Origin of the sequence: Romboutsia maritimum, assembly GCF_002251085.2 — a bacterium.
GTDB classification, from domain to species: Bacteria; Bacillota; Clostridia; order Peptostreptococcales; family Peptostreptococcaceae; genus Romboutsia_B; species Romboutsia_B maritimum.
On the sequence record NZ_NOJZ02000001.1, the window covers coordinates 403,700 to 456,453 of the forward strand.

Sequence of the window (52,754 nt, forward strand, 5' to 3'; positions counted from 1 at the left end):
AAATCAATTTTTAACAGATAATACCGCTACTAAACCAGTTGCTATAATTTCTGTTAGTGATAATTTAAATTTCACTATTGATACAATACTTGCTATAAATAAAGATACTGTATGGGCTAAAAGGACTATAACTGGCCCTCCAATATCTACAACTTATTATGTTGTTTCATTATGTGAGATAATCGGTATCACTTTAAATAAGACATCAGTTTAAGGATGTGATCTAATTGAAAAATTATAATTACCAAACTAATTCTAAAGATTGCTGTTGTTCTTGTGGGTTAAAAAAAGCTATTTGTATATTAACATCTTTAAACTCTTTAATTGACACAAATGAAAAAATTACTATCTATTATAGTAATACATCACCTATAACTAATGCTAGTATATTAAATTCTCATTATCCTAGTTTAGTTTTAATTAATGGTACTAATAACAGTAATAATACAGTAGAATCTTATATTTGTGTAGATTGCATAAATGCTATAAAAGTATACCCTAAAAATAATGATTATCAATCTATAATAAATATTTTAAACGGAGAATACAATTCACCTATATGCTTAACTCTACCTTGTATAGAAAATTGCTGCTGTAAATATAGTATAGCTGGTTATCTTAAAGATAAATATATTACCATGTCAAATAGGAATTTCAATGTTTCTCTTTGTAATTCTCCCCATGATATATTAAATGTCTCTGTTATACATTTGGATTATGATGTTGCTTGGTTACTCAATTCTATAGACAAGGTTTTATATTTAGTTCAACTGTGTAACATTTGTTCATTATCAGAGGTTTCTGTATAATTAAATTTTTTATAAAATTTAATATATAAAGCTAACCGGACAAATATTAGTTTTTCTAACTTTCGGTTAGTTTTTTTATTTTATTTTAATTCCCATAATTCTAGTCAAATCTATAGCTTGAACCATACTAAACATAGCTCCCTTTACATCATCTATTCCAATTTCTATTCCGTTTAAATTACAAGTGCTAAAATCTATTCCTTTTAATTTTGTCTTATTAAATATAGCTTTAGATAAATCAGTATCTAGAAAAGCTATTTTTTCAATTTTAGTTTCTTGAAATACTGATTCTTGAAAATTAGATTCTATTATATTAGCACCTTTTATTTTTGCAAATGAGAAATTCGAATATTTTCCTAATACATCTCTAAACAATACATCTTTAATAAGTGAATCTTCGAACCTAATTCCTATGAGCTTACAATTTTTAAATTCTACTCTATATAAACTTCCATCATTAAAAGACACATTTGATAAATTACAATTTTCAAATATTACATCCATTATCCCAATTTTATTTAAATCACATTCTTCAAAAGTTACGTTTTCAAATATACAAGAATCAAAATCCACTCTATCTTGTGAAATATTACTTATAGTTATATCTGAAATTAATTTATTTTCTATTTTTTCTTCTCCATATATATATTCTAAAATGTTATTTTCTTCCTCTAATATTTTTTGTATTTTAGGCTTATTTAATTTTATTAATCCCTCCATAAATTATCTCCTTTTCTTTATTTTATTATAAATTATGATTTATTCGTATATAAAAAATAGGATGCTATAATCATCCTATTTTTTAATCTTTTTATCTACAAATTTTACTACATCATCTGGTATTAATTTAGTTTTTTCATAACCAACTCCACCATTAGATATATCAAATATCGTAGCTTCTCCTCCTTTAAATTTACCCTCTACTAAATCCTTTATAGTTAATTTCACACCTATTCCAACATTTTTAAGAGCTGACGTAAGTATCGTATCTGGAGATACATAATTTTGCGGCATATCTACTGCTACTACATATTTTCCAAATTCTTTGCCTGCTTCATAAGTACCAGAGTTAACGCCTCCTCCAGCCGTAAATATTATTTCTATTCCATCATTATACATTTGAGTTGCTATAGCTTTACCTTTTGCTGCATCTGTAAAAGAATTAGCAAATTGTGTTGATAATTTATTCTTAGAATTTACTTCTTTTAATCCCTTTTCAAATCCCACTGCAAAATTAGTCACTGAAGGAATATCCATTCCTCCTATAAATCCAAACTTATTAGCATTACTCATTTTAGCTGAAATTAATCCAACTAGATATCCTGATTCTTCTTCACTAAAAAGTATTGGTCTTACATTTTTAGGAATTCCATCTTTATAATTTCCATCAATTATAGCAAAATTTTGATTTGGATAATTTTTTGCTGCTTCTTTAATAGCATCTGCTAAATTATATCCAACACCTATTATTAAATCCGAACCTCTATCAACTGCTGTTTCTATATTAGTTTTATATTCACTTTCTTGATTTGTTTCTATGTAGTTAACTTCTACTTTGTATTCTTTTTCAGCTTTTTTTGCACCTTCCCAAGCTGATTGATTAAAAGACTGGTCATTTACTCCACCTTTATCTAAAACTAAAGTTATTTTCATCTTTGTATTGTTATTTGAATCTTTTGTTTGACTTTCTTTAGAAAAGCATCCCACTAATCCAATACTACTTAAAGATAAAATAGCTATTAATAATAACGCTTTTATTTTTTTCATAGTACCTCCTATTTTTTAATTTTCTTTAACTTTACCATTAATTTTAAATCTTATTTAACCTCAATATATTATATTATATTAAGTATTTAATGTAAAATTAATCTTGTCATTTTTAATATCTTCTTGTCATTTATTTTAATCAGATTTTAATTTTTTAATCACTAGAAAATTATAAATTAATAAAAAACTACTTGAATGTAAAAAAAGTTGTTCAAAATTAAATTTTGGACAACTTCTTTTTCTAAATACTAATTTTTATTCTTCTATATATTCAAGTATAACCTTTTGATTTTCTTTTAGGATAATTTCTTCTTTCTTAGAAACTATACCTTTTCTTTTTATTTTAACTTCCGCTACAAAAGGTTCACTACCTTCTATCATTTCTAATAACTCATATGCTTTTTTACGACCAATTTTTGTTGCTAGATCTTTTAATAATGTTATTTTCTTAAGCATCTCACTTACCTCCTATTAAAATTCACACTACTATGTAATATCTATTATATCAGATAAACTTTTAATTAATACTATTTTAGTTCACAATTATTGCTTATCCTATATATAAATTTTTCAACATTCCCAAAAGAAATAAATTTCTTATTTCTTTAAAACTTTATCCATATACTCTACTATTTCATCTGAAGTTCCTAAACATAAAACTTTATCAGCAAGTTCTTTCATATCATCATAGTTTAAAGTTTTTATTAATTGTCTAGCGGGAAGTATAGATATTGGCGACATAGATAATTCATCTATTCCCATACCTAATAATAATGGTATCATTTTAAGATTTCCTGCAGATTCTCCACACATTCCTACCCATTTACCTTCTTTATGAGCATTATCTATAACTATTTTTATCATTCTTAATACAGCAGGATGGAACTGATCATAAAGATGATGTATCTTTTGATTCATTCTATCTACTGCACAAGTATACTGAATTAAATCATTTGTTCCTATTGAGAAGAAATCAACATGTTTAGCAAGTATATCAGATATCATAACAGCAGATGGCACTTCTATCATCATACCTATTTCTACATCTTTTCTGTTATATACTATTCCTTCTTCATCTAGCTCTTTCATTACTTCTTTTATTATTTTCTTACAATTTAATAATTCATCTAAAGAAGAAATCATAGGAAACATAACTCTTAATTTACCGTGCATACTAGCTCTAGCTAATGCTCTTAATTGAGTTTTAAATAAATCAACTCTATCCAAACATATTCTTATAGCTCTGTATCCTAAAGATGGATTCATTTCTTTATCTAAGTCTAAGTAGTTTAATTCTTTATCCCCACCTATATCTAATGTTCTTACAATTACTGGTTTTCCATCCATTTCTTCTAGTACAGCTTTATAAGCTTTATATTGCTCTTCTTCTGTTGGTAATGTATCTCTGTTCATATATAAGAATTCTGTTCTGTAAAGACCAACACCTTCAGCATCATTCTTTAATAACCCTTCAACATCCTCTGGAGTTCCTATGTTACCTGCTAATTCTATGAATCTTATATCTTTTGTTACAGATTTATGACCTTTAACTTGAGCTAAATTTCTTCTATATCGTTCGAACTCTTCTTTCAATTTAATATAGATTCTTTTTGTCTGTTCATCTGGATTAATTATTACTTCACCAGTTTCCCCATTAAATACTACATAATCCCCATTTTTTACCCTTGCAGTTATATCATTTAGCCCAACTACAGCAGCTATTTCTAATGATCTAGCCATTATAGCTGTATGAGAAGTTCTTCCTCCAACATCTGTTAAGAAAGCTACTACTTTTTCTTTGTTCATTGTAGCTGTATCTGATGGTGTTAAATCATGAGCTATTAATACTACTTCTTCATCTATGTTTGCTAAATCTACAACTTTAATTCCTAGTATATGTCTAAGTACTCTGTTTGTAACATCTTTTATGTCCGCTGCTCTTTCTCTCATATACTGATTATCCATAGCTTCAAACATATCAATAAACATCTCTTTTATTTCATTCAAAGCATAGTCCGCATTTACTTTTTCATCTATTATCTTAGATATAGTAGAACCTATTAGTTCTGGATCTTCTAAAACCATTAAATGTTCTGTAAATATCTCAGCTTCTTCATCACCTAATTCTTTAGATACCTTTTCTTTAACCCTTGTTAGTTCATCAATTGAAGTATCAATAGCTTTTCGTAATATTTCAACCTCTGCTTCAATATTACTTATATTTCTCCTATTTACAACTATTTTACTATTTTTAACTACTAATGCCTTTCCTAAAGCTATTCCTGGAGATGCTGCTGTTCCTTTATACACGACTTGATTTCCCCCTAAAAGATAACATATTCATGTAAATTTAATTTTTTATATTCAAATAAAACCTAGGTAACCCTAGGTTTATTTATTATTCTCCAAATTTTCCATCTACTAATTCAAATAATGCATCAGAAGCTGCTTCTTCATCAGCTCCATTTGTTATTATTATTAACTCATCTCCTTGAGCTAATCCTAAACTCATTATTCCCATTATTGATTTAGCATTTACTTTCTTTCCTTTAGCTTGTACTTCTACTGTTGCTTTAAATTCAGCAGCTTTTTTAACAAACATTCCTGCTGGTCTAGCGTGAAGTCCGCTCGTATTTTTAATAATTACTGATTTTTCCATCGTTATATAACCTCCAATAAATCTATTCTTAAATTAGCTTTTACTTTATTAACATTTTTAATCTAATTATTGATTTTTTATATCTTTTATAATGCAATTAGTTATGCTTTTGGTTAACTTATTTTTTTGAAGCGATAATATAGGTCTAACCTCAAAATTTGATGCCATTGCCTTATTGCAATTTATATTTTTATTTACAACGTCTATAACCTTATTAAAATCATAAAGTCTTAACCTATTTATACTATTTTCCTCAAGCTTTTTCTCATATATACTATAAAATAAATCTTTATATGAAAATTCTTTATGAAGGTTTAGCATATCTCCTATTTTAGGAATTATACTCTCCATTAACGTTCTAAGTGAAGGATCTCTTTTTACTCCTAGTAAATTACTCAATGATTCTATAGTTTCTTTACTTAGCAATTTAAACTTTTCAAAACAATACTGCTCGTCATATTTATACTCAGCATTAAAAAAATATTTAATACCTTCATATCTATCATAAGCTTTCATTGTATCTAAATAACCTAGATTAATGTTTTTTTCAACACTATCTTTGTCTTTATTCAAAGATCCTCCTAGATTTTCTGATGGTATTATAACCTTCACATTTATATCTTGATGTCTATTTAAATTTATTTTACCTAAAAAATCATCAAGAAGTCTTATTACAACAACATCTTTATATCCCTTATCTTCTAATAATTTTATAGGCATATTATCATAAAACATCCCATCTAGATATAATTTATCATCCATAGTATCAAGTTGAAAAATTGGTAAACTTGAACTAGCTATTAAATAATCTACCAATCTGCCCTTTGGAATATCCTCTATGTATAAAGGATGAGGGTTAATTTTTTTATCCCACCAAACTGTTACTAGTCCAAAGTCTTTATTAGAATTTCTAATAGCATCTTCATTTAATGTCTTTTCTAAAAGCTCTCTTAATGGTGTTATATCTATTCCTTCATTTTTTCTAGCTTTATTTATCAGCTCAATTACAGTATTGAAATTTTTTGCAGTAAAATCTATATTTTTAAACCTTTCATAACTATCCTCATCTATATTCATAAAATGAGTATAATCATAAGTCAACCATATATCTTCCATAACTTCAATATCATTTTGTAATATATATGCACCATTTAGAGCCCCTATTGATGTTCCTGCTACACCTTGAAAATCTATACCCAACTCTCTTAATGCCTTATACGCTCCAATTTGGTAAGCTCCCTTTGTTCCTCCGCCTTCTAGAATTAAGCCTTTCATAATTATCACCTATTTCACCGAAAGATATATACTCTCTACACATTAGAACAATTTAAAATATATTTTACCATAATTTCACTTTACAAGTATATATCTTTCAGATTTTTTATAATCAATTTAAATATTTAAATTTAATTTATAATATCAAGAGATTGTATTATTTTCACAGATTTAAGAAATAACTTTTTCTCTATAGTTCCTAATGACATACTGTTAATTAATTCTTTCTTTGGGTCTACTAAATACATTTTCTTATAACCTGTTTTTAAAAATGCCATACACACAGTTCTTATATCATTATTATTTTCACATTCAAAACTTGATGGACTAACCACTAATCTATATTGTGAACTTTTTATGTTTCTAATCATATTTTTATAATCACTTAAAAACTTATTAGCATCCCTGCTACTTATATAACCACTTACGTCTATATATACCCTTTTTTCAGATTCTTCTATATTAGCTCTAATCATAATGTACCCCCCCATATATTCTCTACTTACAATATATGGAGTTAACCTTATATTAGTGATTATAATTCTAGAGAGTCCTTTATTAAATCATCTATTTTTTGTTGTAAATGTCCTATTTTTACATATGATTCATTATCTAAACTTGATTTTTTTAAACTTTCTATTATATTTTTCGATAAATTTTCTATCTCTTTATAATTATTATCTTTAAATATTTTTATCTTCATTACTTTATTTGGATAATAATCATATGCCGTCTTACTCATTTTTTTTGCTGTAAGCTTAAAATACTTATCATATATACTAGAATTTAAAATACCAACTAAATATTCTTGAGAAAATTCACTTTTATATTCTTCTTTTATAATAAAAGAATATACATCTGCACTTGAAAAATTATTATTATAATCTATTGCAAATCGATTTTCTTTTGATTTATATGGGTACATTATTTTTACTGATTCAAATAATTTTTTATCTCGTCCCCATTGAAGCTCGTACCATTTCCTAATATTATTTTTACACTCTCTTCTATTTTCTAGTTTTTCCCTATATTTAGAAATACATTCTTTTATTACTATAGAATTATTTTTTTCATCTTTTATATCATTCGAATAAATTAATCTATAATTACTATCTTTTACTACATACTTATATATATTTTTGTTTTTAACCCATTTTTTTATAAGTTTACTGTCTATTTTATTTATTCTCTCATCTTCTTTATCCAATATAAATGCCTTATCACATCCCGTAATTATTCCCTGAAAACTTACAGCTATATCTTCTAAAGTATATTTACATTTTTGTTGGATTTTATTATAAAAGTCTTTATCTATATTATTAATTATTATCCATTCATCTTTTAAAGAATCTTGCTCTACCTTAAATCTTTTAAATCCCTCATTATTTATGAATTCTCTTAGGTTTTCTATGTTATCTACTTTAATAGACTCATCCATTATTTTTAATACATCAACATACTCTAATTTCTTTATTTTTTTTTTGCAAAAAGTCATTATACAACTAGCAATTCCAATGTTTTTAAAGATATTTGCACCTAAAAAATCTACAATTTCTTTTATATCTGCCTTTTTTGCTATATAATTTCTCAAGTATTTACCTGATGGACTTTCTAAAAAATATCTTGGAGTTATAACACTTGCCAATCCTTTATCATCTAACAAATCTATTATTTTTTTATAAAAGCAAAAATATAAATCAGCCTTATCTCTATATACTTCATTATAATTTTTCATCAAATATTCTTTATATTTTTTATCTAGACCCTTATGACCTATATATGGTGGATTCCCTATAATATAATCAAATTTATTACTCCAAGTTTTTTTTAAGCTATCAGTACAATAAATATTTATTTTTTCTATGTATAAATACTTATTCTTATTTATTAAGCTTTTCTTTAATATTTCAATAGCTTCTTTGTCTATATCTACCCCGTAAATACAATTACTAATTACATGATTATGAATATTGTCTACTTGCCAATATTCCTTTCCATAAATATCAGCTAACTCATAGATATTTTTTTCAAATAAATTATATAAAATATCATACGCCTCCAATAAAAAATTACCACACCCACAAGATATATCTAATACCCTTGGGTATGGATTTTTTATAACATCATGATTTTTTAAAGTTTTCTCCACAATATAATCTACAATTATTTTTGGAGTATAATATATACCTTTAGATTTTTTTATATCTGTATCTAAACTATTTTCATAAATTTTAGACATTTTAAAATTATTATTTTCTAAAACCCCAATATTAATCTTCATATTTCCCTCCAAATATGATAGTTACAATTCTATTCTTGTCTAATTATAACACATGCATTTCATTTAATACCATTTACTATTAATCCATTTAATAATCTCTTCTATATCATAATTTTCTGATAATGAAATTAAATATTCTAAGGCTTCACAATCATCCATTGAAATATCTCTATCCATTTTTGGATTTAATCTACAATAATTTTCATCTAACAATTTTTCAGAAAATAATTGACTCATTTGACAATTTCCTTCCAATGTAACAGATATAATAGGAACATCTGGATTTTTATTAACTACCCAATCTAATGCTCCCCAAGTTGTAGTGTCCTCTTTTATGCTATTATAAACATATCCTGTACCTAATGATAATAATCTTATATCATCTAGATTCCTACCTAACTCTTTATCTAGAGCATATACCAAACATGCCAAACTAGGATCTGTTGCTATTATTCCTCCATCTATATGATTTTTATATGTTGGAAAAAAAAATGGTGCTGCACTGCTTGACATAGCCACATCTATAACTCTTGCACTCTCTGTAGATGATCCTGGAATATTATTATAAAAAATAGGTTTCCATGAACTGGTCTCATTTCCTATTGAGAACGTTGGAATGATAACTAATTTTCCTAAATCTTTTAATTTTAAACTTTCAGGAAATATACTTCTTAAAACATCTTTTAGATGTTTATTATTATATTTAGGTCTTAATATTTCTGAATAAGATTTATCAAATATATATTCTGCATTTTCTATTGAATAAAATTCTTTTATCTCTCTAGGACTTAATCCATATGCTAATCCTAACGCTATCAAACTACCTGTAGATGTTCCTGCAATCATATTGGTATCTCTTATTATATTAGGTAATTGATTTTGTAGTCTTTCAAAAAGTCCTATGCTTAAAGCTCCTTTTAGTCCCCCTCCATCGAAAGTAACAATATTAAAATTTAATTTTCCCATAAATTACCTCCAATAATATATATATTGTAGTATATGTATATTATCAAATATGTGTATATTACATTAAATAAAATTCATTACACTAAAAAAGGACTGCCTCAAAATCCTTATACTTTGAGACATCCCCTTCTTAGAATATCTAAATTAATATATTAAAATTTTTTCATAAACTTTCCATATTTTGTTCTTTATTATTTAAAAGTAATTTTTTAAATTCATCTGTGATTATCGCTTTAGAAAAAACAAATCCTTGAACAACACTGCATCCCATTTCCTTTAAAATTTGTAATTGTTTATAATTTTCAACACCTTCACATACAATCTCTAAACCTAAATATTTAGCTAACTCTATTACAGATTTAACTACTATTTTAGTTTTTGAATTTGTTTCTATATCTATTATAAACGATTTATCAATCTTTAATATATCTATTGGAATATCCTTTAAATGACTAAAATTCGAGTTTCCTACACCAAAATCATCCATAGCTATCTTTATTCCCATAGACCTTATTTGCGTAATTTTCTTATTAATAAATTTTATATCATTTATTGTTGTTGTTTCTGTAATTTCTATTTGTATTAAACTTCTCAGAATATTATATTTATCCATTGTTTCATTTAAGTAACTTATCAAATCTTCTTGATAAAGTTCTACTCTAGATAAATTTATTGAAACTGGTAAAGCATCTATCCCCTCATTTTTCCAGTTATTAATAGTTTTACAAACTTCTTCAAATACCCATTTACCTAAATCGTTAATAAATCCATTTTTTTCTGCTATATGTATAAAGTCGATAGGACTAACAAAACCAATATGAGGATGGTTCCATCTAATTAAAGCCTCTGACCCTATAACTTTTCCTGTATTAATATCAAATTTAGGCTGATAATACAACTCAAATTGATTTTCTCTAAGGCCCCACTTTAAATCTTGCTCTATCCTCATTGCATTTTTTCTTTTAGATTTCATATTTTCATCAAATATTAAATAATTTTTACCACTTAATCCTTTTGCATTTGTCATTGCTATTTTTGCATTATCAATTAACCTCTTTACTATATAATCATAGTTTGTTAATTTATATATACCTATTGTAAAATCCACTTTTTTATACAAATAAACTTCATCTATACTCGCAAAATGCCCAATTTTATTCATTATTATACTTATTAAATTTTCTATATCATTTTCTCTATCTTCTAATTCTATAATTAGACCAAATACATCAGGTGAAATTCTTCCATATATTGCTCTTTTCTCAAAATGTAATTTTAAATTTTCTGAGATAGACTTAAGCATCACGTCTCCAACTTGATAACCATATATATCATTTATAAATTCAAAATTTAATATATCAAAACATATAACAACACATTTCTCTTTATCTCTTTTTAATAAATATTTCTCCGCATCTATTACAAATTTATAATAATTATTAATTTTAGTTAAATTATCTTCGAATATAGCTTTTTTAAGTTTTTTAACGTATTTAGTTTTTAGAATAACAATTATAATCGCTAATATAATTAATATTAGTATAATAATGCTCTTTTCAACTATATTAATATCTGTTAAAAATACACTATCTACTGAAACAGACATTACCAAATACCACTCATCTGTAAACGGGATATTGCAATATCCAAAGTATCTATCTGTATTATCAACTGAATACCTTACTACTCCTTGATTATATATATCTGTATCACAACTAATTATATATTTTTTTTCATTAAAAAGTTTACTTAAACTCTCTATTGATACTCTATCTACATCTTTACAACTAGTAAACATTACTTCACCTTTTTTATTTACTATAGCCGAATATCCTTTTTTTTCATATACTTCTGGTGCTAATCTGTTAATAACTGAATTTATATCATAAACTCCTGAAAGAGCACCTTTAATTTTGCCATAACTAATAATTGGAATAGAATATATTAAGACTTCATGTTCCGTATCTTCCTTTCTAATAGGCTCTAATATTGTAGATTTCCCTTTTATTGCATCTTTATAAAATTTAAAATTTTTTAAAAAAACTTTTTTTTGATTACTCTTTACTGAATTTCCTTCTAAATCAGAAATTATTAATTCAACAAATACACCTTTTCTTACTTCCTCTTGTAATTCCTTAAATTTAACTTCTGTAAGCTTATTATCATCTAAAACTAAATTTTGCGAAATCAACTTTAAAGCATCTAAATTATTCTTAACCTCGTTACCTATATTTTTCGATATTTGAGTAGTTATTTCTTGTATTTGAAATTCATTCTGAGCTATAATATTTTTATATATTTCTTTAATATATAAAGCTCCACATGCTGTAAATATCAATATAGATATTAAGATAATTAATACACCTAATCTCCCACATTTATTATTATGTTTTTGCATGTTTTATCCCCTATGTCTATGTACATTAATTAAATATTCAATTTTTCCATATTTTTACATATTTATATTATAATCTACACTTTATCTCAAATCAATGTTAAATACTTTACTCCTTAAAATAATTTCTATAAAAATATTAAAACCTAGATTTATAATCTAGGTTTGTTTTAATTTATTTTTTTGAATTTTTATCTAAAAAAGATAATACACCTTGTACTATACCGTCTGATAAGCTATTTTGATATTTTTCTTCTACTAGTTTCTTTTCTTCGCTTGGATTAGTTAAAAATCCACATTCTACTAAAACTGATGGCATATTTGATTCTCTAATAACTTCAAAAACATCACCTTTAATGCCCCTATCTTTTACCTTTATATAAGATACTATAGTTTCTTGAACCATTTGTGCTAATGTATCCGATCCATCAACACTTGCATCTTTATAATATGTTTCTATTCCATTAGCGCTATCGCCACCTGATTCTGCATTTAGATGTATTGAAACTAATACATCTGCATTTTGGTCATTTGCTAGTTTAGCTCTATCTGAAAGAGATACATATTTATCTTCTGTTCTTGTAATCAAAACTTGTACATCCTTTTCTCTAGATAGTTTATTTGCTACTTTTTTTCCTATTTGAAGTGCTATATCTTTTTCATAAACTCCTGTATGCTTGCTTTGGGTTCCCTTGTCATTGCCTCCATGTCCTGGGTCAACTACAATTGTATACTTTTTTTCTACTTTTTTATTTTCTTCTTCTAAATTAAACTGATCTTCTTTTACTACTTGTTCTTGAGAATCTATATTTTTACTAGTTATATTCTTTACTATTTTGGATATCCCTTGTGTTGACTTCATCATACAAAATAAAAATATTCCTATCAAAATTAACAATAAAATTAATTTTTTCTTATTAATTCTTCCTTTTTTACTAGAAATTTTTCTATTTAAATTTTTATTGTTGATCTTTTTCGACATTGTTTCACCTTTCTTGGCTTAATTTTAATTAATAAAATCCCACTTTACTAACTGTTATTTTACCACCAAGAAATGTATTTATCAATATTTTTTAGATGTTAAAACGTACTAATTGACAGTAATTATCCACCTAAAGTAACGTCTTGTGTCTTGTACCAATTAAATGCATCTGCCATATGAGTACTATTAAAGTCTGGCCAATAATCATCCACTACATAAAAATCTGCGTAAATTGATTGTACTGGTAAAAACCCACTTAAACGTCTTCTTCCACCCCATCTTATTATTAAATCTAGTCTAGAAATATCAAATGATTGTATGTAATTTTGTATATTATTTTTATTTACATTTTGTGCATCTGCTAAAGTGTTCAAATCCCAATGCCATCCATAATTAACTAATAAATTTGCTTTTATTTGACCTTCTTTTGCCTCACTTCTATTTGTGTATGGCAATAGTTCTTTTGGAAACATAGGAGATTTTGTATTTCCTATTACTAAAAGAGCTGCTCCTTCATCTATTAACATATTTGCAGCATTTATACATGCTTTGGTAAATGCTTCTGTTTGACATGATGGTCTTTTTGTATTATCTGTAGTAAATCCGTAAAATGTAACTTCTTTAACTCCACTATCTCTACATATTCTATATGCTTCAAGTCCTGGATCTAAACCATTATCATATCCTTTTTCTTTGGTCATTCCTTTACTTTGTGCCCAACGTCGATTACCATCCGGTATAATTCCTACATGTTTTGGTATAGGCATTTTAATCACCTCTTCAAAGTATTATCGACTAATTTCTGAATTATTAATCAAGTTTATATGCATAATTTTATTAAATATTTTTTAATTTTTTATGTTGTAAACTATAAAGTAGGCAACTATATTTATTTAATTTTTTATTTCTATTTTAAACGTAAATTTCCATAATTTCTTTAATTTTTTCCACTACTCCATTTTCAGTATTTTTCTTAGCTTTAAATCTAGCAACTTTTTTTAATTTATCATGGGCATTTTCCATTGCATAACTATGATAAGCTCTACCCATCATTTCTACATCATTTAGTTGATCTCCAAATACCATTGTTTCTTTATCACTTATATTTAACATATTTTGTATTTTCTCAATAGCTACACCTTTATTTGCTCCTTTATTACTTAAGTCTAGCCAAAATTCACCTGATATACTTATTTGTAAATCTTCTCTATAATCATCAAAATATTTATTACTATTATTTTCTGATCCTAAAAAATCACATAAAGTAACTTTTAATATTTCATCTTCTACTTTTGTTAAATCTTCTACTATTTTATAATCTTCGAAGTACTTTTCTAACTCATTTATAAATTTAGTATCTTTATTTTCTATATAAGCACATTTTTTACATGCTAATATTATATATGTTTCTTTTATATTCCTTGCAATTTCTATAATCTCATTAGCCTTATCTCTGTCTATGAAAGATATTACTGTTTCTTCTCCATCACAAACCATAAATGTTCCATTGTCAGATACAAAAAACATATCATCTTTTATATCTTTAAAAGTTTTAATTATATTAGCATATTGTCTACCACTTGCAGCTACAAATTTTACATTTTTACTTTTTAATGCTTTAAATACCTTATTAAAATCTGGGTGTAATTGTCCATTTTCATTTAACAAAGTCCCATCTAAGTCTGTTGCTATTAATTTTATCATGTGTATTCTTCCCCCGATTCTTAATTTTTAATACTTTATACATTATACACCACAAATTTAAATACAACAAATAAAGAGCTACCTAGAAATATATAACTTTTTTAATAATCAATTTTAGATTATATATAAAGTTTATTTTTAGACAACTCTTTTTTAAACAATATATAACTAATAGTATCCTAGTATTTTTATATATCTCTTTTCTCCTTCTTTAAAACTAAGTGGATAATTTAATAAATCATAGGTGTGCTGACAAATTAAATAATCAATTAAATAATCTCCTTCTAATATAACGTCCGTGATTATCATATTATGATAGGCCCTTCCTTCGTAAAGCAACTGTACTATATCTCCAATTTCTAATTCATTATAATTTGCTAATCTTGTATATATACCTAGATTATCAGTATTAGATTTATTATTATTTATAATATACTTGTAAAAAGGTTCTGCTGCTGTCCATGAAGGAGTTCTGTTATTGTCACTATACCAAAACCACATTTGAAGTATATCTTTTCCTGTATGATCAAAAGGGATATTTCCAGCTCTTAAACATTGAGATATGAAATTTGTACAATCACCTCCCCAGTCTTCATAATCTTTATATTCTGGATTTCTATCTAATGCCCACTTTTTAGCGTATGCCGCTGCTGCTTCTCTGTTATACTCTTTTAAATTTCTCATATAACACACCCCTCATAATATAAATCCTTATTCTTTATTTAAAACTTAAAATCAAATACATATGTTATTTATTGTATATGCACTTAAATACTCTTCACATTCTTCAAATGTAAATTTAACTTCTATCGTTTGAAAATTTTCACTACCTATTTCATAACTAGAAAAACAAATTACAATCCCATCTTCTTCAATATAAAAACTTTGGTCACTGCATATTCCTTCAAATTTTTCAATTTCTTCATTTTTTATAGATTCTGAAATATATTCATTATTATAAATAGTATTCTTTAATTTCTTTTTTATAGATCTGTTCAATATATCAATTTCCCATGCTTTATCATTAAATATATCTACTAGCATAATTTCTTTTTCTAAATTCAAATCATAATTATAACAATTTATATAACTTATATCGTATAATCCTATGAGTTGTGAGAATTCTATAGGTATACTAATAATTTTATTCTTATTAAAAGATATTAGATATTCTGTAATACCATATGTTATATAATCGGGTGCTATATATATTTTAAAATCACTTTGCAAGACATCTTTAAATGATGTTACATCTTCATATATTTTTGTATTTATATACTTAATAAAATTAATTTTTTTATCTTCATTTTTTAAGCTTGGATATTTTAATATATATTTTAATTCCTTGATTTCTTCTTCTATTAAATGTGCTTCTATAGATAACATATCCTTCCTCCTATTCATATTTATATATATTATTTAATATGAATAGTTTATGATTTTTGTTATTTATTCTTTTGCTAAATTAAGCTTACATTTTTTGTAATATAAATTGTATTGAATTACTTACCATACTTTAATATAATTAAGTGTATGCTAATAAAAAATGAATAAAAATGAGAAAGAAGGGATGAATTTGTCATCATTGAAAAAACTAGTTATAATTCTAGTGATTTTAGTCGTAGCTTTTCCTGTTGGTGCTTTTGGGTATGTTTATTTTAAATTAAATTCTATGCATGACCCAAATGCAAATAGCTTATTAGGTGAAACAAATTTTAAAGCTGAAAATGGGATTACAAACATATTATTAATAGGTACTGATGGAAGACCAGGAGAGAAAGATTCTAGATCAGATGCTATGATGATACTAACTGTAGATAATAAAAATAAAAGCCTTAAGCTTACTTCATTAGCTCGTGATTCTTATGTTGATATTCCAGGTCATGGAAATCAAAAACTTACTCACGCATATGTTTACGGCCAGGCAAACTTATTAATAGAGACTATAGAAAATAACTTTGCATTAGATATTCAAAATTATGCTGCTGTAGATTTCTATTCGTTCATGGATATAGTTGATGCCTTAGGTGGTGTTACTGTTAAAGTTGAACAAGACGAAATACATGAATTAAACAAATTCATACCTGAGACTTATGCTTGGGACGAAAATTCTAACAAAGGTTCTATACAGTATATTAAAAAATCTGGAACACAGACTTTAAATGGATATCAAGCTTTATCTTATTCTCGTATAAGAAAAAATGATAGTGCTTTTGAGAGAGATTCTAGACAAAGAAAAGTTATCCAAGCTTTAATTGATGGAGTTAAGGCTTTACCAGTTACTAAGTATCCAAAATTAGTAGATACTATACTACCTTATGTAAAAACTAACATGAAACCTACTGAAATCTTAGGTCTTGGTGGAACTGTTTTAAGTCTTGATGATTTAAGTATAAAACAAGAAGAATTCCCTATCGATGATGATATTCATAGTACTGGTGGTATCTATGGAGATGCAGGATGGGTTCTTAGATTTGACCCTGATACATTAGATATATTACATGACTTTATATTTAGTAATATACGATTTAAAGATAATCCACTTTTAAAAACTAATCCAACGCAAAATAACTTAAAATAATAATAAAACAAAAAATTTAGAGGCAAATCACATTTAATGTGATTTGCCTCTTTGATTTTACTATGCTATTTTTCTAATTTAATAGTTCTAACACTTTATTAAATGCACTTTGATTTATTCCTCCACCAACTTGGTATACTAATTCTGTTGATTTTGAATTTAATATACTATTTTGACTTGATGTTGTACTATTTCCTACCATAACTATTGGTAAATTTAATTTAGCAGCTAAAGGTCCCGCTGTTAGTGCATCTACTAATGGATTACTTTTCGTTACAAGAACTGATGGATACTTACTATCCAAATAAAATTTTTCAATTACTTTTGCATTAGTATCTTGTCTTGTTTCTCCATAAATTCTATTTTTAGATACATCATTAGAAGTTATTTCATTTATCTTATTTATAATATTATCTGATAAAACTGCATTTCCTCCTATAAAGTATGCATCTAATATATTTTGTGATTTTAACCAATTATAAGCATCATCATTCATACTATCTTTAGATGATAATACTATAGGTTGTTTTTCTTGTCCTGCCTTTGATGCAATCGAAAGTGCATCTGGCTCACCTATGCCACTAGTTACATATACTTTATTTATATCATTTATTGAAGATATTTCTTTAGCTATCTTTAAAGATGTTTCGTATCTATCTACTCCACCTATTCTAGTTGTTGATACACTAGGTAATAGAGATTTTATTTCACTTAAAACATTTTCTTGTATAACACTTGTTCCACCTATTAATATAACATTTTTAGGGTTTAATCTTTGTAATTCTGTTTTTGTTGAAGTTGGTATTTGATTTTTATCCAATAATAAAATAGGCGCATCTTTGCTAGTTGCAAGAGGTGTCGATGTAATACCATCTACTATAGAATTTCCATTTACTAACACAACTGTATCTGAACCTGTCGTCCACCCTTTTTTACTTACAGCCACTGCAGTATCGTATCTTAAGTCACCTTTTAAACTCTCCACTTTTATATTTGTTTCTGGTGGTGTAACTGGAGGAGGTGTATTGTTTAAGTATAAGTTTTTTAAGTCTGATTGAAGTTTTGAATTTCTAACTATATCTTTAGCAGAGAAATGCATACTTCCTTTTACTTCACTGTATTGTCTATTTAAATTTATTTGATTAGTTATTTCTCCTGCTACATCTAAATTTCCATTTTCGCCTTGTCTATATACAGCTTGTCCGATGTACAAGTCAACATCAGTACCTTTTACTTCATTTGCCCACCAATCTACTAATTTTGAATAATCTGCAACTGCATATCCAATAGTCCAATAAATTTGTGGAACAACATAGTCTACTAACCCTTGTTTAATCCATGCTCTTGTATCCGCGTAATGACTTGAATAACTTTCATTTCCTCTTGTATCTGAACCAGTTGGGTCACTAGATTTATTTCTCCATATACCTGCTGGACTTACTCCAAACACAACACTCGGTTTTATACTTTTTACAGTTGATTTTACATCTCTTAATAATGTATTTACATTTTCTCTTCTCCAATTGTCCTTAGTTTGACCATTACCATATTTTTGGTATGTTGCTTCGTCATCAAACCCAGTATTAGGATAGAAATAATCATCAAAATGAACACCATCTACATCATAATTTCTTACAACCTCAGCTATAGTATCTACTATATATTGTCTAACTTCTGGTAATCCAGGATTATACGTAAGAGCATCATAGCTTCCATTCTTATGTTGAACTACCCAACTTGGATTTTTTCTAGCTGGATGATTTACTGCTAGAGTGTTTAAATCTGTAGTACTAGTAGTTACTCTATATGGATTAAACCACGCATGAAATTCCATCCCTCTTTTATGAGCTTCCTGTATCAAAAATGGTAATGGATCATATCCAGGATCTTTACCTTGAGTTCCAGTAAGATACTCTGACCATGGATTTATACTTGATTTATATAAAGCATCTGATTTAGGTCTTACCTGTACAACTACTGTATTTATCCCTACATTTTGTAAATTATTTAATAGTTCTATATACTCCTTTTTTTGTTGAGCTTCATCATTCTTTGTCTTTGGCCAGTCAATATTATAAACCGAAGATATCCAAGCCGCTCTCATTTCCTTATCACTATCTGCAAATGAATTCACACTAAACATAGTACAAATCATCGCTAAAGATAGCATTAAAACACCAAATTTCTTCATTATTTTTCCCCCATATTATTTGATTTTTATCAGAAAATTAGTTATTCACCTTATTTAACTATTTTTTCTATAAAATTCTACCTTAAATAAAGTATATATAATTTATGCCTATTGTGTCAATTACATCTACATATACAAATTAACCAATATATGTTAATTTGTTGAATTAAAAAATCACCCTGATTAATACAGAGTGATTCTAATATTCTAAAATAATATTTAGTTTTATGTACTAAGCTAACACACGTCTAGCAGTCACAAAAGTTCTTGTATAATAAGACGAGTTTAAGTTATCTACCTTAACTACATCGCCTGGTTGTGGAGAATGTATGAATTTAGAATCTCCAACATACATACCTACATGACTTATACTACTTCCATCTGAATTAAAGAATACTAAATCTCCTGCTTGTAATTGACTTTTGTTAACGTATGTCCCTACTGTAGCTTGATCTCTAGATACTCTAGGTAAAGTTACGTTAGCTGCATTTCTATAAACATAAGATGTAAGCCCCGAACAGTCAAATGAACTTGGTCCACTAGCTCCCCATACATATGGTTTTCCTATTTGCTTATATGCTGTATCTAGTAGTTTTTGTACTTTATCAGAGTAAGCTTTACTTCCTTGTAAAACTACATAATCTGCATTTACCCAGCCTACTATTCCATCTCCAGTTTCAATTTTATACCATTCACTATTTTCATCTAATATCTCTACATAGCTTCCTGTATAAACCTTTCCTACTACATCATAAGATATACCTACTCCTGTTCTTATATTTAAAAAATCACATGGAGCTACAACTGCTACTGACATATCTTTTTTATCACTCATTTTTCCACTTGCTAAAAATTTATAATAAACTTTATTTATATTTAGTATTTCATTTGATGCCATTTCTCCAGAAGGTTTTAACCAATACCAGTCTCCCTTATTATCTTTGAACCACTGGTTATTCATCATCTTACCACTATCTTGGAATCTATACCATTTTCCACTTATTATCTTCCACTCACCACTAGCCATTACACCATTAGAGTCTAACCAGTACCAAGTTTCACTTTTATCTTTAAACCAACCTACTTTTTTAGTATTATCCTCATAATAATACCATTTATTATTTTCTTTTATCCATCCATTTATGTTATTTTGACTCGTATAATTAGCATTTTTAACGTTATCATTTGGTAGCGCATTAGCTATTTTAGTTTCTGATATTAAAGAAACAGATATAGAAACCATTGCTATAGCAAAACCTTTTAGCAATATCCTACTCTTAAGATTAATCTTATTTAATTGCATTCCTCGCCCCCCTGTCCTTAAATTTACAATCATATTACTATTTTATCATATTTTTATACATTTTTGAATTTTTTTCCATGTAATTTGCTAATTTTTTTCTTCTTTCATTATCCCGTCTTGTCCAAAATCATAAATTATATTACTTACTTCAACTTTTCCTGTTTCCATTTGACCATTTGAATTTAAATGATACCACTTTTCATCTTGTATTAACCATCCTGTTTTCATTTGTCCACTTGGCATAAAATAATACCAATCATTGCCTTGTCTTAGCCATCTTGTTTTCATTTCTCCACTTGGCATAAAGTAATACCATTTATCACCTTGACTTAACCAATTTATCTTCATTTCTCCACTTGGCATAAAGTAGTACCATTTATCACCTTGACTTAACCAATTTGTCTTCATTTCTCCGCTTGGCATAAAGTAGTACCATTTATTTGATGTTTTTATCCAACCTGTTTGCATCTTTCCTACTTGATTGAAGTAATACCACTTATCTGATATTTTAGCCCATCCAGTTTTCATTCTTCCATTTTGACCCAAATAGTACCATTCACTATTTTCATTTATCCAGCCCATTTTTTGAATATGAGTATTTTTATCGTAATATTTCCAGTATCCTTTATCCTTAACCCATCCTCTAAAATGTTCATTTATTGCTTTATATATTCCATCAGCTACAGCTTCTCCCATAACGACTCTTTTTTCATGAGTATCAACTGCTTTGATATCATTATTATTCATAAAAGAATGTTCTATTATTATAGATGGCATTTTAGCTTCTCTTATTACACAGTAATAATCTAAATTATTTTTATTTGGGAAAAATCTTGACCAAATAGCTCTATCTTTCTTTAAATTTTGACTTGTATTTGATTTTATACTATTTCCTATAGTTGTTGCTACGCTTTTACTTATTCCACCATTTCTATCAAAAACAGAATGAATTATGTGAGAACCATCGCCATTCCCATCAGCCGTATCATTATGTAAACTTACGAATAAATCTGCATTTATAGCATTTGCTAATGCCGGTCTAGATGGCAACTCTATAAATTTATCTTCTGTTCTTGTCATTACTACATTAATCCCATAAGTTTTTAACTTATTCTCAACGACTTTAGCTAAATCTAAATTTAAACTTTTCTCTAAAACATTAAGATTTTTATTTACAGCTCCAGAATCCTTTCCTCCATGACCTGCATCTATTACTACAGTAAATTTATTAATATCAGTCTTTGGAGTTTGATAAGTATTTAATATTCTCGTTCTACTATCAATTTTTTGTAACTCTTCATCATAAGCCCAAGCTTCATTATGATTTGAAATAAGCATTGGACCTACTATTAGTGATGTCACTAATAATTTTTTTAATATATTCTTCATTTTTTTCCCCCCTATAAAACATTACTATTTCAGTATATCTATTTTTTATCTTTATTGTCAATATAAGGCGTAGATTTGTATTTTTTATCTTATTAAATAATATAAAGGCAGTATCAAAATATAAAAATTTTGATACTGCCCTTATAAACTTAAATTTTAAATTTAACTATCTTATTTTTCATTAATTACTTTTAATTTTTCACTTACTGAATATAAATCATCTAGTGAATCAATCTCAAAACAATCATCTGAGTTTATTTTTCTTATATATACATCTAAATCCTTTAAATTATCTTTAACCATGTTGTCCCAATATAAATCTTCAAAAGAATTTCCATTTATAGCTTCTTCTAATTTCTTAACTATATGCTCTCCGTCTTTTGGTGACCAATAAGATACTCCACAAAGTATATGACCATTTCCACTACCTATATTAATATTATAAACTTTGTTATTATCATCAAATTCTAATATCCACTCATCTTTAAATTTTTCTTTGTATCCACTAAAATATGTTGACTTATTTATATTTTCATCAATAAAATTATTTTGTAAATAAATATCTCCATCCATCACATAACTGCCTGGTAAATAATCTTTAACTAGATACATAGTGTATATGTTGTTATAAACATTGTACTTATCATTATGAACTAATTTTACATTATATTTTTCTTTAAGGAATTGAAATTTTTCCTCTAAATATCCTGTAACTACTATAATTTCATCTATTCCTTTTTCTTTTAAAAACTCAATCTGTCTTTGCATCATAGCAGTTCCATTAACTTCTATTAAAGGCTTTGGTGTTGTTAAAGTTAATGGTTGTAGTCTTGTCCCCATACCTGCCGCTAAAAGTATTGCTCTCATCTAACTGTCTCCTTTGTATATACTTTAGTTTATATCTTAATTTTTAGATACCATTATTGAACCTATAATTATTAAAATAGTACAAATCACTAATTTAATAGTAATAATTCCACTTAAAAAGATTACTTCAAAAATTATAGCCCATATGGAATAAGTTATATTAAGTCCTGTTGCTTTTACAGGACCTATTGTGTCAATTGCATTATAGTAACATATATAAGATAAAGTTCCTATTAGTGCTACTATTGGTATAATCCATACAATATTAGAACTCATAACACTTTTAGTTATACCAAACCCTCCAACTAAAGGTACTATTATTATTCCGTAAACTATTGCTGATACTAACTGTCTAATTTGAAGTGCTTGAGTTGGACTTACTTCATCATCTTTCATGCCATAAGCACAAATTACACTTTCTAGTGACCATCCTAAAACACATATCATTGCAAACACAAATCCCATAAGAAAATTTCTAGGCTCTGTTTGAGAAGGATTGTATCCTAATATTATTAAAGAAATTACACTTAATGATAAACCTATCCATCCAGATTTACTTAATTTTTCTTTTAAAAATAAGTATGAAAAAAATGCAGCCATAGCTGGATATATAGACGATATAGTAGCCGTTATCCCTGGTCCAATACAATTAATTGCTAAAAGATATGCCGCCATACCTATAGGTCCTCCAAATAAAGCTGCTACACATACATATTTTCCACTTCTAGTCTTTAATAACTTTAGTGTTTTTAATAACTCACCCTTCATTATTGAATATATAACCATCCACAAACTTGAAAATGTATCATGTAAAAAAGCACTTATAATCGGCGCTATCATAATAGCTTGTGATGTACTTATAAATGGAGTTGACTTTAAAAGTACTCCAGTTAATACAGTATCTATACTCCATAAAATTCCTGAAGCTACTCCACTACTTATGCCTAATTTATTTATAGTTCCTGTACATTGTACAAATTCTTCTACACTAGACATAAACTTTCCCTCATCATTTCTTCTAATTTTAAAAGGTTTGATTTTGCTCTGTTGTATCTATCTATACCATAAGTTCCAAAATCATCACCTTCTGCTTCTTTTAAATTACTCCATATGCTCCATAAAAAATCTTGGCATATTTTATATATAAGTATTCTCTTTTCATAATTTGCTTCAATTTCTTCATCAATTTTAAAGTATTTTTGTAAGAATAATTTTTCCTCATCTTTTGAGAAATTACACTCTATAATATGAGCAGCTATATCCCACATAGGATCATTCATTCCTGAATATTCCCAATCTATTAAATAAATTCTATCATTATTACCTTTTACAAAATTCTCAGGAACAGTATCATTATGACAAGCTTTAAGCTCTCTTCCTAATGTATTCAACACAGAATCTAATCTTACTACTTTTTCTTTTACTTCATAATAATCTGAAAAATTACATCCATTTACATCTTGTAATAATTTTTCATATTTTTCAATTTCATCAAATACATTAAATTCATTTTTAAAAGAAATTCCAGAATCATGAAGCTTTTTTAAAATATTTGCTGTTAACTCCATATTTTCTTCTCTTTTTGCACTAGTCTCATTTAATGTCTCTGCATTGTCTATAAATTTACTTATTTTTATTCCAGTATGTTCATCACTATATAATATATCAGTGTCTAATCCTAATTTATTTGCTAACTGACTATTATATTTTTCATTTATCCTACTTATCATATTTTCAGTACCATTTCCAGGCATTCTTAAAATATAATATTGATCTTTTATATTTACTTTATAATTTTTATTTGTCATACCTCCAGCTGGAGATATTTCTTTTATATCACCTTCATCTATATCTAAGATTTCTTTAAGCTTAGATTTTATGTTAGTTATTTTAATTTCTTGTTCTTTTCTTAATAATTTGTTATAAATCTTACTTACTACTTTTTTGTAATGACTTATTGTATCTATTTCTGACCATACTAAGTCATCAATTTTTATATATCCTATTTTATATTCTCTACCTATGTCCATAAGTGTATATTCATAATTTAGATATGGATTTTTATTATCCTTAAATTGTTCTATCATTTTATTAAATACTTCATAAGAAATTTTACTTATACCTATCATTTCTCCATCAATTTTATTAAATTGATGCATATCCTTAGACATACGATAAACATATCCATCTCTTATTTCTACTAGTGCCTCATCACCTGAACCACTTTCACTTGTTATTACCATACAATCTCTATCTCTACTTTTTAAAATCTCTTTTATAGCTCTTTCTTCAAAAATTAAATCATTTTCTAAAAGTAGAAAATCATCATCTATAAAATCTTTTGCTAATGATAAAGATTGCATAGTGCCTGTCCATTTATATCTATCATTTTTTACCAATTTTATATTATTATTATTTTTAGCATATTCTTCATAATATGAGCTTTCGTATCCAACTACAATAACCACTTTTTCTATACCGTGGTCATTTAATAAACTCATAAGTCTATCAATTATTTTCATATCATGAATTTGCAAAAATCCAATAGGCTTTCCAAATTCTTTTTTCTCGCCAGCTGCTAATATAACCGCTTGTTTAATTTGTTTTTTTTCGCTAATTTCTTGATGCAAATTTATTTTTTTTAATTGTTCATTTTGTATTTGTTCACTTAATAAATTTAAACCACTATCAGTTAATAAATAAATACTTTTGCTACTTTCTTTTTTTGTTTCTATATAGCCCTTTGTTTCCAGATTTTTTATTATAGAATTAATTCCCCCAATAGATATTCCTGCTTTTGAAGCTAGCATTCTCTGCGTTATTTTTTCATTGTTATTTAATAAATATAAGATTTCGAATTCTCTCCCCATATCCGCGCCTCCTAGTTCATATTTTGAACACATTATAATTATAATTTTAATACTTACGATATACTTTGTCAATTAAGTAAATAATATGATGAAAAAAGCTGTCTCAAAATTCAACTTTGAAACAGCTTTTTTTAATTCTATTATTTTTTGTTTTTGTTATTTATTTTTCTTATGAAGAAGAATAAAATAAATAAAATTAATAATGCTAATACTCCAATTATTACTTTCTTATATTTTAAAATAATATTATTTTTTGTTTTTTCATTAGATGTTCCTTCATCTTTAAGTTTACTAATGTAAGATTTTATATCATCCTCATTATTAAAAGGCTTATTTTCAAGTCTTAACATCTTAAAATCTCCACTGCCTGTATTTTTAACTACCGCAAAATAAACATCTGGTGAAGTTTCTAGTTTTCCTTGTACAGATTTTTTTCCATTTATAGCTAGGTAATAATAGCCATCTTCAATTTCATATGCTTTTTTAATCTGAGGTTTAGATATTTCTTCTTTCATAGAAGTAGTTAAAAATTTCTTTAATTTAGGACTATCAGAAATGGTATCATCTACATCTTCAAAAGAATATCTAGGCATAGATTCTATTAATAAACTAACTAAAAACTCATTTATTTGCTCACTATTTCTATTTAAATCTAACTGTGTATAAAAAGTGCCTGAAGAATGCTCCATTAAAAAAGTTTCTCCTTGTTGATATGAATCTAAAATATCTTCAAATTTTTCTTTTTTTAATTTCTTCGTTGAATTATTTTTAGTCTGTTTATATGTGTAAAATTGTGACTGATCTACTTTCTTATCAACTACATCTTTTTGTTGTTCTAAAGTAAGATTGCAACTTATTTCTAAATTTTCAACATCTATGCTCTTTCCTTTAAAATCATAAAATTTATATACCTCATCAAACCCCATATCTTTTTTTAAATATTCATAAGTACCTATATATGTTTTCTCACCTTTATGCACTGTACTAATAGAATTTGAATCTTGTAAACCTATATTTAGAGGTTGTCTAGTTGAAAAAACTTTATTCAACTTACCTTTTTTAAAATCATACACTTCAAGATTATAATAATTATCTCCATTTAAATACATACATACTAAATCTTTATTTTCATCATTATCTAAATCTCCTAAACCTGCATATATAATTCCTTTTTCCTGTTTTATATTTTCATTTATCGGGTCAGATAATTTACTTGAATATACCCCTATTCCACCACCATCTTTATCATCACCATATATTAAATTATCAAGAAATTTATAATAGGCTTTATATGCTTCATTAGTATCATTGTCTTGAGAATATACTGTAACTAAACTTTCTGAAATCCCCCCTAACATTAATACCATTACTAACAATAACTGAATTATTTTTTTCATTGTATCCTCCATGTGTATCATATTTGTAAATTTTTCTTATGTTATTATAAAAATAAAGCTGTCTAAAAATATAAATTTTCATTTTAAGACAACTTTTAACTAAATATCTTTTATTAGTTTTTATTCTAAATTTTTGATATTAACTCCCTGATGTTTTACATAATAACATTTATCATTATTTTACACTCTATTAATAATTTTATCCTTTTTTATTGTTTTTTTCAACATTATTCCATTTATTTAGAATAGTATTATTTTATTTAACTACATACTAAAAAGAACTTAAATACTAAATTTTAGTATATAAGTTCTAATACTTACGATTTTTTTATTTTTCCTTTTACCATATTAATTATGCTATCTAACTCTTCTACTTTTAATACATACATTAGTATAAAGTAAACTATAGCACCTAAGCCTATAGCACAACCTAATGATATAGTCTCATTAACAAATCCAGTTCCTGTTATTGAACTTATTAAGTTAAATGTAAATCTACAAACTATACCCATTACAATAGCTGAAAATAAAGATTTGAAAAATACTGAAAATACCTTCTTTTGTTCAAAATCTCCAATTTTCTTTTTAAGACTAAAGTAAAATAAAATTAATCCTATATATGCAGCTATTGAACTAGCCAAAGCTAATCCTCTGTATCCTAAGAATTTTATAAATATAAGATTTAATGCTATATTAAATACTATTGCAATCATACCATTTGTCATAGGAGTTTTACTGTCTTGTAATGAATAAAATCCTCTAGAGATTATATCTCTTAATGCAAATGCTAATACTGAAGTAGTATATAATACTAATATATTAGCTGTCATTACTGTATCATCATAAGTAAAATTACCTCTTTGAAGTAATATTTTAACTATTGGAATTGCAAGAACTCCTGCTCCAATTATTATAGGAACAACTAGTATTATTATAACATTCATAGTCTTTTTTAATGATAATTTAAATGCCTTCATATCATTATTTACAAGAAACTTTGACATTTGTGGATATACAACTGATAATATCGATGTTATAAATAAAGCTTGTACAAATTCATATAGTCTAGTTGCATAATTAAATGAAGCAACTACATTTGTTCCTAAAGTAGAAGCTAACGTTTTATCTACCATTGCGTTTAATTGACTAACACCTACCCCTATAACTACCGGCATTATAAGAGCCAACATTTCTTTCATTGCAGGATCCTTAAAGTCCATCTTAAGAGAATATCTATACCCCTTTTTGTACGCAAAAGGTACTTGGAATAAAAATTTAAACATTATCGCAATTAAAGTCCCGTATACCAATATATATACACTATGATTTACACTTAAATATATAGATGTAATTATTACTATACTATAAGGTATACCTATTAATCCTGGTATCATAAAACTATTTTTTATTTGTAAATAACCTGTCATTATATTTGCTAATCCTACAAATACTACACTAACTAATAATATCCTTGTAAAACTTATAGTAGTAGCTAAAACCTCTCCCCTATAACCAGCTGCAAATAACTTAACTAAAGGCTCCGTAAATATTATTCCTACAAAAGCCATTACTGTACATATTAAAATTACTATATTTATTAATGTATTTGTAAAATCTAGTGCTCTTTGTTCTCCAGACTCAGCTCTCAATCTATTATACATAGGTATTAAACTAGTCGCTATAGCTGAACCTATTATAGAAAACATGACTATAGGTATACTATTTGCAGTTGAATAAGCCGCTGCATACATATCTGTACCATAAGCCGCTGCAAGAACTTGCTCTCTAACTAAACCTAAAATTTTTGATAGTATTGTTACAATCATTAGACCTAGTGCTGCTTTAGCTGTTTTTGACATATTAATAACTCCTTTTATATTACAATGTTAAACCTATTATATGAGGTATTCTCTCACTATCTTGTGGCATTTGCATATAATCTCCATAATAAATAGTAAGATAAGTATGATAATTATTTGGACCAAAGAATTTATACCCTTCAAAATTAAGTTCCCTTAGTGGGTATATATCTTCTTTTTTATGGAGATATCTATTTTCCATAAAAGGTGTATCTATTCCATATACTATATGTGTAGCTTTTTTATTTTTTTCTAACTTTTTACACTTATTTATCCAAATATTCTCTATTTTCATTTGTTGTAAATAATATTTTATACGAGCCTTTGTCGTTTTAGGATTTACATTTCTAAAATAAGCTATTGTATTTAATGCTCTAGCCCATTTTTTAGAACACATTTCAGGTACTACTGAGTCCATAGGGAATATATCAATAAATACTCCTCTACAATTTAAATCTGACCCTCTTTCTTTTCCTTTAAAATAATCTAAATAATATATTTTAGCGAATGAAGGCTTTATATCAATATCCGTTTGACTCCACTCTTTAGAATCCTTATTTTCATATTTAAGTCCATCAGGAAGTTTACCTTCAACAATTTTAATAAACTTTTCATAATCTTTCCTCGGCATACATATATCACAATCATCATCCCAAGGTATAAAACCATCATGTCTAATTGCTCCTAATAAAGTTCCTGCATCCATCCAATAAGTAATATTATTTTCCCTACAAATTTCATCTATCACTATCATTATTTCTAAAGTAGTTAATTGTAGTTTCCTTAATACACTTATGTCTTCTTTTTCTATGATTTTATTAACTCTCTCCCTAAACATAAAACTTTCTCCTTAGCAAAATAATAGACTGTTCAACAGACTATTATTTTTTGAACAGTACTAATAACATTTAAAATACTATTTATTTTTTAATTTGTAATTATATATTTTTATTAATTATATTTTCATATATTTTTTCTATATCATTGAAATTTAAATTAACTTCATAATTTTCTTTAACAAATTTACGACCAGTTTTCCCCATGTTGTTTCTTAAGTCTTGATTTTCTAATAATTTTATTATGGCATCTTTTAATTGTTCTTCATTTTCAGACTCTACTATTATACCACTTTTGTTATTTAATACAACTTCTGGATGTCCTCCTACATTAGTAACTATTGCAGGTATTTCACATGCTTGTGCTTCAAGTGCAGCTACTCCAAAACTTTCCCTTAATGAAGGAAATACAGCTATATCAAAGGTATTAAAAGTTTTTGAAACTTCATCTAATGGCAATCTTCCTAAAAAATCAACATCTTTATCTATACCTAGTTCTTTTGTTAAATTTAATAAGTTATCCATTTGACTACCTGAACCTGCTATTTTTAAAACTATTTTTTTATCTTTGTATTGGTCTTTTACTAATTTAAAAGCTCTTATAAGATAATTTATTCCATATTTTTTTTCTAATGTTTTTATAGTTCCTATTATAAAAGGTTTCTCTATAGTAGTATTTTCCTCTATTTTCATAGATTTGAAAACATCTATATCTATTCCAAAAGGAGTTATATATATTTTCTTATCAGTATATTTATTAGTTTCTCTAGCCATATCTTTACTAGTAGAAAAAATATAATCTGCTTTTTTTAGATTATGCTTAATTATTAATTTTTGTATAAACCCACCATTTGGGAAATCATATATATCAGTTCCCCAAACAGATATAACATATGGTTTATAATTTAATAAACTTCCTATAAGTCCATAACTACTAGCATAATGAGCATGTAGTATGTCTGGCTTTATTTCATTTATAATTTTTTTTATTTCACCTATTACAGATATATATTTTACTTTTCTAAATGGACTAGCATTTTTTAATTCTTTTACGTTAAAACCAAAATTATATACCTTTACACCTTCTATACTTCCTTCATTCAAGGAAATAACATTAACATCGTATCCTTTACTTTTAAAATAATTACACCATTTAATTGTATGTGGATTTGATGCATCTGCTAAGTAACAAATAGTACTCATTATCTCTACCTTCCTATAGAATAATACTCTATTCCTGCATCTTTTGCATCTTCCATTTTATAACAGTTTCTTCCATCTAGAACTAGAGCTTTATTCATTTTTTCTTTATATTTATTTAAATCGTAATTCACTACATCTTTCCACTCAGTCATTATTAAGCATAAATCAGCATTTTCAATTGCTTCATCTATAGATTTTGTATAAGATATAGAGTCTTTAAATATTCTCTTAGTATTTTCTATCCCTATTGGATCATATGCTACTACATTCGATCCTCTTTCAATTAAATATTTTATATTCGGAATAGAAGGTGCCTCTCTAATATCATCTGTTTCTGGTTTAAAAGTCAATCCTAATATTGCGACTTTAATATCTTCAAAAGTCTCTACTAAATCTGATGCTTTTCTAACTAATTTAAGCTTTTGATTCTCATTAACTTCTATAGCTGCCTTTACAGTCTTCAACTCATATCCATTATGTGTTGCTAACCAATGTAGAGCTTTTGTATCCTTTGGAAAACAAGATCCTCCATAGCCTATACCAGCTCTTAAGAATTTACTACCTATTCTATCATCAAAACTCATACCTTTAGCAACATCTTCAATATTAGCTCCTACTATTTCACATAAATTAGCTATATCATTCATAAATGATATTTTAAGAGCTAAGAAATCATTAGATGCATATTTTATCATTTCTGCACTATTTCTATTTGTAACAACTATAGGTTGATTAAATGGTGTATATATACGTTCTAATATATCTTTTGCCCATTCACTTTCTACACCTACTACTATTCTTGATGCATTAAGAGTATCTTTTACTGCTGTTCCTTGTGATAAAAATTCTGGATTTGAAGCTACTTCTATTTTTACATCATTTTTTAATTTATTTGTTATATACTTTTCTATCTTTTCATTAGTTCCAATAGGCACTGTTGATTTTATAACTATTAAAGTGTCTTTATTTATTGTATCTGCTATTTCATTTGCAACTATTTTTATATAATCTAAATTTGCTGACCCATCGCTTCTTTCTGGCGTACCAACTGCAACAATAATTACATCTGCATCTTTATATGCATTTTTATAATCTGTCGTATAATGAAGTCTACCTAACTCATAGTTTTTAACCATTAAGTCTTCTAAATCATTTTCATATATTGGTGCTACACCAGCTTTCATTAATTCAACTTTTTTTTCATCAACATCAACGCATACTACATTTTCATGACCAACTTCAGCCAAGCATACGCCTGTAACTAGCCCCACATAACCAGTTCCCGCTATAGCAATTTTCATCCTATGTCCCTCCGAATGTGTAAAAACTTATATTCTCTTCTTTATTGCATTAAAAACATAAAAACAAAATACATATGCACTTTTGCACAAGCCAAGATTTTCTACATTTCTATAAGTATTCCAAGTTCTTCTTAATGCTTTTACTTTATTACTAGATATAGAATCTCCAACTAACCTATAGTTAACCAGTGATTCCGATACTCCATAAGCATACTTTTCTACTCTTAAAAGTTTTAACCATGTTGCTGTATCTTGTCCCCTTCTTACTAAAGGCATCTCAAAATTGCCTATAATCTCTCTATCTATAACTACAGTTGAACAACCTATTATTGTGTTTTTTAGTAGTCCATTATAATCTATTTTTCCTGGAGCTTTTGCGACTTTAGTAGTCTTAGTCCCATCTTCCCTCATGTATCTATATGATGTAAATGTAAAACCTAATTTTTTTTGTATCATATACTCCATTTGAACTTCTAACTTTCTAGGTTCCCATAAATCATCACTATCAATAAATGCAATAAATCTACCCTTTGCATTCTTTATACCAACATTTCTAGATACTGCAGCACCAGAATTTTTTTCAAGTTTTATATATTTTATTCTTTCATCATCTTTTCTGTAACTTTCTATAATCTCTGCTGATGCATCTTTAGAACAATCATCTACCAGTAAAAGTTCCCAGTTCCTATACGTTTGATTTTGAACTGATTCTATAGTATCTGATATAAATTTTTCTGAGTTGTATACAGGAGTTACTATTGATACTAAATACTCATTCATAACTTATACTCTCCTTATGTATCTTCTTCACTTAGTATCTATACACTTAACTCTTTATTTTTATCTAATTTTATAAAGTGTATTTGCTATCTATCATTTATTTGCTTTTTTTTGCCTAGCTTACATAAAGCATAAGCTATAAAAATAAATGTTATATTTGTACCTAAATCTAGGATTATACTTTCTGCAAAAGCATAAGCTAAAATACAAAGTATTAATGTAATCTCAGCTTTTTTACCTTCTTTACATAATTGATAAATAGCATAGCTATATAGTAGTATTATAAGTAAAAATACTATTATCCCACTATTATATAAAGTTAATATATATCCACTATCTAAAGGTAATCTCGGTGTAAATACAATATCTCTTATATTGTCATTATATCCAATAAGATTTAAACCATATTCTTTATTCACCAAATATCTATACCAATATAGAGGTCTATGTGACAACCATCTATTTAATTTATCACTATTGTAGAATCCATACGCTACTATAAGACTCAAACTAGCTAATAATCCTGGAATTAAAGTGAAGAACCATTTAAATGTTTTTTTTCTAACATCTATTTTTTCTAATGCAAATGCTAAAATCATAGCTCCTGCTATAGTTAAAAATCCTGTTCTTGTATTAGTTTGAGAATATACCACTATAGGGAATAGTATTAATAATCCAATATCTTTCTTTTTTAAATCATCAAATTTAAGATATAAATATGATACCCATATTGTAAAGAATGATATAAATGCTCCATTAGGATTTCCAAAACCAAAATCATTTCTATCATGTACAAATTCTGTTGGCTTAATATTAAATACATTTAAAGTAAGATATATCACGAAAAATATTATATTCGTTATGATATATGTTTTTATAATCTTTTTCATATCCAGGTTAACTAAAGCTAATGCTAATATATAAGCATATATTATAGACTTATTTTTAGTTAAAACAAACTGAATTCCTAGCAAACCTAATATTAATAAATGAAAAACATTATATTTTTTTATATCATTAACTATTAAGATTAAAGCAAACACTCCTGATAAAGCCATCAATATTTTAGCTACCGGAATACTTGTACCTATAAATAACATATTAGAATAATACTTTGCTACTATTAAAAATACTAAAATCGAACCAATCACATTTACTTTATCTTTATCTAGTAATTGTTTTTTATTAAGTATGTTCACTAGTTCACCTTCTTTCCCTAGAAATCTATGCTTTTTTTATAACTTCAAATATTCTTTGACAGTTTTTGTCGTCTCTAACAGTAAAACTATCCTCTATTCTTTTTTCATAAATAGGTTCTATTTTAAAGTCTTCTTTTGCATATTTTTCTATTAAACTTACTAACTTTTCTTCTGATGATATTACCTGTCCAAAACCATCTTTCTTAAAGTCTAAATAACCACTTTTATAATGCTTTAACTCATCAAAGCAGTAATGTATTATAGGCTTTTTCATGTATGCAAAATCAAAGAATACACTTGAATAATCCGTTATTAATAATTTTGAATCCATAAGCAATTGTTGAACATCATATTTATCTTTGTTAGCTATAATTATATTTTGATTATTTACATCAAAGTATTTTATATACTGTTGTATTTCATAATGAGGATAAAATACCAACTTGTACTCATATTTTTTCAAAATAGATTCTAGTTCTTTATTATTTAACAAAGATTTAAATCTTTTATAATAGTCCGATTCTAAAAATACATTATCATCTACTATCTTACTCTTTACATATGAAGGATTTGTTATATCCTTTCTCCATGTAGGCATAAGTAGTATTTGTTTTTTAGGTATATTCTTATGTAAATTATCGAATCTAGCCAAACCAGTTTGCACTACTTCATCATTAAAAAATCCATAATTTTGTGTATTAGCTATAGAGTTATATTCATCTTTTGTACTAGTTATAAATTTATCTATTCTACTAGCTTTTTTGTTTAATATATCACTTAAATCATTATATATAACTCCATGCTGTAAAAATATATACTTTTTCTTGTCTTTTCTGTCTAAAATCATTTTATATAACTTATAACTCCAAGGCTCTACAAATCCTATATGAGTAGAAATGACTTTCTTAGATAAAATAAAAGCAATTTTATGTTCAAAACTATTATACTCTATAATATTTGATAAATCTCTTACTTTCTTATAATCTTTTTCATATTGTTTGTCTATAATATAATGTACGTTTATCTTCGGATGATTTTCTCTTATATACTTAAACATCCAATATCCATTATCTTTAGCTTCAGTTCCTCTTTCACATATTAGCCATATATCTTTATATTTTTCTTTATTTTTATAAAATATAGAGACTCCTTTAAAAATAACCATTTCTATAGCTTGATAACCTAGTCTAGTCACTTTCTTTATTATATTTGCAACTTTCTGTGACATTTTACTTACTCCTAAATTTTTATAATTTAAATTTAAAGTATTCCTTAATACCTTTAAGGTAAAGTTTTATAACATTATCTACCTTACTAAATTTCTTTGCTGCAAATGCAGTGTACATTATTAATCCTTTATATCTACCAAACAATCTTTTAAATAATGCTGCTTTTGCAACAAATGATTTATCATCTAAGTAGTCATTTTCCCTAACTTCATGATATGCTAATATTTTTGGATAATAATCAAACTTATATCCTAAATTTTTCAAATCCATAAGATATATGTTTTCTTCTCCTGAATTATATCTTCCTCCAACTCCAAATCTTTCATCAAATCCAATAGTATAATCTTTTACTTTAGACGTATTTATATATATATCGATAGAAGCTTGCTTCAATACTCTCATCTTTGGAAAGTCATAAATTGCCTCTTTTGGATATTCTTTAGCATATATTTTTCTGTCTAAATCATAGTATTGAAAGCAAGCTATATCACTATCATGTTGTTTAAAAAAGTTATTAACAAATTCTAAGCTATCATTTTCATACCAACAGTCATCATCTGATAATGTATAAATATCTCCATTTATATGCTTTAGCCCTATGTTTCTTGCAATAGATAAACCTATTGTATCTGATACTATATGAGTATATTTAAAATCAAATTTACTTAAGCAATTTTTTACTATATCATGATTTCCTTGAGACACAACTATTACTTCAAAATCTTTATAAGTCTGATTTTCTAAACTTTCAAATAATCTAATTAATTCTTTTTCTCTTCGCCCTAATGTGGGTAATAATAAACTAATCATGTCTTTTCATCCTTTAATTACTTTCTTTTTAAAAAGTGCTTATTTATGTTCTTTATAGCATAATTACTAAAATAAAAAATTGCTTTTGGTAACGGAATTTCTTCTACATTTTTTAGTATATTCCATGTCCACATAGCTGATTTTATTTTATTTCCTGATAAAGAAGTTGATCTTTTTCTATAAAGTGCTAACACTTTATTTAACCCATACGCATTATGACCTTGTTTTAAAATAGATAGCCATGTTGCATAATCTTCATGGTGAATTTTAGGCATATAAATATTAGGTATTTTTTGTCTATCAATAATTACTGATAAACATCCAATAGTATTTTGTTTTAGTAAATCTTTGTAAGTTACAACTTCTTCTACTCCAACAGTTTTACCTAATTTATTCCCATTTTCATCCATAAACTCATAGCCAGTACATGTAAACCCATAATTATCTTTTTTCATAAAATTAATTTGTTCATCTAACTTTGTAGATAGCCAAATATCATCACTATCTAAAAAAGCTATATATTGACCAGTTGCTTTTTCAATACCTCTATTTCTCGCGTTTGCAACACCTACATTATCATCTAAAAGCACTGATTTAATTCTTTCATCTAATTCTTGATACTCTCTTATCATTTGCCTAGATGAATCTTTTGAAGCATCATCTACTAATATAATCTCTATATTCTTGTATGTTTGTTTTAGAATACTATCAACAGTATCCTTTAAATAAGCTTCTGCATTATGAACAGGTACTATTACAGAAACTAAACTGGGTATAAACCCTAAATTATAGTTCATAACTGACTTCCTCCCTAAGAAGTTATAATTTTTTAGAGAAAAAAAACAATATACTCAAATAGAACTTGAATACATTGTTTTAAACTTAATTACCTTGCACCTTCTCCTGTGAAAACAACTTTAACAGTTTTGAGCAATATATTCATATCCATGAGAAAACTCCTATGCTCTATATAATAAATATCTGCTTTCAGTTTTTCCTCAGGAGTAATATCATAACCACCATTTACTTGTGCCCACCCTGTTAAACCTGGCTTTATAGCTAATCTGTTTATAAATCCAGGTATCTCTTGATTGAACTGTTCAGTAAATGAAGGTCTTTCAGGTCTAGGCCCTATTATACTCATATCTCCCTTTAATATATTAAATAATTGTGGAATTTCATCGACTCTAGTTTTTCTAATAAATTTTCCAACTTTTGTTATTCTAGGATCTTCTTTTTGTGCCCATTGTGCTCCAAATTTTTCTGCGTCAGTTCTCATCGATCTTAGTTTATATATATAAAACTTTTTACCGCTTTTTCCTAGTCTTTCTTGTTTATAGGTTATTGGTCCATTATCTTCTATTTTAATAAGAATTCCAAATATAACTATTAAAGGTAATCCTACTATAAGTCCAATCAAGGACCCAACTATATCTAGTATTCTTTGATACATGTCAAAAATAGCATTTCCTTTAACGATACTATAATCAACGTCTGCTGCATATTGTGGGTAGTTTATTTCACAACCTTCACTAGTATATCCAGACATAATTACCTCCATATCAGCATATAAATTTTATAATAATATAGTTTAACTTATTTTTATATTATACTCAATAATTCTAATATTATCAATACAGTAAATGTCGTTATAAGTAGATAACTCTTTTTAATGTTATTAATGCTAATACTATAATTAAAATTGTTACTATTATTCTAATAGTCTCTTTTGTTATAAGCTTTGGTCTAGTTAACTTAAATCCAACTTCATTTATTTTTTTTATATTATTTTCTTTCATAAATTTAAATTGATTATCATTAACATTTTCTAACTCAGATAATAAAATTGGTTTATTTTGTTTTGCTGCAACAACGCTTAAAGATAAAGTATCTACAAAATCAGCATTACTATATATTCCACCCTTTGTATAGTACACTTCATTTACATTATTTAAATTGTAGAATTGTTTTATAATAGCTAAATTTGTTTCAAATCTATTCTTATCAGTAACTCTTAATGGATTTGGCATTGCTTTTTTAAAAGATGGTGTAATTTGATCTTCATTTCCTATAATGTAAGTATTTTCAATTTTGTTATCTTTTGCAAATTGAATCATTTCCATTTTATCACTTTTGTTCATCATTACTATAGGTATATGATTTTTGGCTGCCGCTGATGCTAATGAAACACCATCTGGTACACCATGTTGAATATTAACTACTGCTACATCTCTTTTATTTGTAATTCCATATACTTTTTTTGCAAGAAGTAAAGATGTTTCAAACCCATCTTTTCCTCCTATTCTCTCTATACCTATACGTGATTTAGTTAATTGTATCTCAACTTTTTTTGATATAGATTTTTTACCACCAATTATATAAACCTTTTCTACGCCTAATTTCTTTAACTGACTTTTTATAGTTTTATTTAAATCGCTAGATTCTATAAAAAACATTGGCATATTTTTTTCATGAGCAAATGATGTTGCACTTATACCATCTGTTATTGAACTCGTACTTATTAATATAGCTTCTTTAGACCTTTTCCACTCTAAATTACTTATATCAACTATCGTCTTATATCTGTCTTCTCCTATTATTTGCTTTCTATCATAATCTTTAAGATAACTTTTATCTAAATAAAATTTAGTCCCAAAAAAAGCTACTATAAAAATTAAACATAAAGATAATAATATTTTTGTTTTTTTACTCATATTTTATCTCCTGACTACTTTAAGCTTGATTCTATACCTTTTCCTATTTGATTCCCTAAAGTTTTTACTTTTTCAGAAGTATTTAAAAGTCCCATATCATATGCATTATCTATAAATGCACATTCAACAAGTATTGCTGGTGCATTCGTATTTCTAAGAACAGATAAATAATCGGTAGTTCCATCTTCAAGAGTTTTCGTCTTAATATTCCTATTAGCGAACGCAAATTCTTCTAAAATACTATTTAAAACATTTGTAGCAGCCGTTTTACTTGGTCCACCATTTCTATCTCTATAATTATAATAAACTTCAGTTCCTTTAGCTGTTTGATTATATGAGTTATAATGAATACTTGTAAATAAATCCGGTCCTATAGAGTTTGATATATTAGATCTTTGAAGTAATGTTAATGTAGTATCTTGCTCTCTTGTAAGAACAACATTTATTCCTTTAGATCTTAAATATTCACTTGTTGCTAAAGTTGTATTTAAAGTATAATTTTTTTCTTGTAAATCTCCATATACTGCTCCTGAATCTGCTCCACCATGACCTGCATCTAATACTACTGTTTTATCTCCAGTATTATGCTCTGATAATTTATTTGCTATTTCAGTAATTACACTATCATTTATTCCTCCACCAACTTGATATACTGTATTTGCTGTCTTAGATGTTAAATTATCTTCATGATATGCAGATACATAAGTTCTTGGATTTAAAAGTATTGGTGAATTAAACTTAGCTGCTAAAGGTCCTGCTGCTAATGCATCCACTAATACATCTGATTTTGCTACTAAAACTGCTTCTAATTCTTCATTTGTATAAAATCTCTTCATTACATTCGCATTAGTTTCATGTCTATCTTTCCCTGATACTCTATTATTATATATGCTATTTTGTGGGTCATTTTCATGCTTAGGTGTTATATCTGCCATCCTATGTATGATAGTAGTGTCTATAACATCCATTCCACCTATAAAATAAGCAGTTTGTAAATTTTGATCCTTTAACCAATTATACGTATTTTGTGGTATTTCTGTTTTTTCACTTAAAATAATAGGTTGTTTTTGTTCTCCTGCTTTTGCTGCAATAGTAAGAGCATCAACCTCTCCTTTATATCCATTTGATATATATATCTTTTCTATATTATGGTCTTTGTCTATTTCTTGAGCTATTTTCAATGAAGTTTCAAATCTAGTCTCACCAGATATACGATTTATCGTGCTACCAGTCGTCGTTTGTAAGTCATTTAATACTTTATCTGAAACTACACTTGTTCCTCCTATTATTGTAACTTCCTGTGGATTTAAACGTTTTAATTCATCTTGTACAATTTGTGGTACAGAATCTTTATTACAAAGTAATATAGGCGCATTATATGTTGTTGCTAGTGGAGTTGCCGTAATTCCGTCTGCTATTGCATCTCCATTAACTAATATTACTTTATTTGCTCCATCTTGCCAGCCTTCTTGGCTTATTTTTACAGCTGTATCAAATCTTGTATCTCCTACAAGTTTCTTTATTGGCGCTGCTGTTTTTGACATATACGTAGCGATACTTCTCTCATTAGTTATTATATACTCTTGTGTTATTTTATAATCGTTTAAATTTAATCCTATTTTTTCTAAGTCATTAGTTGTCAAAGTTTGTGGACTTGTAGAATTATTTATTATTATACTTTCAACTTCCCACACATTTAAATATTCTGGATCTTTGTTGAAGTTTATTGTTCCTTCATACGAATTGCTTTTACTGTTATATTTTAGATCTGTACTTAGAATCATATCATAGCACTTATAATTTAATGTTATACTATCTGCATCTTGCTTTTCTTTAAAGCTTATACTTATTTTAGATTTATCACCTAATATTACACTTCTTTTTTCTAATTCTATATTAATGCCTGCATTATTTTTTGCAACATCGACATTAGATGCAAAGGCTACATTGGGTGCTATCATTGATAATGAGATTATTCCTGCCGTTAAAAATTTTGATGTTTTTTTCATTATACATATTCCCCCTATTTTCTATAAATCATTATATATTATAGCATAATCTAGTGTAAAATAATATATAATTAGATAATTTACAGGGGGTATGTATTGGCTTGAAATTAGTTAAATCATACTTGTACCCATGCGAGCTAAAAAACAGCTTTCAAATGGGTACTGCGCTATAATTCGACTAATTTCTTGCTTCACTTTTCCACTCTCATATTTTTAGTTTTTGTTTATTAAATTTTGTATTTCTGTTTTTACTCCTTGATAAGATTTATTTTCTGATAGTTTATTTATAACTTCTTTTAAGCTTGTTAATACTTTATCTGTAAAACCACTTACTGAGCTTTTTACATCATCTATTTTGAACTCATTTATGGATTCTTTTACTGTATCTACTGAATTAGTTATTCCTAATTTTATTGGTTCTAATTTTTCTATATTTATTAAATCTATTGCTTTGTCTTTTACTTCTCCTATTATATCTTTCACTTCATTTATTGTTTTTCCTGCTTTATTATCTGATGCTTTGCTACATCCACTTAGCATTAGTATACATATAAAAGGTATTATCACTAATTTTTTAATGTTCATAATTCTCCCTCCATGTGTTTTGATGTATTAATCTTACGAAGATTATACCAAAAAATATGCCATAACGCGATAAGAAGATGATTAAATGTGATTTACTTTCCTTTTACGTTGTGATTATATGATCATTTAATATATCTACATCTATATCATATACTTTCTTTATATTTTTTTCTGTTAACACTTCTTTTGGTTTTCCTGTTGATATTACTGTTCCTTTTTCTAATAAAAGTATCTTATCTGAATATCTCATTGCCATATTTAAATCATGAACTACGATTATTACTATTTTTCCTTGATTTGCTAAGTTTTTTGCCATTTTCATTACTTCTATTTGATTCTTTATATCTAAAAAACTTATTGGTTCATCTAATAAATATATTTCTGTATCTTGAGCTAGTGCCCTGGCTATTAATACCTTTTGTTTTTGCCCTCCACTTAACTCACTATAGTTTTTATCTGCTAATTCTATTATGCCCATTTTTTCTAATATAGATATTACTATATCTATGTCTGATTCTGTTATATTCCATTTTATATATGGCTTTCTTCCCATTATTATTAAATCCATTACTTTTCCTGAAAAGAAGTCATTTGTCATTTGTGGTACATAAGCTATGTTTTTTGCTATTTCTTCTTGCTTCATATTTAATAGACTTTTTTTACCTAGCTTTATCGTTCCATTTTGTGGCCTTAGTATTTTGTTTATACATTTTATAAAAGTTGTTTTTCCTGAACCATTTGGACCTATTATACTTACTACATTTCCTGGTTCTACTTCTAAACATACTTTATTTAGTATTTGTTTTGTTTTGTATTTAAAATCTATATTTTCTATTATTAAACTCATTTTACCCTCTTTTTTGCTTTATTATTAAATATAAAAAGAATGGAACTCCAATAAATGAAGTTATTATCCCTATTGGTAATTCTGTTGGGGCTATTATATTTCTCGCCACCGTGTCTGATACTAAAAGTAGTAATGCACCTATTAATGATGATGTTGGTACTAAATATCTATAGTCACTTCCTATTATCATTCTACTTATGTGAGGTGCTATTAGTCCTACAAATCCTATTATACCTGTAAATGCTACCGCTACTGCTGTCATAAGCGTCGATAATATTATTGATATATTTTTTATTTTATTAAAGTTTACGCCTAAACTAAGTGCTGATTCTTCTCCTAAAGACATTACGTTTAAATCCCATGCATATCGCATCATAATTATAAAACTTATTACTACTATAACCACTATTATAGCTATTGACTCCCATTCTATTCCTGATAAACTTCCCATCATCCAAAACACTATTTCAGGTAGTTCATCTGTATCACTTACATATTTTAAAAATGATACCATAGCTGAAAATAAATATCCTATTGCTACCCCAGATAATATTAACGTTTTAGACGAATTTTTAGCTATTATTGATATAACATAAACCATCAACATTGTTATAATTGAGAAAATAAAGGCAAATATAGGCACTTTGTAACTACCTAAAAATGATAGAGGTGTACCTAATATTATAGATAGTGCAGCTCCAAATGCTGCCCCATTTGATACTCCTAATGTGTATGGACTTACTAATGGATTTTGAAATATTCCTTGCATCAAAAGTCCTGCATTTGAAAGTGCTATCCCTGCAAATATAGCTACAAAGACTCTAGGCAATCTTATATTTAATACTACTATTTTATCAACCTGTGATACGCTTAAACTTTTATTAAATACATTCATAACTACTTCTGCTACAGTAGACGCATCTACTGATGATGCGCCTATTGATATTGATAAAATTGATGTTAATACTAGCAGGAAGCTTAGTCCCACTAGTATCATCAAGTTTTTATATTTTCTTTTTTCGTAACTATTCTTTTTATCTATTCTTAAATTATTACTTGCTACTTGATTCATATGTCCATATTCCTTTATGTTCTACTTTATAGAATTTTTCTAACATTTCTTTGTGTATTTCTTCTGGTTTTATATCTTCAAATTTATCTGGATATAACCATTTTGCTAAATATAAGCTTCCTATTACACTACCTTGAGGTGATGTAGCTATTTCATTTGATATCATATGTGTTTTTGAAATTTTAACTGCTTCTAATTGATTCCACCCAGTTCTTGCTACTAATTTTTCATATGCTGCTTTAGCTTGTGTATCATTTTCTATTCCAAGACCTAATACTGGCTTTTTATTAGATACAACTTTTACTATTATACTTGGATTCTTTTCTATTACCCATTCATTACTTATTTTTGGATATTCTACTGGTTCACTACTTGCTATATTTACTCCACCAGCTGCTGTTATTAAACTATCTCCACCTGTTCCTTTTGCAACTGTTGCATAATCGCTATATCCTTCCCAGTAAACTTTAACTCTTTTATCTTCTGGAATTTTTGCTACTCTTTCTTGTATTAATTTACTATACTTATTTAAAAATCCTAAGTATTCATTTGCTTCTTTTTCTTTTCCTAATATAAGACCTAATGTACTTATTTCAGATGCCATATTTTCAGCTTTATAAGCATCTAAATAAACTAGTGCTATATTAGCTTCTTCTATTTGTTTTGCTAGTTCTGGCTTCATATATTTTTGATATCCAAATACTACATCTGGCTTCATCTCTAATATTTTCTCTACATTTGGCTCTTTCCATGTTCCAAGTATTTCTTTTTTAGTGTCATTTGGTAATAACTTAGTTTTATCTGTTACACCTACTATTTTATCTGATGATCCTAATGCACATACCAAATCATACACTCCTGAATTTAGTATAACCATTGATTTTACATCTTTAGGTACATCAACATATCTTCCATATGTATCAACTATTTTTTGAGTTTCTTTACTAGCCACTTTGTCTTTCTTGTCTTCTGTACTATTGCATCCGACCATTCCTACAACTACTAATACTAATGATAATAATAGCGATAATTTCTTATAAATCTTCTTCATATTCCTTATTCCTCCCCTTTTTTTGCACAAAAAAAGCCATGAAGAAATAAAACCTTCATGGCTTCGTTATGTTTATATATATTTTACTATATTTTTACATATTATTTCAAGTTAGCAAAAAAAGTTTTTTTAGACTTTTTTTTACAATAACAATCATATTTTTACATCTATAAAATTTAATATTTATTTATTTTTTAACTTCCCTAGTTTATTTCTAAAGCTTTCTATTTCTTTCAAATCAACTATATCAATAGAACCTCCTTGGAAATCGCCTCCTATATCTCCCATTCCTTCTTCTATCCAACCTTCCATTTCTATATAATAGTCCTTCAATTCTTCTATTATATCTTCATCTGCATCCCACAAATTTCTTTGATAAGCTTCTATTAACCTTCTTGAAATTTCTTCTAATGCCCATGGGTTATTTTCTTTGAAGAAGTTTCTATTTTCTTCATTTATAATAAATGTATTAGTTATTTCATCAAATATCCAATCGTCTACTTCATCAGTAGTTGCATCCCATCCATATACCCTTCCTACTCTTTTTGATATATCTGATGCACCTTTATAACCATGTCTTTTTTGACCTTCTATATATTTTGGATTCAATAGCTTTCCTGTTACCACTCTTCTAATTTCTTCTGATAAGGTTCTTACTTCAACGTTAGAAACTTCTCTTGTATCTCCATAATAAGTTTTTACTTCTTTATTAGAAACTTGCTTAGCTGCAGCAGTAAGTCCTCCATGTGCTCCAAAATAAGCACAACATCCTAATAAATCATGTTCATCAGAAGCTACTTTATTATAAGTTATATCTACTGTCTTTAAACTGTTTTCAAGTTCCTTAAATGATTCTTCACCATACTTATCTTTTCCATATGAATATCCATTATAATAATAAAATACATCAAGAAAATCAGATTTATCCTTCCAAGCAGATGAATAAACCATCATATTAATACCAGATAGATATGTTCCTGGTCTAGTACCAAATATTCTAGAAGATGCTGACTCAAAAGATAAATTATCTTTCATACTCTCTAACGTATGCTTTTTTATATAATTCTTATCTAGTGGCTCATCTAATTTAGCAACTTCTAAAACTGCTTCATCTAATAAATCTACACAATTTGAAAAATTGTCCCTAAGTATTCCTGATATCCTAACAGTTATATCTATTCTAGGTCTATTTAATTCTTCTAACGGTATTATTTCAAATCCATTTACTCTTCCATTTTTTGACCATTTTGGTCTAGCCCCTATTAAATATAATAATTGTGCCATTCCTTCGCCATCTGTCCAAAGTATGTCATTGCACATCCAGTATATAGCAAAGTTTTCTGGATAAGTACCAGTTTCATCTAAGTACTTTTCTATTACTTTATCTCCTAGCCTTCTTCCAACTTCATAAGAAACTTTCGTAGGAATTCTATATGGATCTAAAGTATAGAAGTTTCTTCCTGTTGGTAATATATCATCCCTACCTCTAGTTATAACTCCAGATGGACCTGCACTTATATATTCTCCATTCATTCCTCTTAATAAAGCTTCTATTTCCTTGGATTCTTGGACCCTATTTTTTATATCTAATATTCTTTCTTTAAAATTTTCTATTTTCTCTAGTTTATCTAAATCTTTAAGTTCATAACATTTAAATATATCTAAATTATTTTCTATACTTTTTTCTTCTATTAATATAGATATAACTTTTTTGCTTAGAATATCTAATTCAAAAGTTAAACTTCCATTATCTATTTCATATAAATCATTTATCTTCTCTTTATTTTGAAGTAAATTACTTAAATCAAGTCCTATTAAATTTGCTATATATCCCCTTAAAGATTTTTTATCTAATCCTTCAAATCTCAGTATAGAATTTATAAGCTCAACTAATCTTTCTCCAGTCGGAATTTCCCCTAATATATGTTGACCATCTTGAATTTGAGTGTTTTTTATTATAGAAAGTACCTTGTGACTTTCCTCTCTTATCTTATCCATATTATTGTGATAATCACTTATATCTATTTGTGTTTGTAAATTTGCCTTTTTTATTTCTTCCACTATTAAATGTTCTAATAAATGAGCTTGTGTTTTATCTGAAATTCTTACTTTTTCATATTGATTTAAAAGATTTTCTAGTTCTAAATATTCATCATAAAGGCCACCTTGAGTTAGTACTGTTTGCATATGGTCTATTAACGTTGCATATGACCTTCTCTTTGCAATAGTTCCTTCTGGTGGATTATCTGCATTGTATATATACAAATTAGGTAAATTTCCTATACATACATCTGGATAACAATTTTCAGATAATCCTACTCCCTTCCCTGGTAAAAACTCTAAATTTCCATGAGTTCCTACATGAATAATTACATCTGCTTTATACTTTTCTTCAAAATACCTATAAGTTGCTAAATACTGATGAGTCGGTGGAAGATGGGGATCATGAAGTATCTTACAGACTTGTCCATCACATTTAGAACCAGCGCAACCTCTCTTTGGTTGAACACAAACCAATGCATTTTTATAATTTAATCCTGTCACAACTATTTTTTCATCATAAATCATAGAAGGTACTACGCCATCAATTTCTTCACCAGGAGGATTTCCCCAGTTATCTATCATATTTTCTTGTACTTCTTTGCTAAGAGCATTAAACCATTTCATATATTCTTCTTTTTCTATTAAATCTAATGCTCCCCCTTTTTTCACAATCTCAGATATTGTAGTCCATCTAAATTCTGATATAGCTTTTTTGTGCATCATTGTATCTATTAATTCCTTACCACTTTCAGGAATATTTTCTAAATCATATCCATTTTCTTTTAATCTTTTTAAGACTCTTGATACACTTTCTAATGTATCTAAATTAGCCCCACCTCCTACAGATGCCTCTAGTGATGCACATGGATTATTATTAAGTAAAAATACTACTTTCTTTTCATTATTAGGCTTCTTACTCAAATTAACATATGATATAACTCTATTAACTAACTTTTCACATCTATTTTGTATAGGTACTCTAGTTTCTACACTATTATCATTGTCTAATGCACCTATAAATATCGGCTCTATAACTCCTTCTAACTCTGGAAGGGCTACACTCCATGCAATATCTTTAATCGTTCCATCTTTTTCTTTTTCCCACTCATCTACTGTCATATAAGAAGATGCTATTGGTTGAAAAATAGGACAATTTAGTAAATCTAATATATTTGTTTTGTTTGCATTTTCTAGACTAGAATAACTTTTAGAATCTGAATCTAAAAAGAAACTAGTCATTTTTATGATTGCATCAACTATAGGATTTCCATATTTATCTAAGAAGAAAGTTTTAACGGCATTAGCAGTTCCTTTAGTTCCTATGTCATCATTTCTTAAAGTATATGTAAAAATAGGTATAACATTATATCCTTTAGACTCTATGTTTTTTATAATATTTTTTTCTATTTCTATATTTTTATTTACCCAATATCCCCTAGATGTTATAAGACCAATCGTACCTTTTTTAGTGGGATTTTTAAATTCAAAATAATCCTGTACATTAGTAAATACCTTATCAGTTTCATAATGGTATATCCCATCCCAAGGAATTTCTTTTGGCTTTTCATGATTTATGTCTTCATTTAAAACATCTGATAATAAATACTTAATCATATTTATCCAATTTTTTTCTCCACTATAAGTCATATATGTATTGCAAATACTCGAAATTTCCAAACTATTTTTATCATTTATATACAAGTTAGACTCCCCACCTATATATATTTTAGGCTTGTCTATATCTTGCAGTAAAACATCAAGTTCATTCCATATATTATTTGAAGATGTCTTATTTAAAATTAGCAAATCACACTCATTAACTTTTTTAATTAGTTCATCAATACTTTGTATTTCTTCTTCTAACAATCGGCTTGAATATATGCTTATATTTACATGCTCTATCAATTGAGGTTTTAATTTTGATAAAATATTATAAGAACCATGCCACATTATAGCTACAATATTTTTCATATTCTATATCTCCATTTCAATAGGTGCATTTATTATTTTCTTTATTGTTTCTTGATCTAATTTTTTAGCGCTTTCAAATGGTAAACTTCTCATTCTATGCAAAAGAACCATTCTTGCAACTTCTTCTATATCTTCCTTTTGTACTAACTTTCTATTATTAAACGCTGCCATAGATTTTGTTGCTTTCATTAAAGTCAAATCTCCTCTGTGACCATCAATCTCTAGTGCAATAGAAAGCTGCGCATTTAAAAATAACATCTCATCACTTATCTCAACTTCATTTATAATTTTTCTTGCATTTTCAATTTTATCTCTTAATTCTTGTTCTTCTTCTTCCCATCTTGATATAAATTCATCTTGATTTTCTTCAAATTCAGATCTATACTTAACTATTTGCACACGCTTTTGAGGATCTTTTATTCCCTTTATATCAACACTAAATCCAAATCTATCTAATAATTGAGGTCTTAACTCCCCTTCTTCTGGATTCATAGTTCCTACTAATATAAAATTTGCTGGATGAGAAAATGAAATTCCCTCTCTTTCAACTGTATTTACCCCCATTGCAGCACTATCTAAAAGTAAATCTACAATATGATCGTCTAATAAATTTATTTCATCTACATAAAGTATTCCTCTATTAGCCTGTGCAAGTACACCTGGTTCAAATTTTTTAGTTCCACTTTTTATAGCTTCTTCTATATCCAAAGAACCTACCACCCTATCTTCCGTAGCTGATACTGGTAAATCTACTACCTTCATTTTTTGCTTAACTATTTCTATTTTTTCACCCTTATTTACTTTTTCTAAACAATCACTACACATAGTAGACTTATCATGAGGATTACAATTAAATCTGCACCCTTTTACTACATCTATTTCCGGTAAAAGATTTGGAATCGCTCTTACTGTAGTTGATTTTGCCGTTCCCTTTTCACCAAATACTAATATTCCTGATATTTTTGGATTTATTATATTTAATATAAGACCTTTTTTCATAGATTCTTGACCTATTATTGCAGAAAATGGATATAATTTTTTTGACATTTCTATTCCCCCCTAAAATTATTAATACTTTTTATAATTGATTCACTTTTCAAATCATCTATTTTTATATACTCTGCCCCAATATTTTTTGCTAATTCCTTAGCTATCCCAAAGCTCATTAACCCACTTTTTTCTATATCTATAACCATAGAATTAATTTTCCTTTGTTCTCTTATTGAACTTGCTATTTCCATAAGCTCTTGTTTAGGTTTTAAATCTTTGTTGATGGATATATTTCCTTTTCCATCTGTTATTATTATCATAAGTGGCAATAAATGTGGGTTTTTTCTAAGTTCTCTTTTTATTACCTCATATCCTTTTGATATCCCTAAATTTAGAGGTGTTTTTCCTCCAGTTTCCATAATCTCTAATAATTTATATCCTCTTTCTACACTTGTCGTGGGAGGAAGAATGACTTCTCCTTTATCATTTCTAAATGTAATTAAAGAAATTTTATCTCTTTTTATATAAGAGTCTTTTAATAATGATAAAATAGCTCCTTTAGTTTCAATCATTCTTTGACTTACTCCCATAGAACCACTAGAATCCACTACGAAAGTTATTAAATTTGAGACTTTCTTTTGTCTTACCTTTTCCCTTATATCTTCACTATTAATTTTTATAGCAAGATTATTTTTATCTCTATATTTTTGATGTGGTGCTGCTGCTCTTATTGTTGCATCAAGTGCAAAATCATTATTTTTTCTCTGCATTGTTGGGTATATATATCGTCCTGATTTACTGTTTGTTTTTGTTCTCGTTCTTTTTCCTTGACCATTTCTATAAGTTCTATCACTTTTGTGACCAAAGTACTTAAGTTTAAAATCTTTACCTATGTTAAATGTTTTTGACTGATTAGAATTGCTCTCCTCTTGATTATTTTCATTTTGCTTTTTTTGTTTATCATCATTTTGCTTGTCATAATTTTTTTCTTCGTTGTTATTTTTGTTATCTTCATTATTCTTTTTATCTCGTTCATTGCTATTATTATCTTCATTTTCATTAGAATTTTTGTTTTTTTGTTCTTCTTTATCATTGCTTTTATCTTCACTATCTATCATTCTATGAGCTAGTGCTAGATTGCTTGCTTCTTTTATATCTTCACTAATTATATATTTTCTTCCATCTAATGCTGCTATTGCCATAGATGTATGCCTCATAACTATATCCCCTCTATGTCCTTTTATATTGAACTTTAGGCAATAGTTAACTATCTCTTCTAAGTTTTCTGATGATACTTTTACTTCTTTTAATATTTTTTTTGCATTTTTTATTTTTAGTTTTAATTCTTCTTCTTCCTCTAAAAAACTATCTATAAATTTAATAGGATTTTTTTCAAAGTTTTCTAGTCTTCTTAAAATATCTACTCTTTTTTTTACATCTTTACTTGAACGTATATCTACATATAAACCAAATCTATCTAAAAACTGTGACCTAAGTTCACCTTCTTCAATATTCATAGTACCTACTAATGTAAAATCACTTTCATGAGAATATGAAATACCTTCTCTTTCAATTGTGTTAATTTTACTTTGAGATACATCTAGTAACATATCTACTATATTATCTTGAAGTAAATTTACCTCATCTACGTAAAGTATCTTTTTATTTGCACTTTTAAGCAATCCTTCTTCTAAATAAACTTGTCCATTTTTTATTGTTTTTTCTAAGTCAATTGAACCTATTAATCTATCTTCACTTACTGATAGTGGTATTTCTACTATATTATTATTTATTGTATTGTTATCTTTATTTGAATTTATAAGATTTGATAATGACCTCACTATAGTTGATTTTGCAGTTCCTTTTTCTCCATTTATTAAAACTCCACCTATTTTAGGATTTATTAAATTTAGTATTAATGATTTTTTCATTTGTTCTTGTCCTATAATAGCTGAAAATGGATATGTAATTTTTCTCATTTGCTCCCCCCATCTTTCAGAAATTACCAAAAAATAAAAGCCAAAAAGAGGAAATTCATTTCCTGACCTTCTTGGCTTATTTTTATCTTTATATTATATTTTTAATATTTTAAATCTTTGTCTTTGATATAAATATAGTTCATTTTACGCTATTTTGTCAACTTTCAGATTTGGTTAATACCGCAAAAGGGAGGCCAATCACGTTTGCATCCATGCCAGCTAAAAATAGCTCGCAAATGGATGTTACTCTGTGATTTTCCCTCCCTTTCGCTGGGTTTATATCTATCTAAATATACTAGCTAATCTTGATGCAACTGTTGCAACAACATTTTGTTTTTCTATACTAACTGTATATGTTTGTGTTGTAGTTGTATCTTTTGCTGTTACTATTATTTTGCATCCTTCTACTATATTAGAGTCAATAGCTAAAGGTGTTTTATTTTCACTATCTTCTTTACTGTATACTTTTATGTCTACTCCTTCTTCTTTTTTCATTGCTTCTTTGAATTCTGATACTATCATTGCTTTTTTTAATGTTATTGTTAAATTGTTAGAATCTTTAATATCTACTATTACATTTTCTGTTGAAGTTAGTGTTGCTTCATCTTGTGCTTTTAATAAATTTCTTGCAACTCCTATTTCTTTTATTAAATTATTTTTTACTTCTTCATCTTTTAATCCGTTTACTAATACTTCTGCTCCTGCTATTTTTTCTTCATTTACTTCTGATTTTAATGCTTTCTTACTTTCATCTGTAAATAATCCATTTACTTCTTCTGTTGCTACTTTTACTTTTTCTGCTTCTGCTTTTTCTTCACCTTGTGCTTTTAATAAATTTCT

At 27.0% G+C, this 52,754-nt stretch carries 45 protein-coding genes (1 of these 45 cut by a window edge); 3 read left to right on the forward strand and 42 right to left on the reverse strand.

Annotated features, from left to right (window positions below; translation table 11 throughout):
* On the forward strand, positions 1-214 hold the end of the coding sequence (locus tag CHF27_RS01950; protein WP_095404654.1) for a hypothetical protein. The gene continues 416 nt to the left of window position 1, outside the view; the window shows 214 of its 630 coding nt (coding positions 417-630); the start codon falls outside the window, past its left edge; it ends in the stop codon at positions 212-214.
* Positions 215-227: 13 nt separating this feature from the next.
* The gene (locus tag CHF27_RS01955) at positions 228-809 is read left to right on the forward strand and encodes a hypothetical protein (RefSeq protein ID WP_095404653.1); all 582 of its coding nucleotides are present in this window, start codon (positions 228-230) and stop codon (positions 807-809) included.
* Positions 810-884: 75 nt separating this feature from the next.
* Here the strand turns inward: CHF27_RS01955 and CHF27_RS01960 are convergent, their stop codons facing one another.
* From CHF27_RS01960 to CHF27_RS02030, 15 genes are all read right to left on the reverse strand, one after another.
* Entirely contained in the window at positions 885-1,529 is a 645-nt protein-coding gene (locus CHF27_RS01960) for a pentapeptide repeat-containing protein (RefSeq protein ID WP_095404652.1), read from the reverse strand.
* Positions 1,530-1,604: 75 nt separating this feature from the next.
* Positions 1,605-2,576, reverse strand: a complete 972-nt coding sequence (locus CHF27_RS01965) for a BMP family lipoprotein (RefSeq protein WP_095404651.1) — start codon at positions 2,574-2,576, stop codon at positions 1,605-1,607.
* Between the two features lie 255 nt (positions 2,577-2,831).
* Positions 2,832-3,032 (reverse strand): hypothetical protein, encoded by a 201-nt coding sequence (locus CHF27_RS01970; protein WP_095404650.1) that lies wholly within the window; start codon positions 3,030-3,032, stop codon positions 2,832-2,834.
* A 141-nt stretch (positions 3,033-3,173) separates the two neighbouring features.
* On the reverse strand, positions 3,174-4,886 hold the full coding sequence (gene ptsP / locus CHF27_RS01975; RefSeq protein ID WP_095404649.1) for a phosphoenolpyruvate--protein phosphotransferase: 1,713 nt from the start codon (positions 4,884-4,886) through the stop codon (positions 3,174-3,176).
* A gap of 88 nt (positions 4,887-4,974) precedes the next feature.
* On the reverse strand, positions 4,975-5,235 hold the full coding sequence (locus tag CHF27_RS01980; protein WP_095404648.1) for an HPr family phosphocarrier protein: 261 nt from the start codon (positions 5,233-5,235) through the stop codon (positions 4,975-4,977).
* Positions 5,236-5,301: 66 nt separating this feature from the next.
* A complete protein-coding gene (locus CHF27_RS01985) occupies positions 5,302-6,510 on the reverse strand; it encodes a patatin-like phospholipase family protein (protein ID WP_095404647.1) in 1,209 nt (402 codons plus the stop codon).
* Positions 6,511-6,641: 131 nt separating this feature from the next.
* The gene (locus CHF27_RS01990) at positions 6,642-6,986 is read right to left on the reverse strand and encodes a hypothetical protein (protein WP_095404646.1); all 345 of its coding nucleotides are present in this window, start codon (positions 6,984-6,986) and stop codon (positions 6,642-6,644) included.
* Between the two features lie 59 nt (positions 6,987-7,045).
* Positions 7,046-8,791, reverse strand: a complete 1,746-nt coding sequence (locus CHF27_RS01995) for an Eco57I restriction-modification methylase domain-containing protein (RefSeq protein ID WP_243444918.1) — start codon at positions 8,789-8,791, stop codon at positions 7,046-7,048.
* 63 nt (positions 8,792-8,854) lie between these two features.
* Entirely contained in the window at positions 8,855-9,757 is a 903-nt protein-coding gene (locus tag CHF27_RS02000) for a patatin-like phospholipase family protein (protein ID WP_095404645.1), read from the reverse strand.
* 163 nt (positions 9,758-9,920) lie between these two features.
* The gene (locus tag CHF27_RS02005) at positions 9,921-12,155 is read right to left on the reverse strand and encodes a bifunctional diguanylate cyclase/phosphodiesterase (RefSeq protein ID WP_095404644.1); all 2,235 of its coding nucleotides are present in this window, start codon (positions 12,153-12,155) and stop codon (positions 9,921-9,923) included.
* A 172-nt stretch (positions 12,156-12,327) separates the two neighbouring features.
* Positions 12,328-13,134 (reverse strand): N-acetylmuramoyl-L-alanine amidase, encoded by an 807-nt coding sequence (locus tag CHF27_RS02010; protein ID WP_115975850.1) that lies wholly within the window; start codon positions 13,132-13,134, stop codon positions 12,328-12,330.
* A gap of 122 nt (positions 13,135-13,256) precedes the next feature.
* Positions 13,257-13,901, reverse strand: a complete 645-nt coding sequence (gene uppS, locus CHF27_RS02015) for a polyprenyl diphosphate synthase (RefSeq protein WP_115975853.1) — start codon at positions 13,899-13,901, stop codon at positions 13,257-13,259.
* A gap of 145 nt (positions 13,902-14,046) precedes the next feature.
* On the reverse strand, positions 14,047-14,838 hold the full coding sequence (locus CHF27_RS02020) for an HAD family hydrolase (RefSeq protein ID WP_115975855.1): 792 nt from the start codon (positions 14,836-14,838) through the stop codon (positions 14,047-14,049).
* Between the two features lie 168 nt (positions 14,839-15,006).
* Positions 15,007-15,522 (reverse strand): amidase domain-containing protein, encoded by a 516-nt coding sequence (locus tag CHF27_RS02025; RefSeq protein WP_115975857.1) that lies wholly within the window; start codon positions 15,520-15,522, stop codon positions 15,007-15,009.
* A gap of 51 nt (positions 15,523-15,573) precedes the next feature.
* Positions 15,574-16,224, reverse strand: coding sequence for an RsiV family protein (locus CHF27_RS02030; protein ID WP_158534714.1), 651 nt, complete (start codon positions 16,222-16,224; stop codon positions 15,574-15,576).
* A 190-nt stretch (positions 16,225-16,414) separates the two neighbouring features.
* Here CHF27_RS02030 and CHF27_RS02035 point away from each other — a divergent pair, with 190 nt between their 5' ends.
* On the forward strand, positions 16,415-17,419 hold the full coding sequence (locus tag CHF27_RS02035; RefSeq protein WP_115975862.1) for an LCP family protein: 1,005 nt from the start codon (positions 16,415-16,417) through the stop codon (positions 17,417-17,419).
* A 73-nt stretch (positions 17,420-17,492) separates the two neighbouring features.
* On the opposite strand, the gene CHF27_RS02040 is transcribed toward CHF27_RS02035, so the two are convergent.
* The 27 genes from CHF27_RS02040 to CHF27_RS14150 all read right to left on the reverse strand — a co-directional run.
* Positions 17,493-19,610: a family 10 glycosylhydrolase gene (locus CHF27_RS02040; protein WP_115975865.1), complete on the reverse strand. Its 2,118-nt coding sequence runs from the start codon at positions 19,608-19,610 to the stop codon at positions 17,493-17,495.
* Positions 19,611-19,842: 232 nt separating this feature from the next.
* A complete protein-coding gene (locus CHF27_RS02045) occupies positions 19,843-20,913 on the reverse strand; it encodes a C40 family peptidase (RefSeq protein ID WP_158534715.1) in 1,071 nt (356 codons plus the stop codon).
* An 87-nt stretch (positions 20,914-21,000) separates the two neighbouring features.
* On the reverse strand, positions 21,001-22,302 hold the full coding sequence (locus CHF27_RS02050) for an N-acetylmuramoyl-L-alanine amidase (RefSeq protein ID WP_115975870.1): 1,302 nt from the start codon (positions 22,300-22,302) through the stop codon (positions 21,001-21,003).
* Between the two features lie 171 nt (positions 22,303-22,473).
* Positions 22,474-23,169 carry a sugar phosphate nucleotidyltransferase gene (locus CHF27_RS02055; RefSeq protein WP_095405763.1) on the reverse strand — a complete coding sequence of 232 codons (696 nt, stop codon included), beginning with the start codon at positions 23,167-23,169 and terminating at the stop codon, positions 22,474-22,476.
* A 36-nt stretch (positions 23,170-23,205) separates the two neighbouring features.
* A complete protein-coding gene (locus CHF27_RS02060; protein ID WP_095405764.1) occupies positions 23,206-24,165 on the reverse strand; it encodes a DMT family transporter in 960 nt (319 codons plus the stop codon).
* Positions 24,153-26,039: an NTP transferase domain-containing protein gene (locus CHF27_RS02065; RefSeq protein ID WP_095405765.1), complete on the reverse strand. Its 1,887-nt coding sequence runs from the start codon at positions 26,037-26,039 to the stop codon at positions 24,153-24,155. The genes CHF27_RS02060 and CHF27_RS02065 overlap by 13 nt, the downstream gene beginning before the upstream one ends.
* 140 nt (positions 26,040-26,179) lie before the next feature.
* Complete coding sequence (locus tag CHF27_RS02070; RefSeq protein WP_095405766.1) at positions 26,180-27,436, reverse strand: hypothetical protein; 1,257 nt, start codon at positions 27,434-27,436, stop codon at positions 26,180-26,182.
* Between the two features lie 317 nt (positions 27,437-27,753).
* Positions 27,754-29,295 carry a murein biosynthesis integral membrane protein MurJ gene (gene murJ / locus CHF27_RS02075; RefSeq protein WP_095405767.1) on the reverse strand — a complete coding sequence of 514 codons (1,542 nt, stop codon included), beginning with the start codon at positions 29,293-29,295 and terminating at the stop codon, positions 27,754-27,756.
* Between the two features lie 19 nt (positions 29,296-29,314).
* Complete coding sequence (locus CHF27_RS02080; RefSeq protein WP_095405768.1) at positions 29,315-30,133, reverse strand: LicD family protein; 819 nt, start codon at positions 30,131-30,133, stop codon at positions 29,315-29,317.
* Between the two features lie 100 nt (positions 30,134-30,233).
* The gene (locus tag CHF27_RS02085; protein ID WP_095405769.1) at positions 30,234-31,334 is read right to left on the reverse strand and encodes a glycosyltransferase; all 1,101 of its coding nucleotides are present in this window, start codon (positions 31,332-31,334) and stop codon (positions 30,234-30,236) included.
* Between the two features lie 5 nt (positions 31,335-31,339).
* Positions 31,340-32,635 (reverse strand): UDP-glucose dehydrogenase family protein, encoded by a 1,296-nt coding sequence (locus CHF27_RS02090; RefSeq protein ID WP_095405770.1) that lies wholly within the window; start codon positions 32,633-32,635, stop codon positions 31,340-31,342.
* A 27-nt stretch (positions 32,636-32,662) separates the two neighbouring features.
* Complete coding sequence (locus tag CHF27_RS02095) at positions 32,663-33,415, reverse strand: glycosyltransferase family 2 protein (RefSeq protein WP_095405771.1); 753 nt, start codon at positions 33,413-33,415, stop codon at positions 32,663-32,665.
* Positions 33,416-33,501: 86 nt separating this feature from the next.
* Positions 33,502-34,614, reverse strand: a complete 1,113-nt coding sequence (locus tag CHF27_RS02100; RefSeq protein WP_095405772.1) for a hypothetical protein — start codon at positions 34,612-34,614, stop codon at positions 33,502-33,504.
* A gap of 25 nt (positions 34,615-34,639) precedes the next feature.
* The gene (locus CHF27_RS02105; RefSeq protein WP_095405773.1) at positions 34,640-35,842 is read right to left on the reverse strand and encodes a CDP-glycerol glycerophosphotransferase family protein; all 1,203 of its coding nucleotides are present in this window, start codon (positions 35,840-35,842) and stop codon (positions 34,640-34,642) included.
* 19 nt (positions 35,843-35,861) lie between these two features.
* Positions 35,862-36,653 (reverse strand): glycosyltransferase family A protein, encoded by a 792-nt coding sequence (locus tag CHF27_RS02110; RefSeq protein WP_095405774.1) that lies wholly within the window; start codon positions 36,651-36,653, stop codon positions 35,862-35,864.
* Positions 36,654-36,670: 17 nt separating this feature from the next.
* Positions 36,671-37,450, reverse strand: a complete 780-nt coding sequence (locus CHF27_RS02115) for a glycosyltransferase family 2 protein (protein WP_095405775.1) — start codon at positions 37,448-37,450, stop codon at positions 36,671-36,673.
* A gap of 89 nt (positions 37,451-37,539) precedes the next feature.
* Entirely contained in the window at positions 37,540-38,202 is a 663-nt protein-coding gene (locus tag CHF27_RS02120; RefSeq protein ID WP_095405776.1) for a sugar transferase, read from the reverse strand.
* A gap of 100 nt (positions 38,203-38,302) precedes the next feature.
* Positions 38,303-39,367, reverse strand: coding sequence for a cell wall-binding repeat-containing protein (locus CHF27_RS02125; RefSeq protein WP_095405777.1), 1,065 nt, complete (start codon positions 39,365-39,367; stop codon positions 38,303-38,305).
* Positions 39,368-39,381: 14 nt separating this feature from the next.
* A complete protein-coding gene (locus tag CHF27_RS02130; RefSeq protein WP_095405778.1) occupies positions 39,382-41,376 on the reverse strand; it encodes a cell wall-binding repeat-containing protein in 1,995 nt (664 codons plus the stop codon).
* Between the two features lie 213 nt (positions 41,377-41,589).
* The gene (locus CHF27_RS14100; protein ID WP_095405779.1) at positions 41,590-41,961 is read right to left on the reverse strand and encodes a hypothetical protein; all 372 of its coding nucleotides are present in this window, start codon (positions 41,959-41,961) and stop codon (positions 41,590-41,592) included.
* A 103-nt stretch (positions 41,962-42,064) separates the two neighbouring features.
* A complete protein-coding gene (locus CHF27_RS02140) occupies positions 42,065-42,808 on the reverse strand; it encodes an ABC transporter ATP-binding protein (protein WP_095405780.1) in 744 nt (247 codons plus the stop codon).
* Position 42,809: 1 nt separating this feature from the next.
* Entirely contained in the window at positions 42,810-43,880 is a 1,071-nt protein-coding gene (locus tag CHF27_RS02145) for a FecCD family ABC transporter permease (RefSeq protein ID WP_095405781.1), read from the reverse strand.
* The gene (locus tag CHF27_RS02150) at positions 43,861-44,931 is read right to left on the reverse strand and encodes an ABC transporter substrate-binding protein (RefSeq protein ID WP_095405782.1); all 1,071 of its coding nucleotides are present in this window, start codon (positions 44,929-44,931) and stop codon (positions 43,861-43,863) included. Before CHF27_RS02150 ends, CHF27_RS02145 begins: the two co-directional genes overlap by 20 nt.
* Positions 44,932-45,114: 183 nt before the next feature.
* On the reverse strand, positions 45,115-48,945 hold the full coding sequence (cobN, locus tag CHF27_RS02155) for a cobaltochelatase subunit CobN (RefSeq protein WP_095405783.1): 3,831 nt from the start codon (positions 48,943-48,945) through the stop codon (positions 45,115-45,117).
* 3 nt (positions 48,946-48,948) lie between these two features.
* Complete coding sequence (locus CHF27_RS02160) at positions 48,949-49,992, reverse strand: ATP-binding protein (protein WP_095405784.1); 1,044 nt, start codon at positions 49,990-49,992, stop codon at positions 48,949-48,951.
* Between the two features lie 2 nt (positions 49,993-49,994).
* Positions 49,995-51,914 (reverse strand): AAA family ATPase, encoded by a 1,920-nt coding sequence (locus tag CHF27_RS02165; RefSeq protein WP_095405785.1) that lies wholly within the window; start codon positions 51,912-51,914, stop codon positions 49,995-49,997.
* 282 nt (positions 51,915-52,196) lie between these two features.
* The coding region (locus CHF27_RS14150; RefSeq protein ID WP_158534716.1) for a toxin Cry1Ac domain D-VI-related protein at positions 52,197-52,754 on the reverse strand (558 nt) is incomplete at its 5' end.

Bases quoted from the DNA above. Each gene is read 5' to 3' on its own strand.
- CHF27_RS01960 (WP_095404652.1), bottom strand. From the start codon at position 1,529: ATGGAGGGATTAATAAAATTAAATAAGCCTAAAATACAAAAAATATTA.
- CHF27_RS01965 (WP_095404651.1), bottom strand. From the start codon at position 2,576: ATGAAAAAAATAAAAGCGTTATTATTAATAGCTATTTTATCTTTAAGT.
- CHF27_RS01970 (WP_095404650.1), bottom strand. From the start codon at position 3,032: ATGCTTAAGAAAATAACATTATTAAAAGATCTAGCAACAAAAATTGGT.
- CHF27_RS01980 (WP_095404648.1), bottom strand. From the start codon at position 5,235: ATGGAAAAATCAGTAATTATTAAAAATACGAGCGGACTTCACGCTAGA.
- CHF27_RS01985 (WP_095404647.1), bottom strand. From the start codon at position 6,510: ATGAAAGGCTTAATTCTAGAAGGCGGAGGAACAAAGGGAGCTTACCAA.
- CHF27_RS01990 (WP_095404646.1), bottom strand. From the start codon at position 6,986: ATGATTAGAGCTAATATAGAAGAATCTGAAAAAAGGGTATATATAGAC.
- CHF27_RS01995 (WP_243444918.1), bottom strand. From the start codon at position 8,791: ATGAAGATTAATATTGGGGTTTTAGAAAATAATAATTTTAAAATGTCT.
- CHF27_RS02000 (WP_095404645.1), bottom strand. From the start codon at position 9,757: ATGGGAAAATTAAATTTTAATATTGTTACTTTCGATGGAGGGGGACTA.
- CHF27_RS02005 (WP_095404644.1), bottom strand. From the start codon at position 12,155: ATGCAAAAACATAATAATAAATGTGGGAGATTAGGTGTATTAATTATC.
- CHF27_RS02010 (WP_115975850.1), bottom strand. From the start codon at position 13,134: ATGTCGAAAAAGATCAACAATAAAAATTTAAATAGAAAAATTTCTAGT.
- uppS (WP_115975853.1), bottom strand. From the start codon at position 13,901: ATGCCTATACCAAAACATGTAGGAATTATACCGGATGGTAATCGACGT.
- CHF27_RS02020 (WP_115975855.1), bottom strand. From the start codon at position 14,838: ATGATAAAATTAATAGCAACAGACTTAGATGGGACTTTGTTAAATGAA.
- CHF27_RS02025 (WP_115975857.1), bottom strand. From the start codon at position 15,522: ATGAGAAATTTAAAAGAGTATAACAGAGAAGCAGCAGCGGCATACGCT.
- CHF27_RS02030 (WP_158534714.1), bottom strand. From the start codon at position 16,224: ATGTTATCTATAGAAGCACATTTAATAGAAGAAGAAATCAAGGAATTA.
- CHF27_RS02040 (WP_115975865.1), bottom strand. From the start codon at position 19,610: ATGAAGAAATTTGGTGTTTTAATGCTATCTTTAGCGATGATTTGTACT.
- CHF27_RS02045 (WP_158534715.1), bottom strand. From the start codon at position 20,913: ATGCAATTAAATAAGATTAATCTTAAGAGTAGGATATTGCTAAAAGGT.
- CHF27_RS02050 (WP_115975870.1), bottom strand. From the start codon at position 22,302: ATGAAGAATATATTAAAAAAATTATTAGTGACATCACTAATAGTAGGT.
- CHF27_RS02055 (WP_095405763.1), bottom strand. From the start codon at position 23,169: ATGAGAGCAATACTTTTAGCGGCAGGTATGGGGACAAGACTACAACCA.
- CHF27_RS02060 (WP_095405764.1), bottom strand. From the start codon at position 24,165: ATGTCTAGTGTAGAAGAATTTGTACAATGTACAGGAACTATAAATAAA.
- CHF27_RS02065 (WP_095405765.1), bottom strand. From the start codon at position 26,039: ATGGGGAGAGAATTCGAAATCTTATATTTATTAAATAACAATGAAAAA.
- CHF27_RS02070 (WP_095405766.1), bottom strand. From the start codon at position 27,436: ATGAAAAAAATAATTCAGTTATTGTTAGTAATGGTATTAATGTTAGGG.
- murJ (WP_095405767.1), bottom strand. From the start codon at position 29,295: ATGTCAAAAACAGCTAAAGCAGCACTAGGTCTAATGATTGTAACAATA.
- CHF27_RS02080 (WP_095405768.1), bottom strand. From the start codon at position 30,133: ATGTTTAGGGAGAGAGTTAATAAAATCATAGAAAAAGAAGACATAAGT.
- CHF27_RS02085 (WP_095405769.1), bottom strand. From the start codon at position 31,334: ATGAGTACTATTTGTTACTTAGCAGATGCATCAAATCCACATACAATT.
- CHF27_RS02090 (WP_095405770.1), bottom strand. From the start codon at position 32,635: ATGAAAATTGCTATAGCGGGAACTGGTTATGTGGGGCTAGTTACAGGC.
- CHF27_RS02095 (WP_095405771.1), bottom strand. From the start codon at position 33,415: ATGAATGAGTATTTAGTATCAATAGTAACTCCTGTATACAACTCAGAA.
- CHF27_RS02105 (WP_095405773.1), bottom strand. From the start codon at position 35,842: ATGTCACAGAAAGTTGCAAATATAATAAAGAAAGTGACTAGACTAGGT.
- CHF27_RS02110 (WP_095405774.1), bottom strand. From the start codon at position 36,653: ATGATTAGTTTATTATTACCCACATTAGGGCGAAGAGAAAAAGAATTA.
- CHF27_RS02115 (WP_095405775.1), bottom strand. From the start codon at position 37,450: ATGAACTATAATTTAGGGTTTATACCCAGTTTAGTTTCTGTAATAGTA.
- CHF27_RS02120 (WP_095405776.1), bottom strand. From the start codon at position 38,202: ATGTCTGGATATACTAGTGAAGGTTGTGAAATAAACTACCCACAATAT.
- CHF27_RS02125 (WP_095405777.1), bottom strand. From the start codon at position 39,367: ATGAGTAAAAAAACAAAAATATTATTATCTTTATGTTTAATTTTTATA.
- CHF27_RS02130 (WP_095405778.1), bottom strand. From the start codon at position 41,376: ATGAAAAAAACATCAAAATTTTTAACGGCAGGAATAATCTCATTATCA.
- CHF27_RS14100 (WP_095405779.1), bottom strand. From the start codon at position 41,961: ATGAACATTAAAAAATTAGTGATAATACCTTTTATATGTATACTAATG.
- CHF27_RS02140 (WP_095405780.1), bottom strand. From the start codon at position 42,808: ATGAGTTTAATAATAGAAAATATAGATTTTAAATACAAAACAAAACAA.
- CHF27_RS02145 (WP_095405781.1), bottom strand. From the start codon at position 43,880: ATGAATCAAGTAGCAAGTAATAATTTAAGAATAGATAAAAAGAATAGT.
- CHF27_RS02150 (WP_095405782.1), bottom strand. From the start codon at position 44,931: ATGAAGAAGATTTATAAGAAATTATCGCTATTATTATCATTAGTATTA.
- cobN (WP_095405783.1), bottom strand. From the start codon at position 48,945: ATGAAAAATATTGTAGCTATAATGTGGCATGGTTCTTATAATATTTTA.
- CHF27_RS02160 (WP_095405784.1), bottom strand. From the start codon at position 49,992: ATGTCAAAAAAATTATATCCATTTTCTGCAATAATAGGTCAAGAATCT.
- CHF27_RS02165 (WP_095405785.1), bottom strand. From the start codon at position 51,914: ATGAGAAAAATTACATATCCATTTTCAGCTATTATAGGACAAGAACAA.